Annotated in this window: 50 protein-coding genes and 1 pseudogene (1 of these 51 running past the window's edge); 22 read left to right on the top strand and 29 right to left on the bottom strand. The window is 62.1% G+C overall.

All coding sequences use genetic code 11. The annotated features are described in order from the left end of the window. Positions 1 to 279 precede the first annotated feature (279 nt). Entirely contained in the window at positions 280 to 501 is a 222-nt protein-coding gene (locus AF337_RS18895; protein ID WP_049733248.1) for a DUF1674 domain-containing protein, read from the bottom strand. A 109-nt stretch (positions 502 to 610) separates the two neighbouring features. Between AF337_RS18895 and htpX the strand changes: the two genes are divergently transcribed. From htpX to purH, 4 genes are all read left to right on the top strand, one after another. Beyond that, on the top strand, positions 611 to 1,573 hold the full coding sequence (htpX, locus tag AF337_RS18900) for a zinc metalloprotease HtpX (RefSeq protein WP_049733249.1): 963 nt from the start codon (positions 611 to 613) through the stop codon (positions 1,571 to 1,573). Beyond that, complete coding sequence (locus tag AF337_RS18905; protein WP_049733250.1) at positions 1,564 to 2,952, top strand: RsmB/NOP family class I SAM-dependent RNA methyltransferase; 1,389 nt, start codon at positions 1,564 to 1,566, stop codon at positions 2,950 to 2,952. The genes htpX and AF337_RS18905 overlap by 10 nt, the downstream gene beginning before the upstream one ends. Positions 2,953 to 3,135: 183 nt before the next feature. Beyond that, the gene (locus AF337_RS18910) at positions 3,136 to 4,809 is read left to right on the top strand and encodes a heparinase II/III family protein (RefSeq protein WP_049733251.1); all 1,674 of its coding nucleotides are present in this window, start codon (positions 3,136 to 3,138) and stop codon (positions 4,807 to 4,809) included. A gap of 151 nt (positions 4,810 to 4,960) precedes the next feature. Then, positions 4,961 to 6,577, top strand: coding sequence for a bifunctional phosphoribosylaminoimidazolecarboxamide formyltransferase/IMP cyclohydrolase (gene purH / locus AF337_RS18915; protein WP_049733252.1), 1,617 nt, complete (start codon positions 4,961 to 4,963; stop codon positions 6,575 to 6,577). 8 nt (positions 6,578 to 6,585) lie between these two features. On the opposite strand, the gene AF337_RS18920 is transcribed toward purH, so the two are convergent. Continuing rightward, positions 6,586 to 7,974: an MFS transporter gene (locus AF337_RS18920; protein WP_049733253.1), complete on the bottom strand. Its 1,389-nt coding sequence runs from the start codon at positions 7,972 to 7,974 to the stop codon at positions 6,586 to 6,588. Positions 7,975 to 7,997: 23 nt separating this feature from the next. Continuing rightward, positions 7,998 to 12,773 (bottom strand): NAD-glutamate dehydrogenase, encoded by a 4,776-nt coding sequence (locus tag AF337_RS18925; protein WP_049733254.1) that lies wholly within the window; start codon positions 12,771 to 12,773, stop codon positions 7,998 to 8,000. 274 nt (positions 12,774 to 13,047) lie between these two features. On the opposite strand from AF337_RS18925, the gene pdxY reads away from it, so the two are divergent. From pdxY to AF337_RS18940, 3 genes are all read left to right on the top strand, one after another. Next, complete coding sequence (gene pdxY / locus AF337_RS18930; RefSeq protein ID WP_049733255.1) at positions 13,048 to 13,923, top strand: pyridoxal kinase PdxY; 876 nt, start codon at positions 13,048 to 13,050, stop codon at positions 13,921 to 13,923. Between the two features lie 71 nt (positions 13,924 to 13,994). Beyond that, the gene (locus AF337_RS18935) at positions 13,995 to 14,636 is read left to right on the top strand and encodes a carbonic anhydrase (protein WP_049733256.1); all 642 of its coding nucleotides are present in this window, start codon (positions 13,995 to 13,997) and stop codon (positions 14,634 to 14,636) included. 96 nt (positions 14,637 to 14,732) lie between these two features. Continuing rightward, positions 14,733 to 16,346, top strand: coding sequence for a GGDEF domain-containing protein (locus AF337_RS18940; RefSeq protein ID WP_049733257.1), 1,614 nt, complete (start codon positions 14,733 to 14,735; stop codon positions 16,344 to 16,346). 50 nt (positions 16,347 to 16,396) lie between these two features. Here AF337_RS18940 and AF337_RS18945 read toward each other — a convergent pair whose 3' ends face one another. The 3 genes and pseudogenes from AF337_RS18945 to AF337_RS44005 form a co-directional block, all read right to left on the bottom strand. Next, positions 16,397 to 17,218, bottom strand: a complete 822-nt coding sequence (locus AF337_RS18945) for a lytic murein transglycosylase (RefSeq protein ID WP_049733258.1) — start codon at positions 17,216 to 17,218, stop codon at positions 16,397 to 16,399. Between the two features lie 75 nt (positions 17,219 to 17,293). Beyond that, the gene (locus tag AF337_RS18950; RefSeq protein WP_049733259.1) at positions 17,294 to 18,328 is read right to left on the bottom strand and encodes an aspartate-semialdehyde dehydrogenase; all 1,035 of its coding nucleotides are present in this window, start codon (positions 18,326 to 18,328) and stop codon (positions 17,294 to 17,296) included. 111 nt (positions 18,329 to 18,439) lie between these two features. Then, positions 18,440 to 18,669 (bottom strand): annotated as a pseudogene (locus AF337_RS44005) (hypothetical protein). Positions 18,670 to 18,737: 68 nt separating this feature from the next. Here AF337_RS44005 and AF337_RS18960 point away from each other — a divergent pair. From AF337_RS18960 to AF337_RS18980, 5 genes are all read left to right on the top strand, one after another. Then, positions 18,738 to 20,492 (top strand): alkaline phosphatase, encoded by a 1,755-nt coding sequence (locus AF337_RS18960; protein ID WP_049733260.1) that lies wholly within the window; start codon positions 18,738 to 18,740, stop codon positions 20,490 to 20,492. A gap of 213 nt (positions 20,493 to 20,705) precedes the next feature. Further along, a complete protein-coding gene (locus AF337_RS18965; RefSeq protein WP_049733497.1) occupies positions 20,706 to 21,167 on the top strand; it encodes a hypothetical protein in 462 nt (153 codons plus the stop codon). A 6-nt stretch (positions 21,168 to 21,173) separates the two neighbouring features. Next, a complete protein-coding gene (locus AF337_RS18970) occupies positions 21,174 to 21,866 on the top strand; it encodes an ABC transporter ATP-binding protein (RefSeq protein ID WP_049733261.1) in 693 nt (230 codons plus the stop codon). Further along, on the top strand, positions 21,863 to 23,131 hold the full coding sequence (locus AF337_RS18975) for an ABC transporter permease (protein ID WP_049733262.1): 1,269 nt from the start codon (positions 21,863 to 21,865) through the stop codon (positions 23,129 to 23,131). Before AF337_RS18970 ends, AF337_RS18975 begins: the two co-directional genes overlap by 4 nt. A 184-nt stretch (positions 23,132 to 23,315) precedes the next feature. Next, on the top strand, positions 23,316 to 25,202 hold the full coding sequence (locus AF337_RS18980) for an MFS transporter (RefSeq protein WP_049733263.1): 1,887 nt from the start codon (positions 23,316 to 23,318) through the stop codon (positions 25,200 to 25,202). 36 nt (positions 25,203 to 25,238) lie between these two features. On the opposite strand, the gene lpxE is transcribed toward AF337_RS18980, so the two are convergent. Both lpxE and leuB read right to left on the bottom strand, forming a co-directional pair. After that, positions 25,239 to 25,991: a lipid A 1-phosphatase LpxE gene (lpxE, locus tag AF337_RS18985; RefSeq protein WP_190238070.1), complete on the bottom strand. Its 753-nt coding sequence runs from the start codon at positions 25,989 to 25,991 to the stop codon at positions 25,239 to 25,241. A 174-nt stretch (positions 25,992 to 26,165) separates the two neighbouring features. After that, positions 26,166 to 27,278 carry a 3-isopropylmalate dehydrogenase gene (leuB, locus tag AF337_RS18995; protein WP_049733266.1) on the bottom strand — a complete coding sequence of 371 codons (1,113 nt, stop codon included), beginning with the start codon at positions 27,276 to 27,278 and terminating at the stop codon, positions 26,166 to 26,168. 168 nt (positions 27,279 to 27,446) lie between these two features. Here leuB and AF337_RS19000 point away from each other — a divergent pair, with 168 nt between their 5' ends. After that, on the top strand, positions 27,447 to 28,379 hold the full coding sequence (locus tag AF337_RS19000) for a pyridoxal-phosphate dependent enzyme (RefSeq protein WP_049733267.1): 933 nt from the start codon (positions 27,447 to 27,449) through the stop codon (positions 28,377 to 28,379). A gap of 140 nt (positions 28,380 to 28,519) precedes the next feature. Here AF337_RS19000 and AF337_RS19005 read toward each other — a convergent pair whose 3' ends face one another. The 4 genes from AF337_RS19005 to AF337_RS19020 form a co-directional block, all read right to left on the bottom strand. After that, a complete protein-coding gene (locus tag AF337_RS19005; protein ID WP_049733268.1) occupies positions 28,520 to 29,890 on the bottom strand; it encodes an IS1182 family transposase in 1,371 nt (456 codons plus the stop codon). Positions 29,891 to 29,988: 98 nt separating this feature from the next. Further along, a complete protein-coding gene (gene leuD / locus AF337_RS19010) occupies positions 29,989 to 30,597 on the bottom strand; it encodes a 3-isopropylmalate dehydratase small subunit (protein WP_049733269.1) in 609 nt (202 codons plus the stop codon). 135 nt (positions 30,598 to 30,732) lie between these two features. Next, positions 30,733 to 31,152 (bottom strand): VOC family protein, encoded by a 420-nt coding sequence (locus AF337_RS19015; RefSeq protein ID WP_049733270.1) that lies wholly within the window; start codon positions 31,150 to 31,152, stop codon positions 30,733 to 30,735. A gap of 109 nt (positions 31,153 to 31,261) precedes the next feature. Beyond that, positions 31,262 to 31,495, bottom strand: a complete 234-nt coding sequence (locus AF337_RS19020) for a hypothetical protein (RefSeq protein WP_010028885.1) — start codon at positions 31,493 to 31,495, stop codon at positions 31,262 to 31,264. A 113-nt stretch (positions 31,496 to 31,608) separates the two neighbouring features. Between AF337_RS19020 and AF337_RS19025 the strand changes: the two genes are divergently transcribed. Both AF337_RS19025 and AF337_RS19030 read left to right on the top strand, forming a co-directional pair. Further along, positions 31,609 to 32,514 (top strand): HpcH/HpaI aldolase/citrate lyase family protein, encoded by a 906-nt coding sequence (locus AF337_RS19025; protein ID WP_049733271.1) that lies wholly within the window; start codon positions 31,609 to 31,611, stop codon positions 32,512 to 32,514. Further along, complete coding sequence (locus AF337_RS19030; RefSeq protein ID WP_003589581.1) at positions 32,514 to 32,720, top strand: DUF1737 domain-containing protein; 207 nt, start codon at positions 32,514 to 32,516, stop codon at positions 32,718 to 32,720. The genes AF337_RS19025 and AF337_RS19030 overlap by 1 nt, the downstream gene beginning before the upstream one ends. A gap of 25 nt (positions 32,721 to 32,745) precedes the next feature. Here AF337_RS19030 and AF337_RS19035 read toward each other — a convergent pair whose 3' ends face one another. Beyond that, the gene (locus AF337_RS19035) at positions 32,746 to 33,183 is read right to left on the bottom strand and encodes a metallopeptidase family protein (RefSeq protein WP_003589582.1); all 438 of its coding nucleotides are present in this window, start codon (positions 33,181 to 33,183) and stop codon (positions 32,746 to 32,748) included. A 161-nt stretch (positions 33,184 to 33,344) separates the two neighbouring features. Between AF337_RS19035 and AF337_RS45535 the strand changes: the two genes are divergently transcribed. The 5 genes from AF337_RS45535 to bfr all read left to right on the top strand — a co-directional run bounded on the left by AF337_RS45535 (position 33,345) and on the right by bfr (position 40,178). Continuing rightward, positions 33,345 to 34,289, top strand: a complete 945-nt coding sequence (locus AF337_RS45535) for an ImuA family protein (protein ID WP_049733272.1) — start codon at positions 33,345 to 33,347, stop codon at positions 34,287 to 34,289. 10 nt (positions 34,290 to 34,299) lie between these two features. Then, a complete protein-coding gene (locus AF337_RS19045; protein WP_280138861.1) occupies positions 34,300 to 35,745 on the top strand; it encodes a Y-family DNA polymerase in 1,446 nt (481 codons plus the stop codon). Beyond that, positions 35,742 to 39,206, top strand: a complete 3,465-nt coding sequence (locus AF337_RS19050) for an error-prone DNA polymerase (RefSeq protein ID WP_049733274.1) — start codon at positions 35,742 to 35,744, stop codon at positions 39,204 to 39,206. Before AF337_RS19045 ends, AF337_RS19050 begins: the two co-directional genes overlap by 4 nt. Positions 39,207 to 39,295: 89 nt before the next feature. Further along, positions 39,296 to 39,727 (top strand): (2Fe-2S)-binding protein, encoded by a 432-nt coding sequence (locus tag AF337_RS45540; protein WP_082336836.1) that lies wholly within the window; start codon positions 39,296 to 39,298, stop codon positions 39,725 to 39,727. Beyond that, positions 39,693 to 40,178 (top strand): bacterioferritin, encoded by a 486-nt coding sequence (bfr, locus tag AF337_RS19055; protein WP_049733275.1) that lies wholly within the window; start codon positions 39,693 to 39,695, stop codon positions 40,176 to 40,178. Before AF337_RS45540 ends, bfr begins: the two co-directional genes overlap by 35 nt. Positions 40,179 to 40,266: 88 nt before the next feature. Here bfr and AF337_RS19060 read toward each other — a convergent pair whose 3' ends face one another. The 6 genes from AF337_RS19060 to rsfS all read right to left on the bottom strand — a co-directional run bounded on the left by AF337_RS19060 (position 40,267) and on the right by rsfS (position 46,026). Continuing rightward, complete coding sequence (locus tag AF337_RS19060) at positions 40,267 to 40,800, bottom strand: RNA pyrophosphohydrolase (protein ID WP_049733276.1); 534 nt, start codon at positions 40,798 to 40,800, stop codon at positions 40,267 to 40,269. 27 nt (positions 40,801 to 40,827) lie between these two features. Beyond that, the gene (locus AF337_RS19065) at positions 40,828 to 42,021 is read right to left on the bottom strand and encodes a divergent polysaccharide deacetylase family protein (protein ID WP_049733277.1); all 1,194 of its coding nucleotides are present in this window, start codon (positions 42,019 to 42,021) and stop codon (positions 40,828 to 40,830) included. A 77-nt stretch (positions 42,022 to 42,098) separates the two neighbouring features. Continuing rightward, positions 42,099 to 43,421 carry a S41 family peptidase gene (locus AF337_RS19070; protein WP_003543943.1) on the bottom strand — a complete coding sequence of 441 codons (1,323 nt, stop codon included), beginning with the start codon at positions 43,419 to 43,421 and terminating at the stop codon, positions 42,099 to 42,101. Next, entirely contained in the window at positions 43,411 to 44,811 is a 1,401-nt protein-coding gene (locus AF337_RS19075) for a murein hydrolase activator EnvC family protein (RefSeq protein ID WP_049733278.1), read from the bottom strand. Before AF337_RS19075 ends, AF337_RS19070 begins: the two co-directional genes overlap by 11 nt. 172 nt (positions 44,812 to 44,983) lie before the next feature. Next, positions 44,984 to 45,466 (bottom strand): 23S rRNA (pseudouridine(1915)-N(3))-methyltransferase RlmH, encoded by a 483-nt coding sequence (rlmH, locus tag AF337_RS19080; RefSeq protein WP_049733279.1) that lies wholly within the window; start codon positions 45,464 to 45,466, stop codon positions 44,984 to 44,986. Between the two features lie 116 nt (positions 45,467 to 45,582). After that, entirely contained in the window at positions 45,583 to 46,026 is a 444-nt protein-coding gene (gene rsfS, locus AF337_RS19085) for a ribosome silencing factor (RefSeq protein WP_049733280.1), read from the bottom strand. A gap of 209 nt (positions 46,027 to 46,235) precedes the next feature. Here rsfS and AF337_RS19090 point away from each other — a divergent pair, with 209 nt between their 5' ends. Further along, on the top strand, positions 46,236 to 46,595 hold the full coding sequence (locus AF337_RS19090; RefSeq protein WP_049733281.1) for a winged helix-turn-helix domain-containing protein: 360 nt from the start codon (positions 46,236 to 46,238) through the stop codon (positions 46,593 to 46,595). An 8-nt stretch (positions 46,596 to 46,603) separates the two neighbouring features. Here the strand turns inward: AF337_RS19090 and modC are convergent, their stop codons facing one another. The 7 genes from modC to obgE all read right to left on the bottom strand — a co-directional run bounded on the left by modC (position 46,604) and on the right by obgE (position 54,115). Next, on the bottom strand, positions 46,604 to 47,671 hold the full coding sequence (gene modC / locus AF337_RS19095; RefSeq protein ID WP_049733282.1) for a molybdenum ABC transporter ATP-binding protein: 1,068 nt from the start codon (positions 47,669 to 47,671) through the stop codon (positions 46,604 to 46,606). Next, the gene (gene modB, locus AF337_RS19100; protein WP_049733283.1) at positions 47,668 to 48,369 is read right to left on the bottom strand and encodes a molybdate ABC transporter permease subunit; all 702 of its coding nucleotides are present in this window, start codon (positions 48,367 to 48,369) and stop codon (positions 47,668 to 47,670) included. The genes modC and modB overlap by 4 nt, the downstream gene beginning before the upstream one ends. A 312-nt stretch (positions 48,370 to 48,681) precedes the next feature. Further along, entirely contained in the window at positions 48,682 to 49,467 is a 786-nt protein-coding gene (modA, locus tag AF337_RS19105) for a molybdate ABC transporter substrate-binding protein (protein ID WP_049733284.1), read from the bottom strand. Between the two features lie 484 nt (positions 49,468 to 49,951). Then, the gene (locus AF337_RS19110; protein WP_225880994.1) at positions 49,952 to 50,551 is read right to left on the bottom strand and encodes a nicotinate-nucleotide adenylyltransferase; all 600 of its coding nucleotides are present in this window, start codon (positions 50,549 to 50,551) and stop codon (positions 49,952 to 49,954) included. A 37-nt stretch (positions 50,552 to 50,588) separates the two neighbouring features. After that, entirely contained in the window at positions 50,589 to 51,872 is a 1,284-nt protein-coding gene (locus AF337_RS19115; protein ID WP_049733286.1) for a glutamate-5-semialdehyde dehydrogenase, read from the bottom strand. Beyond that, positions 51,865 to 53,034 (bottom strand): glutamate 5-kinase, encoded by a 1,170-nt coding sequence (gene proB, locus AF337_RS19120; protein ID WP_049733498.1) that lies wholly within the window; start codon positions 53,032 to 53,034, stop codon positions 51,865 to 51,867. The genes AF337_RS19115 and proB overlap by 8 nt, the downstream gene beginning before the upstream one ends. Continuing rightward, positions 53,021 to 54,115 (bottom strand): GTPase ObgE, encoded by a 1,095-nt coding sequence (gene obgE, locus AF337_RS19125; RefSeq protein WP_049733287.1) that lies wholly within the window; start codon positions 54,113 to 54,115, stop codon positions 53,021 to 53,023. The genes proB and obgE overlap by 14 nt, the downstream gene beginning before the upstream one ends. Positions 54,116 to 54,199: 84 nt before the next feature. Here obgE and AF337_RS19130 point away from each other — a divergent pair, with 84 nt between their 5' ends. Then, positions 54,200 to 55,066: an endonuclease/exonuclease/phosphatase family protein gene (locus tag AF337_RS19130; RefSeq protein ID WP_049733288.1), complete on the top strand. Its 867-nt coding sequence runs from the start codon at positions 54,200 to 54,202 to the stop codon at positions 55,064 to 55,066. A gap of 41 nt (positions 55,067 to 55,107) precedes the next feature. Here the strand turns inward: AF337_RS19130 and AF337_RS19135 are convergent, their stop codons facing one another. The 3 genes from AF337_RS19135 to rpmA form a co-directional block, all read right to left on the bottom strand. Next, the gene (locus AF337_RS19135) at positions 55,108 to 55,695 is read right to left on the bottom strand and encodes a GNAT family N-acetyltransferase (protein ID WP_049733289.1); all 588 of its coding nucleotides are present in this window, start codon (positions 55,693 to 55,695) and stop codon (positions 55,108 to 55,110) included. Next, entirely contained in the window at positions 55,692 to 56,348 is a 657-nt protein-coding gene (locus tag AF337_RS19140; protein WP_012559345.1) for a GNAT family N-acetyltransferase, read from the bottom strand. The genes AF337_RS19135 and AF337_RS19140 overlap by 4 nt, the downstream gene beginning before the upstream one ends. Positions 56,349 to 56,473: 125 nt before the next feature. Further along, positions 56,474 to 56,711, bottom strand: the 3' portion of a protein-coding gene (gene rpmA / locus AF337_RS19145) for a 50S ribosomal protein L27 (protein WP_003567620.1). Its footprint extends 32 nt past the window's final position; only the last 238 of its 270 coding nucleotides appear in the window; the start codon falls outside the window, past its right edge — the gene reads right to left on this strand; it ends in the stop codon at positions 56,474 to 56,476.

Consider the following 56,711-nt stretch of genomic DNA (forward strand, 5'->3'; position numbering starts at 1 on the left):
ATCCCGGCCAGATGAGCCTCCAATGGTGACAAAATTTAAACCGGACACTCGTGGCCTTGTGCCGAGCATCTGACCACTGCAATTGTTTGACAGGAAAGCATTTATTTTCAGATACTTAATTGGACGTGGGTAGATGCTCGGCACAAGGCCGAGGATGACGTCGCCGGTTTTGCAGGGGTTTGTCAGTAGCCTGAAGCCGCTCCTTTGTTGGAGCGGTCTTATTTTTCCGCGCGGGAAATGCCGTTGCTTTTGAGCGGCGCTCTGGCTCCCGGCGCCGAATCAGAAATCGATCGCCCGGCCATTGATCTCGTAATCGCCGAAGCGGGCCGGCTCGGCGCCGCCGCGGCCGCCGGTTTCCGGCGGCAGCTCCAGCGGCTTCTGGTTTTTTCGCCGCTCCTCGGCTTCGGCAAGCGCGCGTTTGGCAGCCGGGGACAGCATCTTTCGCGGCGGCGATGCCTTGGCCGTCGGCGTTTCACTATTGTCGTTATCGGCGTCCTGCATGGCATCTCCTGCCGGAAAATATTGAAAATGGCTGGTGAATAACCAAATCATAATGCGCCGGTGCCGGGATTGAAAGCTTGTCACGGCGAATCGGAGATGGAGATCCGCAATGAACCTCGTCCGCACTGCCATGTTGCTCGCCTTCATGACGGCGCTTTTCATGGTTGTCGGCTTTCTGATCGGCGGTCGCGCCGGCATGATGATTGCCTTCGTCATCGCCGCCGGCATGAATTTCTTCTCCTATTGGAATTCCGACCGCATGGTGCTTTCGGCCTATCGCGCCCAGCAGGTCGATGAGCGCAACGCGCCGGAATTCTTTGCGATCGTGCGTGATCTCGCCCGTAATGCCGGCCTGCCGATGCCGAGGGTCTATCTCTACGACAGCCCGCAGCCGAATGCCTTCGCCACCGGCCGCAATCCCGACAACGCAGCCGTCGCCGCCTCGACCGGCCTGCTCCAGGCATTGTCTCCCGAGGAAGTCGCCGGCGTGATGGCGCATGAGCTCGCCCATATCCAGAACCGCGACACGCTGACGATGACGATCACGGCAACGCTTGCCGGGGCGATCTCGATGCTCGGCAACTTCGCCTTCTTCTTCGGCGGCAACCGTGAAAACAACAACAATCCCCTCGGTTTCGTCGGCGTCCTCGTCGCGATGATCGTGGCGCCGCTTGCCGCCATGCTGGTGCAGATGGCGATCAGCCGGACGCGCGAATATTCTGCCGACCGCCGCGGCGCCGAAATCTGCGGCAATCCGCTCTGGCTCGCTTCCGCGCTCGGCAAGATCGCGCGGGGTGCTGCCCATGTGCCGAACGAGGATGCCGAGCGCAACCCGGCAACCGCGCATATGTTCATCATCAATCCGCTCTCCGGCGAACGCATGGACAATCTGTTTTCCACGCATCCGAACACCGAAAACCGCATCGCTGCGCTGCAGGACATGGCGCAGGGCGGCATGAACGTCTCGACGCCGCCGGTTCGGGCTGCTAATCCGTCGCGCAAATCGCGCTCTGTTCCGGATACGGGTCTTGGTCGCGGTGGTTCGCAACCGCCAAAAGGTCCATGGTCTTGAATTCAGACGGCACGAAGAAACCATTCCGCAAGCATAAGCCCGCCACCGAGCGATCCGCGCCTGTAAAGCCGGGCATGCAGGCTCGGGCTGCAGCGGCAAAAATTCTCGCCGCCGTCGTCGATCGCAAACTGCCGCTCGACGGCGCTCTCGATCATGAACACGGCAATCCGGCCTACCGGGCACTTGGCGAGAGCGACCGGGCGCTGGTCCGCGCCATCCTGAACACGACGCTGCGCCATCTGCCGCGCATCGATGCCGCCATTGCAGCGCTGCTGGAATCGCCGCTGCCGGAAGGGGCACGGGCGCTGCACCACGTGCTGGCAATCGGGGCGGCGCAGATCCTCTATCTCGACGTGCCGGATCATTCGGCCGTCGATCTTGCCGTCGAGCAGGCCAATCAGGATCCGCGCAACCGGCGTTTCGCCAAACTGGTCAACGCCGTTCTTCGCCGGCTCGGCCGCGAGAAGAATGAGCTGCTCGCCGAGATCGGCAAGGTCGCGCCGATGCCGGCCTGGTTCATTGCCAGGCTGGAAAAAGCCTATGGCCGGGAGGCGGCGCTGGCCATTTCGGAATCCCAGCTCCAACCGGCCGCAATCGATCTGACCGTCAAGTCGGACGTGGAGGGCTGGGCAAAGCGGCTGAACGGCATTGTCCTTCCCACCGGCGGCGTGCGGCTTGCCGCCTTCGATGGCGGCATCCCGTCGCTCGAAGGCTTCGACGAGGGCGCGTGGTGGGTGCAGGATGCGGCTGCGAGTATCCCGGCCAGGCTTTTCGGCGATCTCTCGGGCAAACGCGCCGCCGATCTCTGCGCCGCGCCCGGCGGCAAGACGGCGCAGCTCATTCTTGCCGGCGGCGCGGTCACGGCACTCGACCAATCGGAAAACCGGCTGAGACGGCTGCGGTCGAATCTCGACCGGCTCGACCTGAAAGCGGAGACAATTGCGGCGGATCTGACGACATTCGAGCCGGCCGAGCGTTTCGATGCGATCCTGCTCGATGCCCCCTGCTCTTCCACCGGCACGACACGCCGGCACCCCGACGTGTTGTGGACCAAGGGGCCGGAGGATATCGCCAGGCTGGCGGCGCTGCAGGAGCGGCTGCTGCGTCATGCGCTGACATTGCTGAAGCCTGATGGAACGCTGGTTTTTTCGAATTGTTCGCTGGATCCTGCCGAAGGCGAGGAGGTCGTCGCCCGCGTTCTGGCCGATACGGATGGGATCGAGCGCGTTCAGATCGATGCCGGCGACTGGTCCGGCCTGGAAGCGGCGATCACGCCGCTCGGCGAATTCCGCACGCTTCCCACCATGCTGAAAATGCCCGATGGCATCGCCTCAGGCCTCGACGGCTTTTATGCCGCCGTGCTGCGGCGCGTGGCCTGATTGCGGGCCCACGCACGTCGCGACAGATCCGCCCACGCAAGACGCTTCACATCCCCGCGTGACTCGGATGAAACACGGTAATTTGCGTATATTCGAACATTGTTACGAATTAATTCATTGCGGGCGATGAAATCGGCCGCTTTTCACCTATTCTTAACCACGAGGGTCAATAGACAATAGAATATGCAGTCCGGTCGGCGTTTTGCGAGCATGTATGTTCGGGAGGCTTGGCGGCGCGCCTTGCGCCGCGTCGCGTTGCTGCGCCTAAAACTCTTCCGCCATTCGATCAACGTGCCCGAACGTCTAATCGTCGCGCCGACCGATCTCCGCAGCATCGATTCGCATGTGGCCGACGAGATCCTCAACGGACGGTTTCTCCTGGCCGGGCGCATGCTGGAAACGGGTGGAAAGTCACCCTTCACCTTTACCCTGCCGTCGCGCCCCTTCGCGATCCGCCTTCACAGCTTCGGCTGGCTGCGGCATATGCGGGCGAACAAGACGGAGCGCGGTTCGGCCGCCGCCCGCGCGATCGTCGACAGCTGGCTTTCCGTCCATGCCGGCCGCATGGAGGGCATTGCATGGGAGGTCGACGTCACCGCCCAGCGCGTCATTGCCTGGCTTTCGCATTCGCCGGTGGTGCTGCAGAATGCCGATCGCGGCTTCTATCGCCGCTTCATGAAGTCGCTGGCGTTTCAGGTGCGATTCCTAAACCGCATGGCGCCCTATACGCTTGGCGGCCTGGAGCTGTTTCGGCTGCGTATCGCGCTCGCCATGGCCTCCGTCGCCATGCCTGTCCGTGCATCGACGCTCAGAAGGGCGGCGCAAGCGCTCGACCGCGAATTCGATAGCCAGATTCTGCCGGATGGCGGCCATATCTCGCGCAATCCGCGCGTCGGCCTGGAATTGCTGCTCGATCTGCTGCCGCTGAGACAAACCTATGTCAATCTCGGCCATGACCTGCCGCAGAAGCTGATCTCCGGTATCGACCGCATATATCCGGCATTGCGGTTCTTTCGCCATCAGGATGGAGATCTGGCGCTGTTCAACGGGGCGACCTCGACGCTGGCAAACGAGCTGATCTCCGTGCTCAGATATGACGAGACCGCCGGCCAGCCGTTCAAGGCCTTGCCGCAGTCACGTTATCAGCGGCTTTCCGGGGGAAAGACAGTCATCATTGCCGATGCCGGCACGCCGCCTTCTGGAGGCGGGCTGCGGACCGTGCATGCCGGCAGCCTCTCCTTCGAAATGTCGTCCGGCCGCCACCGCTTCATCGTCAATTCCGGCTCGCCGAAATTCGCCGGGCACCGCTATGTCCAGATGGCGCGCACGACGGCGGCGCATTCGACCGTCATCCTCAACGACACCTCGTCCAGCCGCTTTTCGCCTTCGCCCTTCCTCAATCACGCGATCACCGAACCGGTCAGGATCGTCGCCGTCGAGCGTGCCGAAACGGAAGACGGACGCGACGGCATCAAGCTCAGCCATGACGGCTATCTCAAGGCCTTCGGCGTGGTGCACGAACGTGAGCTGACACTCAATGCCGCAGGCTCGATCGTGACCGGCCACGACAGGCTTGTCGTCCGGGAAGGATATCAGCATGACGAGCCCCTGAAGGCCGTCGCCCGTTTTCATATCCATCCCTCCATCGTCCTGCATCAAAGCGACGGGGAGTCCGTGCTGCTGACGGCGCCGGACGGCGAAAGCTGGCTGTTTTCCGCGCCCGGCAATGAAGTGCTGATCACCGAGGACATCTTCTTTGCCGACAGCTCCGGCATTTGCGGTTCGGACCAGATCGAAATCGACTTCGATCTTGCCGAGAAGACGGAAATCCGCTGGTTTTTGTCCCGCAAGGGATAGCACCTGTTTGCGCGGCGGCGAAGCTGTGCTAACGCGGCCTCACAATGCGAGCGTCCTGGAGCAGGATGGTCTTAGGCCCAGCTCGGCCTGAAATCCGAATCCTGCTCTAAACCAAGCGGATGTCTCCCGAAGCCCGAACGGAGAAGGTTTCATGGCCGTCACTTCCAAGAAGATCCCCGCCCCCGACAAGGTCGAAATCAAGACCGCCCTCCTCTCCGTCTTCGACAAGACCGGGATCGTCGAACTCGCCCAGGCACTGTCTGCCAGAGGCGTGCGGCTGCTGTCGACCGGTGGCACCTACAAGGCGATCGCCGCCGCCGGCCTTGCAGTCACCGATGTCTCCGAGATCACCGGCTTTCCCGAGATCATGGACGGACGGGTCAAGACGCTGCATCCGACGGTGCATGGCGGCTTGCTGGCGATCCGTGACGATGGGGAACACCAGGAGGCGATGAAACAGCACGGTATCGAGGCCATCGACCTCGCCGTCATCAACCTCTATCCTTTCGAAGAAGTGCGCGCGGTCGGCGGCGATTATCCGACAACCGTCGAAAATATCGATATCGGCGGCCCGGCGATGATCCGCGCATCAGCCAAGAACCATGCCTATGTGACGATCCTGACCGATCCCAGTGATTATGCCGAGTTCACGGAGCAGCTTTCCGCAGATGGCGGCAAGACGGCCTATGCCTTCCGCCAGCGCATGGCCGCGAAGGCCTATGCCCGCACCGCGGCCTATGACGCTGTGATTTCCAACTGGTTCGCGGAAGCGCTGTCGATCGACACGCCGCGTCACCGCGTTATCGGCGGTGCTTTGAAGGAAGAGATGCGCTACGGTGAAAACCCGCACCAGAAGGCCGCCTTCTACGTGACCGGCGAGAAGCGCCCGGGTGTTTCGACGGCTGCCCTGCTTCAGGGCAAGCAGCTCTCCTACAACAACATCAACGATACCGATGCCGCCTACGAGCTGGTCGCCGAATTCCTGCCCGAGAAGGCACCGGCTTGCGCCATCATCAAGCATGCCAATCCCTGTGGCGTCGCCACCGGATCGAGCCTGGTCGAGGCCTATCAGCGGGCGCTAGCCTGCGATAGCGTTTCCGCCTTCGGCGGCATCATCGCACTCAACCGGACGCTGGATGCCGAAACGGCCGAGGAGATTGTCAAGCTCTTCACCGAAGTGATCATCGCCCCCGATGTGACCGAGGAAGCGAAGGCGATCGTCGCCCGCAAGCCGAACCTGCGGCTGCTCTCCGCCGGCGGTCTGCCCGATCCGCGCGCCGCGGGCCTGACGGCGAAGACCGTTTCCGGCGGCCTGCTGGTCCAGAGCCGCGACAATGGCATGGTCGAGGATCTGGAGCTCAAGGTCGTCACAAAGCGTGCGCCGACGGCGCAGGAGCTTGAGGACATGAAGTTCGCCTTCAAGATCGGCAAACACGTGAAATCGAACGCCGTGGTCTATGCCAAGGACGGCCAGACGGCCGGCATCGGCGCCGGACAGATGAGCCGCGTCGATTCCGCCCGCATCGCGGCGCTGAAAGCCGAAGAGGCCGCCAAGGCGCTTGGCCTTGCGACCCCGATGACGCATGGTTCGGCAGTGGCTTCAGAAGCCTTCCTGCCGTTTGCCGACGGTCTTCTGTCGATGATCGCCGCAGGCGCGACGGCGGTGATCCAGCCGGGCGGCTCGATGCGCGACCAGGAGGTCATCGATGCCGCCGACGAACATGGCATCGCCATGGTCTTTACCGGCATGCGCCATTTCCGGCACTAACTGGGCGTCTATGCCCGATCCGCCGGATAGGGCGTGCGGACGAGCAGCACCAGGCCACTGGCGAGAAACAGGATCAGCGTTGCCATTCCGAGCCGCGGTGATCCGCTCAGATAGGTCATCAGCGAGAAGAGCAGCGTCGCCATGAAACTCGTGGCGCGCCCCGAAAGCGCGTAGATGCCGAAGTAGCGGCCGGCTTCTTCAGGGCTGACGCTGCGGGCGAGATAGGAGCGCGACGAAGCCTGAACCGGCCCGAAGGCGAACCCGATCAACAGGCCGTAAAGGATATAGGCTTTTTCCGCGGCGGTGCCGAAGAGGCCGCCGGAATCCGCCGTCGGCAGCGGCAGAAGGCCGAACAGCGTGTAGCCCGGCCCTGTCGAAATGATGCCGATGGTGGCGAGAAGCAGCATGGTGAGGCTGATGACGACGGTCACCTTCGAACCGACACCCTTGTCGATGCGGCCGGCGATCAGGCAGCCAAAGATTGCGACGACGTTCAGGATGATGCCGTAAATGCCGATCTCGATCGTCGCCCAACCGAACATGCCGGCGGCGAAAATGCCGCCGAGGATCAGTAGGCCGTTGACGCCGTCCTGGTAGATCATGCGGGCGATAAGAAACCTCAGGATGCCGCGGCGCTCCTTGAGTTCGGCAAGCGTGTTTTTCACTTCCCGCAGGCCGGCGCGGACGGCGGTGCCGAAGGGAAGGCCCCTGCCGACATCCGGCGTGAAGAAAAACATCGGCAGGATGAAGATCAGATACCAGACGGCCGAGATCGGCCCGGTGATGCGTGCATCCTCTCCGGTCCGAGGATCGAGGCCGAACAGCGGATCGAGGCCAAGGATGGTCTTGCCGCTCTCCGGGCTCGCCGCCAAAAGCGTGACGACGGCGATGAGCACGATGATGCCGCCGAGATAACCGAGCCCCCAAGCGGTGTTGGAGAGCTTGCCGACCTCGTGCTTGGCCACGAGTCGCGGCATCATCGAATCGTTGAAGACGATCGAAAACTCGGCCGAGATCGAGGCAAGGATCATGAAAATGACGGGATAAACAACGGGCGAGCCGGGGGCTGCGAACCACAGGCAGAAAAGGCTGACGATCTTGATGATCGCGAAAAAGCCGATCCAGGGTTTGCGCGCGCCCGACTGGTCGGCGATCGAGCCGAGGATGGGCGAGAGCAGGGCGATGATCACCGAGGAGATCGTCGCCATGTTGCTCCACGTCGTCTGCGCGGAAACCGGGTCGTCGGTCAGGCGGGATACGAAATAGGGTCCGAAGATGAAGGTAGTGACCACGGTAAAGAAGGGCTGGGCTGCCCAATCGAAGAACATCCACCCCCAGATGCCCTTCTCCGTGGCCTTCGGCGGCCGCGTTCCTGTCCAATCGATGCGATTCAACATCCGCTCCTTTTTCGCGGACTGTCTCACCTCACCCGGTCGCGCGCAAGATCGGTCAGGATACCTGCGGCAACGGTAATGCGCGCAAGGTTGGGATCGCCGCCGTCGCTGAGGCTCGAAAGCTCTTCGACGATCCGGTTGATGCGGATGCGATCCTGGGCATGCCAGGCCTGAACGGGGAGCTTTTCCTTGCCGTGATCGGACAGCGCCGAGATGACGATATCGCGTCTTGCGCTGGCGATCTGGTCGATGCTGCGGGCAAGCGCCAGGTTCTCGTAATGGTCGGAGGTGAGGATCCGCCCGCCCGCCGCCAGCAGCCTGGCAATCCGGAAAGTCTGCGACACCGCGAAGTAGTTTTCGGCGGCACGCACCAGCGGCTCTCCGGTGCGTTCTGCAATCTGCATGATTTCAGGCACCAGCGCGAAGCTCTGGAGGTTGGCGATCTCGGCCGCGAGCTTTTCCGGCACGCCCGCTTGGGCGTATTCGGCCTGGCGCGCCGCTGCATCGCCGGCCGATTGTTCGGCGAAGGCGGGCCGCAGTTTTTTCAGCGCGGCCTGCAGCCGGCTAATCACCTCGGCCATATCGGCCTTGGTCATGCCGGTCTTCAGGAGCAGGCGCGTCAATACGGTAAAGCTATGGCTGATTTCCTCGTAGATACGGTTCTGCATCTCGCCCGATATTTTGCCGTCGAGCGCATCCGTCTCGGCCCAGAGCCGGGTCAGGTCGAAACCGTCGCGGGCGACGATTGCGGCGCGCACCACTTCCGATGCCGAAGCCGCCGTCGCGTCCATCATCGCAACGGTGAAGCTCGGCCCGCCGCGGTTGATCGCTTCGTTGGCAAGCACCGTCGCGACAATTTCGCGCTTCAGCCGGTGACCGGCGATATCGCCGGCGTTCGACTTCTGCATTTTGATGGGGAAATAATTCAAAAGCGTCGCGGTAAAATAGGGATCGTCCGGCAGATCGCTGGCGGCCAGCGCATCGAAGAGCACGATCTTGGCATAGGATACCAGCACACCGATTTCCGGCCGCGTCAGCGGCTTGCCGGCGGCATAGCGTTCGGCCAGCGTCTGCTCGTCCGGCAAAGTCTCGACCTTGCGGTTCAACTGACCGGCGCCCTCGAGCACGCTCATGAAACGGCCAAGCTCCAGACCATTGGCGGTGCCCTTGCGTTCGGTCAGCGAGATCGCCAGCGACTGCAGATAGTTGTTGCGCAGCACCAGGCTCGCCACTTCGCCGGTCATCGAAGACAGAAGCTGGTCGCGTTTTGCCCGCGTCAGACGGCCGTCATGCATGGCGGCGGCCAGTGCGATCTTGATGTTGACTTCGACGTCCGAGGTGTTGACGCCAGCCGAGTTGTCGATGGCGTCGGAGTTGCAGCGCCCGCCGTTGAGACCATAGGCGATGCGGCCTTTCTGGGTGACGCCGAGGTTTGCGCCCTCACCGATCACCTTGGCGCGCACCTCCGCAGCCGTCACGCGGATCGGGTCGTTGGCGCGGTCGCCGACTTCGGCGTCGGTTTCGGACGGCGCTTTCACATAGGTGCCGATGCCGCCGAACCAGAGCAGGTCGACCGGGCTTTTCAGGATCGCCGTGATGATCTCAAAAGGCGTGGCGACTGATTTGTCGATGCCGATCGCGGCCACCGCTTCCGGTGTCAGCGTGACCGATTTCATCGCACGGGAAATGATCATCGCCCCCTTGGAGAGCACGCTTTTGTCGAAATCCTGCCAGCTCGAGCGCGGCAGGTCGAAGAGCCGCTGGCGCTCGGCAAGCGTCTTTTCCATATCGGGATCGGGATCGATAACGATATCGCGGTGATCGAAGGCGGCTATCAGCCGGATCTTCGGAGAGAGCAGCATGCCGTTGCCGAAAACGTCGCCCGACATGTCGCCGACGCCGGCAACGGTGAAGGGCGTCGTCTGGATGTCGATGTCCATTTCACGGAAATGGCGTTTGACGGTTTCCCAGGCGCCGCGGGCAGTGATGCCCATCTTCTTATGGTCGTAACCGGCCGAGCCGCCGGAGGCGAAGGCATCGTCCAGCCAGAAACCGGCTTCCTGCGCAAGCGCATTGGCGGTGTCGGAGAAGGTCGCGGTGCCCTTGTCGGCGGCGACCACGAAATAGGGATCGTCACCATCGAGCCTGACCGTATCCTTCGGCGGTACGATCTCGGCGCCCGATATATTGTCGGTGATCGACAGCAGCGTGCGGATATAGGTCTTGTAAGCCTCGCGGCCGGCATTGAAGATCTCGTCGCGGCTGCCGCCGACGGGGAGCTTTTTCGGATAAAAGCCGCCCTTGGCACCGACCGGCACGATGACCGCGTTCTTCACCTGCTGGGCCTTGACGAGGCCGAGCACCTCGGTGCGGTAATCCTCGGCGCGATCCGACCAGCGCAGACCCCCGCGCGCCACCTTGCCGAAGCGCAGGTGCACGCCTTCGACCTCGACGCCATAGACGAACATTTCGCGGAAGGGTTTCGGCTGCGGCAGCCCGTCGACCAGGTGCGGATCGAGCTTGAAGGCCAGCATCGGCTTCGGCGAGCCATCCGGGTTCCTCTGGAAATAGTTGGTGCGCAGCGTCGCATCGACGATATTGACGTAGCGGCGCAGGATGCGGTCGTCGTCGAGGCTCGGCACCTCGGCAAGCTCGGTTTCGATCGCCTGGTGCAGGTCGGCCAGCTTCTTGATGCGGACCTTTTCGGAAAGCTTGGTATCGAGGGTGTCGTGGAACAGCCGGAAGATGGCGGCCGCGACACCGGGATATTTGTCGAGCGTGGTTGCGATATAATCCTGCGAATAGGCGATGCCGGCCTGGCGGAGATAACGGGCATAGGCGCGCAGTACGTTCGTCTCGCGCGCCGAGAGCCCGGCCGAGAGGATCAGCCGGTTGAAGCTGTCATTGTCGATCGTGCCGGCGAAGGCGGCGACGAAGGCTTCCTCGAGAGGGGCGCCGTAACGCTGCAGATCGATGTCGCCGCCGTTGCGGGCCTCGAGCTCCATATCGTGCAGCACGACGAGTTTCGTTTCTCCGTCCGCGGCCGGTACGTCGATGTCGAAGGTGCGTTCGCTGACGACATTGAAGCCGAGATTCTCAAGAAGCGGCACGCGGCGCGACAGCGCCAGCTGGCCGCCGGCGTGGAAGATCTTCAGCGAGAGGGTCCGGCCCTCATCTTCCTGGCGATGGTAGAACTGAATGCGAAGCGGCTCGCCTGCGGCGCAGGCGCCGATATCGGCGAGGTCGGCCACGGTTTCTTCAGGCGTGAAGGAATCCTGGAAGGCCTGGTCGACGGAGATTTTCGGCGCCTTGGGTCCGGCCAGCGCCTCGAAACGATCGTCCCAACGGGCGGTGATCTCGCGGATCACCTGCTCGAGCTTTGCCTGGGGAATGCGCGGCGTCTTGCCGCCGGAGCGGCCGATGATGAAATGCACGCGCGCCACGCCGCCTTCCGGGAAAGCCGGGTAATAGGCGGAGACACGACCGTCATAGACCGTCTTCAGATAGGTGCCGATCCGCTCGCGGACGATCGAGTCGTATTCCTCGCGCGGCACATACACGATCACCGAGACGAAGCGGTCGAAATGGTCGATGCGCGGCAGAACACGCACGCGCGGACGGTCGGCGAGGTCATTGATCTGCTCGGCAAAACTGGCAAGCAGCGTGGTGTCGATCTGGAAAAGGTCGTCGCGCGGATAGGATTCCAGCGTGTTGTCGAGCATGCGACCGGAATGGCTCATCGGGTCGAAGCCGAAATGCTCCTTCACCTTCTCGATCTTGGAACGCAGCAGCGGGATTTCAGAGGCGAGCGACGTATAGGCCGTCGAGGTGAAAAGCCCGACGATGCGCAGCTCGCCGGTGACGTTGCCGTTTGCGTCGAAGCGTTTGACGCCGACATAATCCATATAGGCCCGGCGATGGACGATGGATTTCACATTCGCCTTGGTGACGATCAGGAAGTCGGGGCCGTCGAGGAAGGCAAGAATTTCAGGCGTCGTCGTCACGGCATCCTTGCCGGTGCGCAGCACCAGAACATCAGGGTTGGAGAGCATGCCGAGGCCCGCACCCTTGTCTCGCTCGACCTTGGCGTCGGCACCCTTGCCGGAATAGACATATTCACGCATCCCGAGGAACGTGAAATTCTCGTCGCGCAGCCATGTCAGGAAGGCGACGGCTTCATCGCGATCGGCCTTCTTCCGGCTGGCGCCATTGGCTGAAAGCTCGGCGATCACGCCGTCGATCTTGGAAAGCATCGGCTTCCAGTCGGAGACCGACAGACGGACCTGTTCGAGCACGGTTTCGACGCGTTTGACGAGATCTGCGGCCTGGGCGGAATTGAGCGGTGCGATATGGAGCTGGATATGGCTGACGCGGCTGGCCGGGTCGCTCGGGTGATCGGCGGAATAGAGCGCAGGCGCCTTGCCCTTCTCCATGACCAGGATGGGATGCACGGCCATGAACAGGTCGCGATAGGTGCTCGTCACCTCACCCATGACCGACTCAAACAGGAAAGGCATGTTCCGGTCGGTGACCGAAAGCACCGACACGGCAGTGCCGTCAGGGGTCACATCGGCAATGGTGTCGATGCCGACGCGCGGCGCCTTGCCGTTCCAGGCGGCAAGTTCCTTTGCCGAATGCACGGCGGAGAGCGCCAGCATCTCCGGCGTATAGAGTTCGAGATCGTCATTGCTGGCCCGTCCGAAGAGAATTTCCGGATCGAGATGCGCCTCGCCCGTCGCCTTGGCGATCTTGCGCGCGCTTTCGATCTGCTTTTCCCGTTTCGGATTGTTTCTGGCAGCCATGAATCGCCTCCCGCAATGGACTGGTTTTCTGCAAGCTAGCAGAAGATTCCTCGAAAAAATCTCTAAAATGGGGGCCTGAAAGATTGTTTTGACGCTTTTTTGACCCAGAAAATGGGAAATTGTCAGAGATTTTTCGCTTTCGTGGCCAAAATGAACGGAAGGGCCTCTTTTTAGGTTTTTCGTTTCACACACATTTCCATGCTCACATGAAGAATGGTTGACAGCGTGGCGTCAAAAAGATCATCAAACGCATCGTCATTCGGATCTTGATATCATGTCGGAAAATGCAGCGGGCGCAGTCATCGTCATCTCCAGTCATGTGGTGCGCGGCTCGGTCGGCAACCGGGCGGCCGTGTTTGCGCTGGAGACGCTCGGTCATCCGGTCTGGGCGCTGCCAACCATCGTGCTGCCCTGGCATCCCGGCCACGGCCGCTCGACGCGGCTGACATTTGCGGAAGCGGATTTCGACGCGGCGATCGACGATCTGATCCGGGCGCCCTGGATCGGCGAAGTCAAGGCAGTGCTTTCGGGCTATTTCGGCAATGCCGCACAGGCGCGCTCCGTCGCCCGGCTGATCGCCGCGCTCAGGCAGGATAATCCCGAGCTGCTCTACGTCTGCGATCCCGTCATGGGCGATCTCGGCGGGCTCTACGTGCCGGAAGCGACCGCCGAGGCCATTCGCGACCATCTCATCCCGCTCGCCTCGCTCGCGACGCCGAACCGCTACGAGCTTGCATGGCTTTCCGGGGCGGCGCTCGAAGACAACAGCGCGATCATGGAGGCGGCGCTGGCGCTCGGGCCGTCGCGCATGCTCGTCACCTCGGCCGTGCCGATGATGGCGGGCGGTACCGGCAATCTCTATCTTTCCGGCCGCCACGCGCTTCTTGCCGAACACCGCGTCGTCGAAAACCCGCCGAACGGTCTTGGCGACTTGCTGGCCGCCGTCTTCCTGTCGCGTCTGCTTTCCGGTCTCGAGGACGAAAAAGCGCTGCAGCTTGCCACGGCCAGCGTCTTCGAAGTGCTGGCGCGTGCCGTCAGGCGCGGCAGCAACGAGCTAATGCTGGCGAGCGATGCTTCCAGCCTTTCGACGCCGATGGCGATGGTGCAGATGCGCCGGCTCGTGCACCCGGCGCAGCGGCGGAAAAAATGACGCATATGCCGACGCGTTCATTTTGCATTGCAGCAGTTGAAATTGTCTGCCGCGCGCGCTAATCCAGAAGCATGCAGCGTTTTCCAAATTCCCTTCTGGACGGTTACCGCAACTTTATGAACGGGCGTTATGCCGACGCCCGCGACAGGTATCGGCTGCTTGCCGAAAACGGTCAAAGCCCCAGCACGCTGGTCATTGCCTGTTCGGATTCACGTGCGGCGCCGGAGCTGATCTTCGATGCCGGCCCGGGTGAGCTCTTCGTCATCCGCAACGTCGCCAACATGGTGCCGCCCTACGAGCCGGACGGTCATTTCCATTCAACATCGGCCGCGCTCGAATTTGCGGTGCAGGCGCTGAAGGTCTCGGATATCGTCGTGATGGGCCATGGCCGCTGCGGCGGCATCCGCGCCGCGCTCGATCCGAATGCCGAGCCGCTGTCGCCGGGCGATTTCATCGGCCGCTGGATGTCGCTGGTCAAGCCCGCCGCCGAGCAGATCCAGAGCAATGACGTGATGACGGCCGCCGAGCGGCAGACGGCGCTGGAGCGTGTGTCGATCCGCAATTCGATCGATAATCTCAGAAGCTTTCCCGACATCAAGGCGCTCGAGGAAGCGGGAAAAATGCATCTTCATGGCGCCTGGTTCGATATTTCCACAGGCGAACTCTGGGTGATGGATGCCGAGACACGTGACTTCATTCGTCCCGAAATCTAGGGATCTGCCGCTTTATCAGTTTATTAAGAATTGCTGCTAAGATTGCCGTCAATTGGTCGCGCACGACCGACGTTTTGATCACCGTGGCGATTGGCGATGAAGTTCGAGACCATCAAAAGGGTTATCCTGGCCGCCATCATGCTGCCCTTCGTCTTCATGCTCATTGAAGGCGTCGTCGTCATACGGGCTTCGGTCAAGCAGTATAGGGATCTGGAGAAAGACCGGCAGTTCGCCGACGTGCTCGCCCGCGGCGGCTCCATCGCCGCCACGGAGATCCTGAGTGAAATCGGCGCCACTCGCCTTTATCTCGCGCGTCCCAGCAGCAAGAGCGCCGCCGATATGCAGCGAAGCCGGGCAACGCTCGATGACGAGCGCCTTGCCTTCTATGCCAGCCTGCCTTCCCGCGATACGCTCGACGAAGGGCTTGTGGAAGAATTGTCGATGCTCAGCCTTGCCTACAGCCGCATCGTCGCCGCGCGCAGTGCCGTCGACCAGGGCCGCTATGTCGGCAGTGATCCCGGGTCGATCTACTGGTATGCAGCCCTCAAGCAGCTTGCCGTCGTCGATGCGCTGTCACCTCTGATCAGCGATCCGGTGCTGCTCGAGAAATCCAACCAGCTGATGGGCATCATGCTGGCCTATTACGGCGAAAGGCTGATTACCGGTGTTGGCACCCGATATCTCGATCATGGTGTTTCCGCCAGATTTCCGGTGGAGCTGTTCATCCAGGGCAAGGTCATGCTCGGCGAGGGCATGGACCACATGGTCTTTCATTCGGCGGCGCCGATCGTGCGGGATATCGTCGCCTATCTCGGTCGCCGCGACCAGGTGAAGGCGAATGCGATCACGGATGCCATCCTCGCCGGATCGCGGCCGAAGGGCGCGGTGCGCGAGGCCTGGGCGGCTGCGCAGAGCGAACGCATGGCTTTCCTGCAGCAGAAGATGATCGAGGCGGCGAGCGATATTCACGAGACCGGCGAAAATTTTTCGACGCGCTCGCATTTGCATCTGACGCGGATCCTGGCGCTGTGCGCCGGCCTGCTCATTCTCGCGACGTTGGTGATGCTGCTGGCGGCAAGGGGCCTGCGCCTGATCGACCGGCTGGCAAGGGACCGGGAGACGCTGGTCGGCGAGTTGCGCAACGCGGCCCAGACCGATCTCCTGACCGGTCTTTACAACAGGCGCGGCTTCGAGTTCGCCGCCTCGGCCCTTCTCACGCAGGCCGAGCACGGATCACGCTGGATTTCTGTCGTGCTCTTCGACCTCGATCATTTCAAGAAGATCAACGATGTCAACGGCCATGATGCCGGCGATGCCGTGCTCCGGCATGTCGCGGGCGTCGCGCGCGAGAATTTCCGCTCCTTCGATCTGCTGGTGCGCCATGGCGGCGAGGAGTTCCTGGCGCTCCTGCCGGATTCGACCCCCGACGACGCAGCAATCGTTGCCGAGCGCGTGCGGCTGGCGATCGAGGCGGCGGAAATCCCATTGGAGAGCGGCGATATCCTCAAGGTGACGGCGAGTTTCGGATGCGCCGGCCGGGCAAATGACGCCGCCAACCGGAATTTCGAGGATCTGGTCAAACGCGCCGATCTCTCGCTTTACGCTGCCAAGGCCTCCGGCCGCAACTGCGTCGTTTCGGGGCCGATCGTGCCGGCGCACGAGGAGCGCCGCAAGACGGCGTCCGGCGGCGGTTTTGATTCCCGCCTATGAAAAAAACGCCGCATCTCGCGGCGTTTCCTGTCATTCCTGTCGATAGAGGCTTACCGGCCGTCGATCTGCTGACCGATATAGGCGATAGCCTGCTGGTAGACGCTGGCGGCGTTCCAGCCCTGGATGGCAACGAAGTTCGGCTCTCCCGGCTGATAGCCGGCGCCGGCGCGCCAGCCATGGCCCTTGAGGAAATTCGCGGTCGAGGCCAACGCATCGGCGCGGGAACCGACCATGTCGACGCGGCCGTCGCCATCGCCGTCGGCACCGAAGCGCACGACATTGCGCGGCAGAAACTGCGTCTGGCCGATTTCACCATGGGCGGCACCCTTGGCCTGCGGGCTCAGATAACCCTCGGAGACGAGCTGGAGCGCGGCATAGAGCTGGTCGGTGAAATAATCCGAACGGCGGCAGTCATAGGCGAGCGTCGAAACGGCCGACAGCGTATGCTGGTTGCCCATATAGCTGCCAAAACCGGTCTCCATGCCCCAGATTGCGATCAGCGGGCCGGCCGGAACGCCGAAACGGCGCTCGATCGAGGCAAAAAGCGCCTGGTTGGCGGCCTTCATACTGCGGCCGCGGGAGATGACGGCGGCGCCGCCGCGCTTCTGCATGAACGCGTCGAAGGAGAGTTTGAAGCTTTTCTGGCCGCGGTCGGCGGCGATCGTCGGTTTGTTGTAATTGACGTTGGCGAAGGCGCGGCTGAGCACCGACTGGCTGACGCCGTTGGCCGCTGCCGTCTGTTTGAAATCGGCGACCCAGGCGTCGAAGCCGGCGCTGGTATTGCCACATTGCGGTCCTTGCGCGAACGCCGGTACCACATGGAGAATCCCCATTGCCGCAGCGGCCGCCAGAAATAACTTTGTCATGCGCATTGAGAAACCCCACTTTGCCCGGAAAAGCCCCGCTCACCGAGCAGGGCTTTAGCATCTTATGGTTTACAAATGGTATCAGGCAGCCTGCTTGCGCGGCTTGACAAGGCCGCGATTGACGAGCAGCTCGGCGATCTGGATGGCGTTCAATGCCGCGCCCTTGCGCAGATTGTCGGAGACCACCCAGATGTTGAGGCCGTTTTCGACCGTCGCATCTTCCCGGATGCGCGAGATGTAGGTTGCGTCCTCGCCGGCGGACTCATACGGCGTGATGTAGCCGCCGTTCTCACGCTTGTCGATGACGAGGCAGCCCGGTGCGTCGCGCAGGATGTCGCGGGCCTGGTCGGCGGTGATCTCGTTTTCGAACTCGATGTTGACCGATTCCGAATGACCGATGAAAACCGGCACGCGCACCGCGGTGCAGGTCACCTTGATCTTCGGGTCGAGCATCTTCTTCGTCTCGGCCAGCACCTTCCACTCTTCCTTGGTGTAACCGTCTTCCATGAAGACGTCGATGTGCGGGATGACGTTGAATGCGATACGCTTAGTGAACTTCTTGTTCTCGATCGGATCGGCGACGAAGACGGCGCGCGTCTGATTGAAGAGCTCGTCCATGCCGTCCTTGCCGGCGCCGGAGACCGACTGGTAGGTCGAGATGACGACACGCTTGATCTTGGCGAAGTCGTGCAGCGGCTTCAGCGCCACCACCAGCTGGGCGGTCGAGCAATTCGGATTGGCGATGATGTTGCGCTTGGTGAACAGGCTGATGGCATCCGGGTTCACTTCCGGCACGATCAGCGGCACGTCGGCGTCGTAACGCCAAGCCGAGGAATTGTCGATGACGACGCAGCCCTGCTGGCCGATCTTCGGCGAGAACTTCTTGGAGACCTCACCGCCGGCCGACATCAGGCAGATATCGGTATCGGAGAAATCGTAATTCTCCATATTGGAAACCTTCAGCGTCCGGTCACCATAGGAAACCTCGGTGCCTTGCGAACGCGCGGAGGCAAGCGCCACGACCTCATCGGCGGGGAAGCCCCGCTCGGAAAGGATGTTGAGAATCTCCCGGCCGACATTTCCGGTCGCTCCTGCAACTGCTACTTTGAAACCCATTTCTCAAGCTCTCTTTCTCTTCTCTCCTCTGGTCTGGTGAGGGGAAAGGCGCGACGGGTCGCGTCTTCCTGTCCCCAGCCAAGCCGGGGAGAGAGCGGCAGGCCAGAGACGTCAGACGGTTTTCGTCGTCGTTTTGGCCTTGGTTTTGGCAGAAACCGGAACGGCAATGTCCACCCCGGCAACCTGTGCCCGGTCATTGCGGTCAGCAATGGCGTGTTCGTCGCGAACCATGGAGATTCCTTTTCCGCTGTTGCTCTTAGAAGGTTTTCCACAGGAGTCAAGGTTTTTGCGCTCGAAGCAGGACGCGAAAGCGGCGGCCCACCGCTGCGACGTTTTGTCATGCCGCTGTCATCCTCGGGAGGTATCCCGGCCGGGTTAGCAATGTCTGCAACGAAAACGGGGGTTTTCCATGCGTACGCTTCTTGCCGCCTTTGCGGCCACCACCATCCTTGCGGGCGCCGCTCAGGCGACGACGGTCTATCCGTTCGATCGCGCGACGATTCTTGCCGGCTCACCGTTCGATTTCAAGGTCGAACTCAACAAGCAGGTCAAGCCCGAAGACGTGAAGATCACCGTCAACGGCCAGGATTACAAGACTGTTCTCGGCGGTGAAGCGCAGTTCGTCGAACTGGAAAAGGGCAAGGAAGACAAGGCTCTCGGCTCCGCTCTCCTGTTGCGCGGCCTTAAGATTTCCGCTCCGGGCGACTACAAGATCGAAGTCGCTGCCGGCGATGAAACGAAGTCCGTTACCTGGAACGTTTATGAGACCGCGGCTCAGCCGAAGGCCAAGAACATCATCTTCCTGCTCGGCGACGGCCTTTCCGTGGCGCACCGCACCGCCGCCCGCATCATGTCCAAGGGAATGGCCGAAGGCAAGGCAAACGGCCGTCTCAACATGGACGATCTCGATCATATGGCGTTTATCGGCACATCGGCGACGAATGCCGTCGCCACGGATTCGGCCAATACCATGTCGGCCTTGATGACGGGTCACAAGACGGCCGTCAACGCGCTCGGCGTCTATGCCGACCGTACGCCGGCCACGCTCGATGACCCGCGTGTGGAAACCTTTGGCGAAGCCGTCCGCCGCACGACCAAGAAGTCGATCGGCATCGTCGCGACGGCTGAGGTGGAGGACGCGACGCCAGCTGCCGTCGTTTCCCATACCCGCAGCCGCAACGATAAGGCTGACATTGTCGGCATGCTGCTCGACGTCAAGCCGGAAGTCCTGCTCGGCGGTGGTTCGGCCTATTTCCTCGGCAAGGAGGTCGCCGGTTCCAAGCGCAAGGACAACCAGGACTATATTAAGCTGTTCCAGGATGCCGGCTACAAGCTCGCGACCGATAAGAACGAGCTCGCCGCCAATGCATCGGCCGCCGGCAATCTCCTCGGCCTGTTCCACACCGGCAATATGGACGTGACGCTCGACCGCGAATTCCTGAAGAAAGGCACAGTCGACAAGTTCCCGAACCAGCCGGGTCTCGTCGCCATGACCAAGGTCGCGCTCGACCGCCTCTCCAAGAATCCGAACGGCTTCTTCCTGATGGTCGAAGGTTCTTCGATCGACAAGATGTCGCATCCGCTCGATTGGGATCGCGCCGTCGTCGAAACCATCGAATTCGACCAGGCGATCGGCGTCGCGCGCGAATTCCAGAAGGCGCATCCGGATACGCTGATCGTCGTCACCGGCGACCACACGCACGGCGTTTCGATCATTGGCACCGTCGATGACGAGAAGCCCGGCACAGAAATGCGCGAAAAGGTCGGCACCTATGCCGAAGCCGGCTTCCCGAACTACAAGGACGAAAACGGCGACGGCTACCCCGACAAGATCGACGTCAGCCGCCGCCTGTTCCTCAGCGCCAATAACGGCCCTGACCATTACGAGACCTTCCGTCCCAAGCTCGACGGCCCTTTCGTTCCGGCTGTCCAGAACGAAAAGAAGGAATATGTCGCCAACGAACAGTACAAGGATGTTCCCGGCGCCGTCTTCGTTCAGGGCAATCTTCCGAAGAGCAGCGAGAGCGGCGTCCATGCGGTCGACGACGTCGTCCTGCAGTCGGCCGGTCCAGGCTCCGAGGAGTTCCATGGCTACATGGAACAGAGCGATGTTTATCGCGTGCTCGCCGACACTTTCGCGCTCGGCGCCAAGCAGACGAACTGATCTCTCGACGCGGATGATTTTAGGCCGGATCGGCCTAAAATCTGAATCCGCATCGCGATCAAGGAAATAGAGCATGATGTCGTCCGAAAACCGCTCACACTTTTCGGCATCATGCTCTGGCCGATCCCCGCGAGGCTGCTTGCCGGCCTTGCCTCTTTCGTCGATCATGGTCCCGGCCGTTCAGCGGCCGGGATTTGTTTCCTGGAGGTCGCCATGGACATATTCTCTTCGCTGCATCTCAGCCGCCGCCGGCTGATCGGCGCCGCCGTTGCGCTTCCCTTTGCCGCTTCCACCGTTCGCGCCGGCGATGCTTCACTCTCCTTTGACGGGCTCTATGGCACGTTCGGCGTGCTCGGCCTCGAATTCTCCGAGAAGGTGAAGCAGCTCGCGGGCCAGGAAATCAGCATGAAGGGCTTCATGGCGCCGCCGCTGAAGGCCGAGGCGCAGTTCTTCGTGCTCACCGAGGTGCCGATGTCGCTCTGCCCCTTCTGCTCCTCGGATGCGGACTGGCCTGACAATATCGTCGTCGTCTATCTCTCGGAGAAACAGACCTTCGTGCAGCCGCGCCAGACGATCGAAGTGCGCGGCATGCTGGAATATGGTTCCTGGACGGACCCGGATACCGGCTTCGTCAGCCTGCTGCGTATCCGCCAGGCCGAATATTCCGCCGTCTGAACCGATATGCTCGCTCTTCATATCGAAAACCTTGACGTCACCTTCCCCGGCCTGTCCTCGCCCGCGCTGGCAATCTCTAGCCTGTCGATCGATGCCGGCAGCAGGGTCGCCATTACAGGCGCGTCCGGATCCGGCAAGAGCACCTTCGTCAATATCGTCGCCGGGCTGGATCGGACGCGGCAGGGCCGCATCCGTTGGAATGGCGAGGATATTGCGGATTTTTCGGAAAGCCGCCGCGACCGGTTCCGTGCCGCCAATATCGGCCTGGTCATGCAGGAATTTCATCTCTTTCCCGGCCTGTCGGCGCTGGAGAACGTGCTTCTGCCGGCGCGGCTTGCGGGTGCGGCCACGGCTGATGTCATCGAGCGGGCGCATGCGCTTTTGAGCACGGTCGGTCTTTCCCGACCCGGCCAGAAGATCGAAACCATGTCGCGCGGCGAGATGCAGCGCGTGGCGATCGGCCGGGCGCTGCTGCGCAAGCCCGGCGTCATCATCGCCGACGAGCCGACGGCGAGCCTCGATGCCGAAAGCGGTGAGGCTGTCGGAAACCTTATCCTCGATCTCGCCATTGCCGAAGGCAGCACGCTGATCGTCGTTTCACACGACCAGCGGCTGGCGAGCCGCCTCGATCGGCGTATTACCTTCGGCTCCGGCCGGATCAGCGACGATTCCGCGGCAACGGCGGGAGAGGCCGCATGATCCGCTTCATCCTTGCCGATCTTCGCCGCCTCTGGGCGGGCTCGCTGGTGGTCGTGCTGCTGGTGGCGCTGGCGACCGCGCTCGGCGTTTGCGTCGTGCTGCAGGAGCGGGCGCTTCGTCTCGGCAGTGCCCGCGCCGCCGACAAGTTCGATCTCCTCATCGGCGCCGGCGGCAGCGAGACGCAGCTCGTGCTGTCCTCCGTCTTCCTGCAGCCTTCACCTTTGCCGCTGATGCCGGGTGAGGTCTTGGCCAGGCTTGCCGCCGATCGACGTGTCGACTGGGCAGCCCCGATCGGCTTCGGTGATTCCTTCTCCGGCTATCCGATCGTCGGGACGACGGTGCCGCTGGTGGAGAAGCTGTCCGGCGGTTTTGCCGAGGGCAAGGTTTTCGCCCGCGAGGGAGAGGCGGTGATCGGCTCCGCGGTCAAGCTGCCGCTCGGGGCAGAGATCAAGCCGATGCATGGCCTGGCTGAGGAAGGAGGCGAGACTCATACCGAACTCGTCTACCACGTCGCCGGCCGCCTGCGGCCGACGGGGACTGCCTGGGACCGGGCCATTCTCGTTCCGATCCAGGCTGTCTGGCATATCCATGGCCTGGGGGCAGACGCGCATGAAAGCGCCGAGGAGGCAGGACACGATCACGAGCATGAAGGCGCCGATCATGATGCGCACGAGCATCATGGAGAAATCGACCCGGATGCCGCACTCGACGAAAACTGGGCTGCGGATGCGCCCGGGCTTCCCGCCATCCTCGTCAAGCCGAAGACGATCGCCGACGCCTACAAGCTGCGGCAGGATTATCGCAGCGGCAATACCGTTGCCGTCTTTCCCGGCGAGGTGCTGACCAATCTCTACGGCACGCTCGGCGACGCCAAGCAGATCCTCGTTGCGGTCGCCGCCGGCGCGCAAGCGCTCGTTGCCGCCTCGCTGGTGCTGGTCACGGTCATCCATATCGGCCAACGACGCCGCCAGATCGGTGCGCTCCGGGCTTTCGGCGCCCCGCGCGGCGCGATTTTCGGCATCGTCTGGCTGGAATTCTTCTTCCTGGTGGCAGCCGGCATCGGGCTCGGATTCACCTTCGGCTATGCTGCGGCGCTAACCCTGTCCGGCATGTTCTCTCAGACGAGCGGGATCGCCATGCCGGTCGGCTTCGCCCGTGAAGACACCGGGCTTGCGGCGGTGCTGTTCGCCTTTGCCGCCATCCTGGCCGCATTGCCGGCGGTGCTCGCCTACCGGCAATCGCCGGCGCAGGCGCTGAGAGCATAACTGTGGCCGGCCGACTCCGCTGCCTGCAAAGCGCGTTGCCATTAGACTAAAGTCATAATCCCAAAGCATCTCTCTTTTTGATCGGTCGTTTCTGGCACACTCTCGTCAGGCGTGTCGCGGCCAGGGGTCTGCTTTGAGGAGAGTAGGTCGCGCGCGTTGCTCATCACTCTGTGGAGGACAGACAATGGCAAATGTCGCAAGCATCGACGGCGCGAAGGCCGGCCCGATGACCGGCGAAGAGAAGAAGGTGATCTTCGCCTCTTCGCTCGGCACCGTTTTCGAATGGTATGATTTCTATCTCTACGGTTCGCTCGCCACCTATATCGGCGCGACCTATTTCACCCAATATCCCGAGGCGACGCGCAACATCTTCACGCTGCTCGCCTTTGCCGCCGGCTTCCTGGTGCGCCCGTTCGGCGCGCTGGTGTTCGGCCGTCTCGGCGATCTGGTCGGCCGCAAGTACACCTTCCTGGTGACGATCATGATCATGGGTCTGTCGACCTTCCTCGTCGGCATCCTGCCGGGTGCCGCCACCATCGGCATCGCCGCCCCGATCATCCTAATCGCGCTGCGCCTGCTACAAGGTCTGGCGCTGGGCGGTGAATATGGCGGTGCGGCAACCTATGTCGCCGAACATGCGCCGAACGGGCGCCGCGGCTACTTCACCTCATGGATCCAGACGACGGCAACGCTCGGCCTGTTCCTGTCGCTGATTGTCATCGTTCTGGTTCAATATCTGATGGGTGCGGCTCAGTTTGCCGCCTGGGGCTGGCGCATTCCGTTCCTGGTCTCCGTCGTCCTGCTCGGCATTTCCGTCTGGATCCGCCTGAAGATGAACGAATCGCCGGCGTTCCAGCGCATGAAGGCGGAGGGCAAGGGCTCCAAGGCGCCGCTGACCGAAGCCTTCGGCACATGGAGAAATGCCAAGATTGCGATCATCGCGCTTCTCGGCGCCACCATGGGCCAGGCGGTCGTCTGGTACGGCGGTCAGTTCTATGCACTGTTCTTCCTGCAGAACGTACTGAAGGTGGACCTGCAGTCGGCCAATATCATGGTCGCCATCGCGCTCTTCCTCGCCACGCCGTTCTTCGTCATCTTCGGCGGCCTCTCCGACAAGATCGGCCGCAAGCCGATCATCATGGCAGGCCTTCTCATCGCGGCGGTGACGTATAATCCGCTGTTCAAGGCGATGACCTGGACGGCGAACCCGGCACTTGCCGAAGCCCAGGCCTCGATCCGGGCAACGGTCACGGCCGATCCGGCGGATTGCAAATTCCAGTTCAATCCGACCGGCACGTCGAAGTTCACCAGCTCCTGCGACGTGGCGACAGCGTTCCTGACGAAGAACTCGGTGCCCTATGACGTCGTTCCCGGTCCGGCCGGTCAGCCGGCAACGGTGAAGGTCGGCAATGGGACGATTGCGAGCTTCGACGTCGTCGCTGCCGGCGACAAGGCCAAGGGCATGACCGCCGCCTTCGAAAAGGGCGTCAACATCGCGCTCCACGATGCCGGCTATCCGCTGAAGCGCGGCGCCGCCAAGGTGCCGGATTCCAAGCTCGATGCTTTCATCGCAGCCAATCCGGAACTGTCGCTGAATGCCGATGCTGTGCGTGCCGGCGAGAAGGAAACCGTGCCAGCGGCCAAGCTGGTCGAGACCAAGCTGCTGACGGCCGATGAGGCCAACGGCGTCACCGACATGGCGGTCTACACCGTCGCCAATGGCGGCGCCTTCGCCATGGCCGCCGATCCTGCCCGCGTCAACTGGATCGGCACGATCGCCATCCTGTTCGTCCTCGTCATCTATGTGACGATGGTCTACGGCCCGATCGCCGCCCTGCTGGTCGAGCTCTTCCCGACCCGCATCCGCTATACCGGTATGTCGCTGCCCTATCACATCGGCAACGGCTGGTTCGGCGGCCTGCTGCCGGCTACGGCCTTCGCGATGAGCGCTGCCGCGGGCGATATCTATTACGGTCTCTGGTACCCGATCGTCTTCGCGACGATCACGCTGGTGATCGGCCTGATCTTCCTGCCGGAAACGAAGAACAGGGATATCCACGCGCTGGATTGAGCGGCGCGTCAGCGCTTGAGAAAAACGGCCCGGCGCTTACAAGGCGCCGGGCTTTTTGATGTCAGGAAAAAGGTGTTTGGCGATCGGCCAGCCATCCGGCGCCAATTTGAAGAGCAGGCCGCAGCGGGCAAAGACGATCGCCGTCAGCAGCGAGAACCAGCCGCCGAACGCAAGGCCGGCGATGACGTCGCTCGGATAGTGGGCGCCGACCATGACACGCGTCATGCCGAGCCAGATGGCGCCGGCGATGAAGAGAACGCGGTAGCGCGGAAACAGCAGGGCAAAGGCGGCGAAGAAGGCGCCGACCGTGGTGGAATGCCCAGACGGGAAACTTTCCAAAGCGGCATGGCCTGAAAAGGGCGTGAAGGAAAACATGCCCAAATCGTGAAAATGATCGGGACGCGCCCTGCCGATCGCCCGTTTCAGCAGATTGGCGAGAAGCCCGGAGAAGACGACCGTGGCGAAGAGATAGGCGCCGATCCAGCTGACATAGAGGGCCTGCGCCTTCGAGCGCGCCGTCTTCACGAGCTTGTAGCCCGCCCTGCCCTGAAAGAACAGCAGGATGCTGGTAAAGATCAGCCAGGCGGAATCGCCGAAACCGGTCATCATCTCGCCGAGGTGTTTCACCAGTGCAGGAGGTTCGCTGGCGCCGATCGGCGCATCGAACAGCAGCATGGAAAGGATGACGGCATTGAGCGTGATGAAAAGACAGGCCTGCCAACGCAAAGGCGGCATGATAGCGCCGTTCCGGCGCCAACGCTTGTCCAGGGAAGCCCAAAATGCCCGCATTCCGTCGTCCGTTCGAATTTGCCGGGTTGAAATTCGGCGCAAAAATACACGAGATTGTGGCCGAGAATAGTCTGTTTCGGATAATTCGACCGACCCCGTTCAGGCTTCTCGGTTTCACGAAAAAGCCCTCCGCATGGGTGATGCGAAGGGCTGAACTGTTTCACGTGAAATATATCAGGCGGAAAGCGCCTTGAACTCGGCGAGGATCGCATCGCCCATCTCGACGGTGCCGACCTGCCTTGCGCCATCGGCCATGATGTCGCCGGTGCGGATGCCCTTGTCGAGCACGTTGGCGATCGCTTTTTCCAGGTCGTCGGCTTCCTTCACCAGGTTGAAGGAGTAACGCAGGCACATGGCGAAGGAGGCGATCATGGCGATCGGATTGGCAATGCCCTTGCCGGCGATGTCGGGAGCCGAGCCGTGCACCGGCTCGTAGAGCGCCTTGCGCTTGCCTGTTTTGCCGTCGGGCGCACCGAGCGAGGCCGACGGCAGCATTCCGAGCGAACCGGTCAACATGGCGGCGACGTCGGAGAGCATATCGCCGAAGAGATTGTCGGTGACGATGACATCGAACTGCTTGGGCTGGCGCACCAGCTGCATGCCGCCGGCGTCAGCCAGCATATGCTCGAGCTGGACGTCGGAATATTTGGCCTTGTGCGTCTCGGTGACCACCTGGTTCCAAAGCACGCCCGACTTCATGACGTTGCGCTTTTCCATGGAGCAGACGCGGTTCTGTCGGGTGCGGGCCATTTCGAAGGCGACGCCGGCGATACGCTCGATCTCGTAGGTATCGTAGACCTGGGTGTCGATGCCGCGCTTCTGGCCGTTGCCGAGATCGATGATCTCCTTCGGCTCGCCGAAATAGACGCCACCCGTCAACTCGCGGATGATCAGGATATCGAGGCCTTCGACCAGTTCCGGCTTCAGCGACGAGGCCGAGGCAAGGGCCGGATAGCAGATGGCGGGACGCAGGTTGGCGAAGAGCTGCAGATCCTTGCGCAGGCGAAGCAGACCGGCTTCCGGGCGCACGTCATAAGGCACGCTATCCCATTTCGGGCCGCCGACGGCGCCGAAGAGAACGGCATCGGCGGCAAGCGCCTTCTGCATGTCGGCTTCCGAGATCGCCGCGCCATGGGCATCATAGGCGGAGCCGCCGACAAGGCCTTCGTCGGTGACGAAACCGGCATTCATCGCCTCGTTCATATAGGCGATGATCTTGCGGACCTCGCCCATGGCCTCGGGACCGATGCCGTCGCCCGGCAGCAGGAAAAGATTGCGCACAGTCATGAAACCCTCCTGGGAAAAACAAGTTGCGGTTTCTTAGACCCCGGAAATGGGCATTTCAAGCGAGAGAAGCGGTGAATCGGTACGCTTCGCTCTTCGCCGCAATGGTTGCTCCTGCGCCCGCAAACGGATTAGAATAGCAGCCTGGCTTTATGTCCCCGGATGTTTCCCATGCCTTCAGCACCGCTCCATCTCGATACGCCCTTGGTTCAGACAGCAGCTGGCTACAGCGCCAGTGGCAAACCGCTCCGGCTGAAGCTCGATGCGCTGCAGCCTTCCGGCAGCTTCAAGCTGCGCGGCGTCGGCCGGCTTTGCCAGCACGCGGTGGACAATGGCGCGCGCGAGATCTTCTGCGCATCCGGCGGCAATGCCGGCATTGCCGCGGCCTATGCCGGCCGGGCGCTCGGTGTGCCGGTCACCATCGTCGTGCCGGAGACGACGGCGGCCGATGTCCGCCAGACGATTGCCGCAACGGGCGCGAAAGTCCTCGTTCATGGTTCGGTTTTCGACGAAGCCAATGCCCATGCGGTCGAACTCGCAGAGAGCCGCAAGGCGAGTTATGTGCATCCCTTCGACCATCCGCTGCTGTGGGATGGCCATGCGACGCTGATCGACGAGGTGGTGGCCAAGGGTGTGACATTCGACTGCGTCGTCACCAGCGTCGGCGGCGGCGGCCTGCTTGCCGGTATTGTCGAGGGGCTGAGGCGCAACGGCCTAGCCGATGTGCCTGTAATCGCCGTCGAAACGGAAGGAGCGGCCTCGCTCAACGCCAGCCTCAAGGCGAATGAGCGCATCACCCTGCCCGCCATCACCTCGATTGCCACGTCGCTCGGCGCGCGGCAGGTGGCGGAGCATGTCTTCGACCTGCCGAAACGGCATCCGATCGAAAGCATTGTCGTCAGCGATGCCGATGCCGTTGCCGCCTGCCTGAAATTTGCCGATGCGCAGCGCATTCTGGTCGAGCCTGCCTGCGGTGCGGCCCTTGCCGTTGCCGATGTGCATGCCGGGCTGCTTGCCCGTTTCGACAATCCGCTCATCGAAGTCTGCGGTGGCATCGGCGTGTCGCTCGAAAAGCTGAGGCTCTGGAAAGAAAAGTTTCTCTGAGCTGAGATCAAAGAAAAAGCCGGGCAAAGCCCGGCTTCAGACCGCTGACAAACCCGTCGATTTTTCGGCGGGTTTTGTTTTTTGCGGATTGCGGTTTTTGGGCGGGGTTATATTTGCGGGTCGAAGAAGGGCTTGTGCGCTCACGCCAGGCTCGGTTTGGGAGCCTTTGTGAGCGCCATTGCGATCTTCTTGATGTTTTGGGCGGCGGCGGCCAGCAGGCACTGGCATGCGACGCGGGTGAGACTTCGGAAGCGGGCATAGCGATGCCCGTGAAGCTGCTTGGCATCGGCAAATGATCGCTCGACCGTCTCCTTTCGCCGCTTGTAGATGGCCTTGCCCCAAGGCGTGAGGCGGTGGGCGTCGGTGCGCTGACGGGCCTCGGCCCAGACATGGCGGGTGATGGTGCGTTCCGCCTTGGCGTTATTGGTGCAGGAGGCCAGCAACGGGCAGGTGCGGCAGATGGCCGGATCCGAGCGGTAGTGGCGATAACCGTTGCGGTCAGTGGTGGCATAGGCGAGCAGTTGGCCTTCGGGGCAGCGGTAGCCGTCTGTCTCGGGCTCATAGTCGAACTTCGACTTGCGCATCATGCCGTCCTTGGGCGGTGTCGGATTGCGGTAGCCGGTGACACCGAGAATCGTGCGATCTTCAAGACCCTTGGCGATGCCGGATGTGGCATAGCCGGCATCCAGCCCGACAGCACCGACCTCGAAGCTGAAGCGCTGACGCTGGCGGTCCAGCCGGTCGAGATAGACGATGCTGTCATGCACATTGGCGGGCGTCACATGGGTGTCGGTGATGATCGCAAGCTTGCCATCCACCGTGCGGTGATCGAGGTAGAAGAAGCCCTTCGGCTTGCCGTCACGCACCATGTAGCCGCTGTCGGGATCGGTGCGCGACACCTTGGTTTCCTTCACCTCCGGCTCGCGCTCCTTTTGCTTCAAGGGCTTTTGGCCATGCAGTGTTCGCTCGGCCTCAATCGCCCGGTCGAGATCGGCCCAGTAGTCGGAGCGTGACTTGGCAATCATCGCCAGGTCGTATTTGCCCTTGTTGGCATTGGCCTTCAGGTGGGTCGAGTCCGTATAGAGCACCGTACCGTCGACCAGCCCATGGCCGATGGCCTGCTCGACGATATGGTCAAAAATGTCCTGGGCGACCGAGGTGTCGTTGAAACGCCGGCGGCGGTTTTGGGACAGCGTCGAGGCGTCAAACACACCATCCGTCAGCTTCATCTGCAAGAACCAGCGATAGGCGACGTTCACCTCGATCTCGCGCACCAACTGTCGCTCTGAGCGCACCCCGAACAGGTAGCCGATGAACAGAGCCTTGAACATCAAGGTCGGATCGAGCGGCGGCCGGCCGTTGTCGGCGCAATAAAGGCCGGCAACGCGGTCATGGATGAAGGACAAGTCGATCGCCGCGTCGATCTTGCGCAGCAGGTGATCCTTCGGAACCAGGCTGTCGAGCGTCACCATCTCAAGAGCCGTCTGGGAAGGGGAAGGTTTCTTCAACATGTCCCACAGAATCACAAAACCCCCAGCTATGCCAGGGGTTTGTCAGCAGTCTGAAGCCGGGCAAAGCCCGGCTTGATCGACAATTTATTGGAGAGCGCTTAAGCCGCCCAAGGGTGCGAAGCGGCGTTCTTCTTCTCGAAGCTGTCGATCGCCTTGCCCTTCTCCAGCGTCAGGCCGATGTCGTCGAGACCGTTCAGCAGGCAGTGGCGCTTGAATTCGTCGAGATCGAACTTGATCGAGCCGCCATCGGGGCCGGTGATTTCGAGGTTCTCAAGGTCGACGGTGAGGATGGCGTTGGAGCCGCGCGAGGCGTCGTCCATCAGCTTGTCGAGATTTTCCTGGCTGACCTTGATCGGCAGGATGCCGTTCTTGAAACAGTTATTGTAGAAAATATCGGCGAAGCTGGTGGAGATCACGCAGCGGATGCCGAAATCGAGCAATGCCCATGGCGCGTGCTCGCGCGAGGAACCGCAGCCGAAATTGTCGCCGGCAACCAGGATCTTGGCATCGCGGTAGGCCGGCTTGTTCAGCACGAAATCCGGATTTTCGGAGCCGTCTTCGTGATAACGGGCTTCGGCGAAAAGGCCGGTGCCGAGGCCGGTGCGCTTGATGGTCTTCAGATAATCCTTCGGAATGATCATGTCGGTGTCGATATTGACGACCGGCAGGGGCGCTGCAACGCCCGTGAGCTTCACGAATTTATCCATGACCCATGCTCCATTTCAGCAAATCTACTTTCCTGAATGTGCATCTAGTCCAGTTTTTCGCCGAAATGAAGGAGAATCTTTGAAAAATGACGGCCACGCGACGTTTCGCGCGGCCTGACCTCTGCCTATGTGTCGCTACTTCGTCGGCGCGTTCAGGCCCCAGAGGACACCGAACGGGTCGCGAAGCTGGCCGTAACGGTCGCCCCAGAACATCAGTTCGACCGGCATGACGACTTCGGCGCCGGCAGCGACGGCGCGATCCCACCAGAAATCGATATCGTCGATAACCAGCTGGATGGCGAAGCCTTCATGGCCTTTGAAGGGGTGGCCGTATTCGGGATAGGCATCCGACAGCATGAGGGAGCTGCCGTTGATATAGAGATGCACATGCATCGTCCGGCCGCTCTCGTCGACCGGCACGATATAGGCTTCTTCGGCGCCGAAAGCTTTCTTGTAGAATTCCGCGGCTTTGACCGCGCCGCCGACTGTCAGATAGGGCAGCAGGCCGTTCTTGACCGGCGGCATCTTGACCGGATTGTTTTCCGTCGCATTCATGCTCATCCTCCATCGTTTTCAAGCGCCGGCTGGATGCCTGGCTGCTTCAAGGACGTAGCATGGAAGCATGATCCGACAATGTCGGTCAGTTTTTTGAGCGTAAGGCGGCTTAGAGATCGATGATCGTACCGCGGCCGTCGTTCCAGATGCGCATTTCGCGTTGGCCGTTGTTTGCCTTGGCGCGCACCGGAGCGGGCTTCATCTTCATCGACAGTGCGCGGCCGACCATCAGCACGGTCAGGATGCCGCCGACGGCGAGCGTCACCGAGAAGGTGAGCAGCAGCATGGCCACGAAAACGGTGGCGCCGGCAAGCATGAAGAAGATGGAGCGAATGTTCTGCATGGGTTTGGTACCTTTCTACAGAAAGGAATGTGGTCCTTCTTTTTCTTCTCTGCAAGGCAAGCATGGCTTTTTGTTGTCTTGCCGGGCTTTGCGAAGCTTGGCACTAATGATCGATGAGCCAAATAACCCCTCGCCGTTCCTTAAATTTGCGCCGCTCGGTGCTGAGCGTGCCCGCCATCAATCTCCGGGCGCTCGAAAAAAGCCATTCGCTTGATTGCGATGCGGTTATTTTCGATCTGGAGGATTCCGTCTCGCCCGAGAAGAAGGGGCAAGCGCGGGAAAATCTGCGCGCCTTTTTTGCGGGGCCGCCGCTTGAAGGCAAGGAAAGGATCGTCCGCATCAATTCTTTGTCATCCGAATTCGGGCCGGCGGACCTGGATCTGGTCAAGGCGCTTTTGCCCGACGCCGTTCTCCTTCCCAAGGTGGACGGACCTCGAGATATCACCGATATAGGCGATCTGCTCGCCGATGCGGATGCGCCGGAGGAGCTGCGCATCTGGGCGATGATCGAGACGCCGCGCGGCGTGCTGAATGCCGGAGCGATTGCAGAAGCCGGCCGCACGCCTGGCTCGCGGCTCGATTGCCTCGTCGTCGGCCTCAACGATCTGCGCAAGGAAACGGGCGTCTTGCCGCAGCCGGGACGAACCTATCTCGTGCCGTGGCTGATGCAGGTCGTCCTGGCGGTCAGCGCTTACGGGCTCGATGCGATCGACAGCGTCTTCAACGATTTCAGGGACGAGCAGGGTTTCGATGCCGAATGCCTGCAGGGCCGGGCCATGGGCTTTGCCGGCAAGATGCTGATCCATCCCACGCAGATCGAACCCGCCAACCGGCATTTCGGCCCGGACCCGGCAGCGATTGCGGAAGCGGAGGCGATCATATCAGCCTTTGCCGATCCCGCTTCCGATGGCTTGAACGTCATCAATTCAGGCGGGCGGATGATCGAGCGGCTGCATCTTGTCCAAGCCGAAAGCCTGGTTCATAAAGCTCGCCTGATTTCTGCAAGAAAGCCCGCCTGATGAAACTCTACCGCTTCCTGACCGGTCCCGACGACGCTTCCTTCTGCCACAAGGTCACCGCGGCCCTCAACAAGGGCTGGTCGCTGGAGGGATCGCCGACCTATGCCTTCAATGCCGCAACCGGCGCGATGCAGTGCGGCCAGGCGGTCGTCAAGACCGTCGAAGGCAAGGATTACCATCCCGAGATCAAGCTCTCCGAGCAATAGAACGTCCTGCCGGAGGCGTGATGTTTCAGCGCTCGGCGGCTTCCTCGGCGCTTGCCTCGATCCGCTCCATATCATCGTCGCTCAGCCCGAAATGGTGGCCGATCTCGTGGATCAGGACGTGGGTGATGATATCGCCGAGCGTCTCGTCATTCTCAGCCCAGTAATCGAGAATGGGGCGCCGGTAGAGGCGGATGCGGTTCGGCATCTCGCCGGTTTCCAGCGTGAAACGTTCGGAAATGCCCCTGCCCTCGAAAAGACCGAGCAGATCGAAAGGGGTTTCCAGCGCCATGTCCTCGAAAACATCGTCATCGGGGAAATCTTCGATCTCGATCGTGAGATTGGTCGTCAGCTGGCGAAATTCATCCGGCAGATGGCTATAGGCCTCCATGGCCAGCGACTCGAAGGTGCTGATCGTCGGCGCATGGCGGTCCCGCCAATCATCGCTCTGGTCTATGCGGGCCATGAATATTCCTTCCTTTGCGGGCCCATATAGAACCTTTATCGCCGGTTTTCGAGTGCGGAATCAAAGGCAGGAATAAATTCATAGAAAATGGCCGTTGACTCTTCATTAGCTCTCTGGAATCTATAAGAACATAACAGGAACAAGACGGATTGGAGAACGCCATGGCGCAGCACGCCCTGGCGCGCGAGCGGCTTTTTGCGCTCCGCGAAACCATCGCCAGATTGGAAGGGAAGCCTGCGCCGGCGCTTGCGGCAGCGGAGCGGGAAGCCCTGGCGGACGGAGGCAAGACACAGCGGAGACGCAGTCTGCCGCCCCTGGCGTTCGGGGTGGAATGTCTTGATGAGGCGCTGGAAGGCGGTCTGCCGCTCGATGCGATCACCGAATTCCGCTCCGCTCTGTCGCGAGATGCCGGTGCGGCAAGCGGGCTGGCGCTGGCTGTCGCCGCCCGGCTGCAGAGCCAGGAGGCGGCTGCCGGAAGGCTTTCCCCGCTGCTCTGGATCGGCGATGCTGTCGGCACGCTGGAGGCCGGCCGCCCCTATGTTCCCGGGCTGCGGGATTTCGGGCTGAGCCCGGAGCGGTTTTTCCATGCGGCGCCGCGCAAACTGGACGAGGCGCTCTGGCTGGTGGAGACCGCGGTGGAAAGCGCGGCCTTCTCGGCCGTCATTTTCGAAGTGCGAGGCAATCCCGCCCATTTCGGCCTGACCGAAAGCCGCAGGCTCAGTCTCAGGGCGCGTGCCGCCCGCCGTCCGCTCTTTCTTGTCCGCCAGGCCGGGGAAGAAGAGGCAAGCAGTGCGGCCTTCCGCCTGCATGTCGAACCCGCTCCATCCGGTCTGCAGCCGTTGCCGGATGGATCGAAGCTTTCCGGCAGCATCGGCAATCCGATTTTCCGTCTCACGCTGGAGAAGGGCCGCAATCCGGCTCCGCTCTGCTTTTTTCTGGAGTGGAACCCCCATGAACGCGAATTTCTCCCTGTCGCCGAGCCAAACCTCGTTCGTCCTCCAGGCGAGCAGTCAGCGCATTCTGGCGCTCAGCTTTCCGCATCTGCCAACGGACCGCATCGCCCGCAGGCGATGGGGGCTCTCCTGGCGTTCGACAGGGCGTCCTGAGGCACCGCCTATCGTCTGTTCCGGCAAACTCAACAATGCCATGCGGCTGACGGCGCTGGACGAATTGGCCGAGAGGCTGGGGCTGAAAAAGGAGCAGGGCGTTGCCGAAGCGCGTGCCATGTACCCAACGCTCGAAGTCGCGGAAGAGGATCCGGCGGCCGACCGCCGGTTGCTGGAGGCCATTGCCGACTGGTGCGACCGTTATACGCCTTTGGTGGCGTTCGACGGCAAGGACGGGCTGTTTCTCGACATCAGCGGCTGCGCCCATCTGTTCGGTGGGGAAAAGGCGCTTCTCAAGGATGTGCTGTCGCGGCTTTTTCATATGGGGATCGATGCGCGCGGGGCGATCTCATCCTCACCGGGCCTTTCCTGGGCCGCGTCGCGCTTCGGGCAAGGCGGGGTGATCGAGGACGAGGAGACGGAGCATGTGCTGATGTCCTTGCCGGTGGCAGCCTTACGGCTGGAAGGACAAACCGTCGATGCGTTGAAGAAGCTCGGTCTGAAATATGTCGGCGACGTCATCGATGCACCGCGCGCGCCGCTGACCCGCCGGTTCGGCCCGGGACTGCTCCTGCGTCTCGACCAGGCGCTGGGACGTGAGGAGGAGCCGGTCTCGCCGCGGCGTCCGGTCGCCAGTCTCTCGGCCGAAAGCCGCCTGATCGAGCCGATCGGGACGGAAGAACAGATCCTTGCCGTCACCCGGCAGGTCGCCGTGTCGCTGCAGCCGTCGCTGGAGACGCGGGGGATCGGCGGACGGGTGTTCGAACTGGTGCTGTTCCGCGTCGACGGTAGGGTCTTTCGTATCTCCGTCGGCGCTTCGCAGCCGCTTCGCGAACCGAAATTCATTGCCGGGCTTTTTTCCGAGCGATTGCAGGCAGTCTATGACGATCTCGATGCCGGCTATGGTTTTGAAATCCTGCGGTTGAATGTGTTGCGGCATGATCCCTTCAATGAGGCACAGGCTGATTTCGAGGGCGACCGTCAGGGCGAGATATCGCTTTCGGCCTTCGTCGACCGGGTCTCGGCCCGGCTGGGTGCGGATTGCCTGCACAGCTTCCAGCTCCGCGAGAGCCATGTGCCGGAACGCGCCGTCATCAGTGTTCCTGTGATGGATGGTCTTCCCCGGCGGAAGACGGCGCAGGACATTCAGCTCCCTTTCCGCCAAGAGCGCCCGTTACGGCTCTTCGCCACGCCGGAGCCGGTCGAGATCATGCTCGCCGAAGTGCCCGATGGTCCGCCGCAGATTTTCCGCTGGCGGCGCATGCAGCATCAGGTGGCAAGAAGCGAAGGACCGGAACGGATCGCCATGGAGTGGTGGATCGACGGGGATGACGCCGAGGCGCGCGACTATTTCCGCATCGAGGACGAGACCGGACATCGCTTCTGGATCTATCGTCGCGGTTTTTATGGAAGGGAACTCGATCCTCGCTGGTTCATGCACGGTGTGTTTGCATGACGAGCGGGTCCGCATTTTTCGAGATCGGCGCGAGGACGAATTTTTCGTTTCTCGAAGGCGCCTCCAGTCCTGAGGAAATGGTCGTGCAGGCCGCTCATCTCCGGCTCGGCGGTCTCGGCATTGCGGACCGGAATTCGGTTGCCGGCGTGGTCAGGGCGCATGCGCAGGCGTTGCAGCTCGAGGAGAGATACAGGAACAGAGATGCGATCATCGCCCAGGCGGAGAAAGAAGGGAAAAAGGAAAGGATTTTCGATCCCATCCGGATTCAGCCGGGCGCCCGTCTGGTCTTTTCAGATGACACGCCGGATATCCTCGCCTACCCCCGCAATCGACGGGGCTGGGCAAATCTCTGCCGCCTTCTCAGCGCCGGCAATCTGAAGGAAGAAGCGGTCAAGGGAAGCTGCCTCCTGACGGAAGCGGAGCTGATGGAATGGGGAGACGAGATGATGCTCGCGCTCGTTCCCGATCGCACCCTTGTCGATCGTCAGGGGGGCCAGTCGGTGCTGGAAGATTATCTGGAACGGTTTCGCAGACGGTTTCGCAAGGGTTTTTTTATGGCGCTGGCGCCAGCCTATGACGGTCGCGACCGGCAGGTCTTTGCGGTGCTTGCCATGCTTGCGGCGCGAAACCGCGTGCCGCTGATTGCGACCAACCAGCCGCTTTATCATCATCCCGAACGACGGCCGCTTTCGGATGTGGTGATCGCGATCCGGGAGCATGTCGAGATAGCGCAGGCCGGATTCCTGCTGGCGCCGAATGCCGAGCGCTACCTTAAGGATTCACGTGAAATGGTCCGGATCTTCCGGGACTATCCCGGCGCGATCGAAAATAGCCAGGCCTTCTTCGATAAGCTGACCTTTTCGCTGAAGGAATTGGAGCATAATTATCCGCCTGAAAACGATCCCGGCGAAACGCCGCAGCAGACGCTCGAGAGGCTGACGAGGGCGGGAGCGGCAAGGCGCTATCCCGCGGGTGTGCCGCTCAAGGTGGCGCAGCAGATCGATTATGAACTGAAACTCATCGGCGACAAGAACTACGCCTCCTACTTCCTGACGGTTTACAGGATCATCCAGCACGCCCGTTATGACCTCAAGGTCTTGTGCCAGGGGCGCGGCTCGGCGGCAAATTCGGTCATCTGCTATTGCCTCGAAATTACGGAAGTCGATCCTCAAAAAAGCACGCTGCTGTTCGACCGTTTCATTTCGATGGACCGCGACGAACCGCCGGATATCGATGTCGATTTCGAACATGATCGGCGCGAAGAGGTCATTCAGTTCATCTACAGAACCTACAAAAGAGAACATGCCGGGCTGACGGCAGGGGTGACCACCTACCGGACCCGTTCGGCCGGCCGCGAGGTCGCCAAGGCCTTCGGACTGTCGGAGGATGTCCAGTCGGCGATCAGCAGCCTCGTCTGGGGCTGGTCGGAGGACAATCTCTCCGAGCGGGATGCCAAGGCGGCCGGCCTCGACATCAAGGATCCGGTCACCAGGAACGTGCTGAAATATGCCTCCGAGCTTCTCGGCTTCCCGCGCCACCTCACCCAGCATGTCGGCGGCTTCGTCATCACACGGGACCGGCTCGACGAGGTGGTGCCGATCATGAAGACGGCGATGCCGGATCGCTACATGATCGAATGGGACAAGGACGATCTCGACAACGTCAAGATCCTCAAGGTGGATGTGCTAGCGCTCGGCATGCTGACCTGCCTGCGGAAGGGTTTTTCGCTGCTTGAACTGCATTACGGCGTGAAGAAGACGCTCGCCGATCTCGGCAACAGGGAACATGGGGACGAAGGCAGACCCGTTTACGAGATGATGGGCCGGGCCGATACGCTTGGCGTTTTCCAGATCGAGAGCCGGGCGCAGATGAGCATGCTGCCGCGTCTTAAACCGAAGCTATTCTACGACCTCGTCATCGAGGTGGCGATCGTCCGGCCGGGACCGATCCAGGGCGATATGGTGCATCCCTATCTGAAGCGCCGGGAGCAGCGGACCAGGAATATCCCGATCGAATATCCGAGCGAGGAGCTGAAAACGGTTCTGGAAAGAACCCTCGGCGTGCCGCTGTTTCAGGAACAGGCGATGCAGATCGCCATCACCGCCGCAGGCTTTGCGCCTGCGGAAGCCGACAAGCTTCGCAGAGCGATGGCGACATTCAAGCGAACCGGCACGATCGGCAATTTCGCGACGCGGTTTATCGAGGGAATGACCTCGAAGGGTTATACCCGGGAATTCGCGCAGCAGTGTTTCAACCAGATTAAAGGCTTCGGTGAATATGGCTTCCCTGAAAGCCATGCCGCCTCCTTTGCGCTGCTTGTCTATGCCTCCTCATGGCTCAAGGCCTATTATCCCGACGTCTTCTGCGCGGCGATGCTGAATTCCCAGCCGATGGGGTTTTATGCGCCGGCGCAGTTGGTCCGGGATGCACGCGAACACGGGGTCAAGATCCTGCCGGTCGACATCAACGAATCCGACTGGGATTGCGGTCTGGAGGCGGCCGGTTTCGATCCGAATGCCGTCGATTTCCGTCACCGTGAGATGCGCGGGATCATCAAGGCGCGGCATGCGGTACGGCTCGGCTTTCGGCAGATCAAGGGCGTCTCGGATAAGGAGATGGAGCTGCTCGTCAAACATCGAGGTAGAGGCTACGGTTCCGTTCGGGATCTCTGGCTGCGGTCCGGCCTGCAGAAATCCGTCATCGAGCGGCTGGCGGATGCCGATGCCTTCCAATCCCTCAAACTATCGCGACGCGACGCGCTCTGGGCGGTGCGGGCGTTGGATGTGAAGAGCGCGGCCGAGGAGCTGCCGCTTTTCGAGCCGGTCCGTCATGTCGATCTCCAGGCTGAGCCGGCAACGAAGCTGCCGGACATGCTGCCCGGAGAACAGGTCATCGAGGACTATCGTTATCTCTCGCTGTCGCTGAAGGCGCATCCGGTCTCCTTCCTGCGCGAGGAATTGCGGCATGCCGATGTGACGCGCAATGTCGATCTGTTGACGGTTCCCAACGGCAGAAGGGTGACGATCGCGGGCCTGGTGCTGGTGCGCCAACGGCCGGGATCGGCCAAAGGCGTGATCTTCATGACGCTCGAGGATGAGACCGGCGTCGCCAATGCGATCGTCTGGCCGAAGATCTTCGACACATACCGCTCGGTTGTGATGGGCGCCCGGCTGGTGAAAATCCGCGGCAGGCTGCAAAGCCAGAGCGGCGTGATCCATACCGTCGTCGAGCATATCGAGGACATGACACCGGCGCTCGGCATCCTACAGCGCGAGGCCCGGCGTTTCGGCGTCTGCGAGCGGGCAGACGAAGTGCTGAGTCCAGGTGTCGATCAGCGGCAGAAAAAGCGTGCGCATGCACAGGAGAGAGCGGATCTGGAAAAACGGATGGTGGCCACAGGCCGCAATTCCGGCATAGCGGAAACTGCCGAGGTGATGCCGCGCGGACGCAACTTCCATTAAAATGCGCCACACCGATCGGGATCTCGCTGCCCGCCTTCAGTTGCCTTATGGCGTCATCATCCTGGAAGCACTGGATAATCCCGGACGAAATGCATCGGCTTCTCATTTCGACGCCGCGTCCGGTGAAGCGGGGCTCGAATTTTTTCTTGACAGCCACCATCTTCTTTAGCAGAAAACACGATAGTCAGTGTCATGTTTGGAATGAAGACGTGCTTGTCTGCAGCTGCAATTATATAACCGACAAGGAAATCCGGGAGGTTATCACCAACCTTCTCGATGAAGATTGTTGGCAGCTTATCGTGCCGGCGAAGGTCTATCACGCCATGGAAAAACGTGGCCGTTGCTGCGGCTGTTTCCCCAATGTCGTCGATATCATTATCCAGACGACCGAGGAATATCACGCCCGTCGCCACTCGACGGAGACCGAAATATTTGATTTCATGTCCCGCTTGAAACAATTCCATGAGGAAAACAGGAGAGCGGACATTGAAAGGCGACAAAAAGGTCATCGAGCGGCTTAACGAGGCGTTGTTCCTCGAGCTCGGGGCGGTCAATCAATATTGGGTTCATTATCGTCTTCTTGAGGACTGGGGCTACACCAAGCTCGCCAAGAAGGAACGCGCCGAATCTATCGAAGAGATGCACCATGCCGACCGGCTTGTTGCACGCATCATTTTCCTCGAAGGCCATCCCAATCTGCAGGTCCTTGCGCCTCTGCGCATCGGCCAGAACGTCAAGGAAGTGCTGGAGGCCGATCTTGCCGGCGAATACGACGCCCGCGCGGCCTACAAGAAATCGCGCGATATCTGTTATGAGGCCGGTGATTACGTTTCCATGAAGCTCTTCGAAGAGCTGCTGATGGATGAGGAGGGCCATATCGACTTCCTCGAAACGCAGCTCGAGCTGCTCGGGAAAATCGGCGAAAGCAAATACGGCCAGCTCAACGCCGACTCCGCCGACGAAGCCGAATAGGATTCAAACGAAGATCGGCCGCTTGGGTGGCCGGTCTTCCGCACCTGCCTTATCGCAGCTGCAAACCAGTCCGATTATCCCGTATCGCTCAGTCTTCCGATTGCAGTCCTGCCAGATGCTGGAATTCGGCCACCACCCGGTCGTAGACGCTGCGCTTGAAGGAAACGATCAGCCCCGGCAGTTCCTGCATCGGCTTCCATTCCCAGGAATCGAATTCCGGCTCGTGGCCGCCGGGCGGCGGGTTGATGGCGATCTCGCTGTCGTCGCCATCGAAACGGAAAGCGAACCAGCGCTGCGTCTGGCCGCGGAATTTTCCCTTCAATCCGATGCCGATCAGTGCCGGCGGCAGATCATAGTTGATCCAGTCTGCCGCTTCGGCAAGCAGGGTCACCGTCTTGATGCCGGTCTCCTCGTAGAGCTCGCGATAGGCGGCGTCCAACGGATCCTCGCCCTTGTCGATGCCGCCCTGCGGCATCTGCCAGAGCTGCGGCGAGCCGTCATATTCCGAATTGCCGTCGGGAATGCGCCGCCCGGCCCAGACGAGGCCATCGCGGTTCAGGATCATCACGCCGACGCAGGGGCGGTAGGGCAGATCCTCGGCTTTCACGGTCGCCTGGCTCATCTTCTTCTCCATTCAGGGAAACTTGTGTCAGGGATTTTTGGGGTCGTTGGAAAGGGCGGCGACGCCGACGATCTCGATGCCGCGCATCGCAGCCTCCTCGCTCCATTTGGCGATGGCGTCGACACTTTCGTCGAAAGCCGAGGCGACGCCGATCGCCTGACCGTTCTTGCGAGCGATGCGCTCGAGCTCGTCGAGCTTCTTCAGGACGGCGTTGATATCGAGCTGGCCGTCGAGCTGCAGGTCGGCGAAGGCATAGGGCAGTTCGGTTCCCTTGGCGACATCAGCCGTCTTCGACTGCGCCGAGGTGCCGTCGTCGAGGAACAGCAGGCCGCGTTTGCCGATATCGCGCATGACAGGCTCCATGGCGGTGGAATCGGAGAGGAAACGGCCGCCGAGATAATTCATGACGCCGGTATAATTGGTGATCTCGCCCATCGCCTTGTGCAGGTTTTCGATGTTGCGGGCGACAGGCTTCGACGTCAGCAGCGTCTCGGGACCCGGATCGTTCGCCGGATAATCAAATGGCTCGAGCGGCACTTGCAGGAGGATCTCATGGCCGCCGCGGCGGGCTTCCTGCATCCAGCGCTGCAGGCTGTTGCCACTTGCGGCAAAGGCGAAGGTGATTTCTTCAGGCAATTCGGCGATGGCGCGCTGCGTCCCAGTCTGGCTGAGTCCGAGGCCGCTGACGACGATGGCGATGCGGACGCCGCGCGCACCGGATGAAGGGCGGGCATACTGATCCATCGGGCGCCGGCCATCAGGGCCGACGATCGGAAGCCTGCCGAACGGGGTGTCTTCGAGCAGCGCCTCATTCGGCTGGGCCGCCATGCGCGGATCCTGGCCGATCTGCATGGCATCGACCAGCACCGGCCCGCTGCCGTCGCGCGGGCGGGGGCTATATTTGGTGACCACGGAGCCATCGCCGGTGACCATCTGTTCGACATTGGCGCCCGAGCGCGGTTCGGCGCGCGGCATGCCGTCCGCCGTCTGGTTGGCGGTTGTCGCCGGTGGCTGGGGGCTATTGGCGGGCGCTGCGGCCTGTTCGGCCGCTGGGGGCTTGGCGCGTTCGAGACCATCGCCACGAAACGCCGTATAGAGGGAAAAGCCGCCTATCGCGAAAAGGCAAAGACTGGCGGCGATACGGCCGAGGCGCAGAACACCCGGGCGCCGGCTGCCGGTTTTGCGGTTGCGGCCTAAAGGCGCATGCAGGTCCGTTCCCAATTTTTTTACCCGCTCCAAAACCGGGAAACAGCAGAAAGGCTCAAGGCCGGGCGAGCTGCCCGGCCTTGAACTGATCATTACTTGGCGACGACGGCCTTGTCAGGGTTCGGCGGGAAGGCCGGATCGGTCTTCTTGCCGCGCAGCAGATCGAGCGCGTAGTTCAACTGAACGTCATCCTTCGGATCCGGGGGCACATAGGCAACGGAGCCCGAACCTTCGTCGGTCTCGCTCTGGCCCTTGATATGGCCGCGCAGGCTGGATTCGCCTTCGGTCACCATCTTGCCCTGCAGTTCCTCCGGCAGCGGCTCCTCGACCTTAATGTCGGGGGTGATGCCGGTGCCCTGGATCGAGCGGCCCGACGGCGTGTAGTAGAGCGCCGTGGTCAGGCGCAGCGCGCCGTTTTCGCCGAGCGGGATGATCGTCTGGACGGAGCCCTTGCCGAAGGAGCGCGTGCCGAGAACGGTGGCGCGGCGCAGATCCTGAAGCGCGCCGGCGACGATTTCCGATGCGGAAGCCGAACCGCCATTGATCAGCACGATCACCGGCTTGCCATCCGTCAGGTCGCCCGGGCCTGCATTGAAGCGGCGGGTTTCATCGGGATTGCGGCCGCGGGTCGACACGACCTCGCCGCGCTGCAGTAGCGCATCGGAGACGTTGATCGCCTGGTCGAGCAGACCGCCCGGATTGAGGCGCAGGTCGAGGACATAACCCTTCAGCTTGTCGGCCGGAACGGTGTCCTTGATCTTCTTGATCGCCTTTTCCATGTCGGGATAGGTCTTCTCGGTGAAGGAGATGATGCGGAGATAACCGACATCGTCCTCGACACGCGATTTGACGGCCTGGACGGCGACGACGTCACGGACGATCGTCAGCTCGATCGGCTTGTCGGCGCCCTTGCGGATCAGCGTCAGCTTGATCGGCGTGTTGACGGCGCCACGCATCTTCTCCACGGCGTCCTCAAGCTTCAGGCCACGCACGGACTGGCCGTCGATCTCGGAGATATAATCGCCGGCGAGAACACCGGCCTTGGCGGCGGGCGTATCGTCGATCGGGGTGATGACCTTGACGAGCTCGTCTTCCATGGTGACTTCGATGCCGAGGCCGCCGAACTCACCCTTGGTCTGGGTGCGCATGTCCTCGGCGTCCTTCGCATTCATGTAGCTCGAATGCGGATCCAGCGAGGAGAGCATGCCGTTGATGGCGTTTTCGATCAGCTTGTCTTCGGCCGGCGGCGTCACGTATTGGGCGCGCACACGCTCGAAGACGTCACCGAACACCGAGAGTTCCTTGTAGGTGGATGATCCGGCCGCTTCTGCCGGCACACCCGCCGAGTAAATGACGCTCATGGCAGTCGCACCCATCAATGCGCCGACCAGAACAAGAGAAGCCCTACGAATCATTGCGTGCCTTTCCAGTGTCTTTGGCGGTCCACCACGGTCGGGAATCGACCGGTTTACCGTCCTTTCGAAATTCAATGTAAAGCGTTGGCCGGTCCGTTTCCAGCGCCAATGCAGTTGCGCTTGCCACTCTTTTCGCCCCCATCACGGCGAGCGGCTCGCCGGAGAAAACGAATTTTCCCTGACGGGTATTGATCGTATCCATTCCCGAGAGAACCAAGTGGTAGCCATCGCCGGTGTCGAGGATGATCATCTGGCCGTAACTGCGGAAAGCGCCGGCGAAAACCACCAGGCCATCGGCAGGCGCGGTCACCACAGTCTCCGGATTGGTGGCGACCGTCATTCCCATCGCCTCGTGCCCGGTGCCGTCGGCATCGCCGAACTGGCGCAGGATATCGCCCGCAACGGGCACCTCCAATTTCGCCTTCAATTCTCCGAAGGGATATGCGGGCGCAATGCGGTTTTTATCGGGCACACCGCTGTCGGCCAGGGCCTTGGCCTGGGCGCGCTGCTCGTCGGTCATCAGCCTGCGGTTCTCCTCCGCCTGGCGGGCGGCGGCGGCCGCGTCGCGCACCGAAGCGATCTCGGATTCCATCGAGGCAACGAGGCCTTCCAGGCTGGTCGCCTTGCCCGCCAGTTCCTCGGAGCGTTTTCTCTCGGCCTGGAGTTCGGCGGCGTTGCTGCGGCTGAGCTTGTCGTTTTCGGCAAGCAGCAGGTCCATGCGCCGCTCTTCCTCGATGCCGTTGGTCATCGTCGCAGTCAGGCCGGCCTTCTCGGCGGCGCTTGCGGCCTGCAAGGCGGCGAGGCTTGCAAGGTCTCCGGCCAGTTTGTCGGTCTCCTTGCGGATGCCTGGAACAACGGCGCCGAGCAGGATGGCGCTGCGCACCGAGGCGAGTGCGTCATCAGGGGTGACGAGCAAAGCGGGCGGCGGGTTGCGGCCCATGCGCTGGAGCGCTGCCAGCACCTCGGCCAGAAGGCCGCGGCGCTCGTGCAGGGAACGGCGGATGTCATCCTCCTTGACGCCGAGATCGGCAAGCTTCTTCTCGCTTTCGAGGATCTGCTTGTCGAGCCCCTTGCGGCGGGCGGCAGACTCGATCAACGCCTGGCGGATGCTTTGCGTGCTCTTTTCCAGATCGGCGATGCTCTGTTGAAGCGCACTCACCTTGTCGCTGGAAAGACTGATGGTTTTCGACAGGGTTTCGAGTTCGGCGCGGGTCTTATCCCGTTTGACGGCCAGTTCGGCGGCCGGATCGGGCGGCGGCGGCTCGGCTGCCGGCTGCTGGCCAGATGGTGCCGCTTCAGATGGGGCATCCTGCGCCCGGACGATGAAGGGATCTGCCGACACGGCAATCGCCGCCACACCGATACCGGCAGCGATAGCCGGCAGGATCATGCGGTGTCGCCTGGTGGATGCTCTCGTCATGCGTGTTGGGGCACTTTCTCAAATCGCGCGGAGACTAAGCTGATTTGGCGTGCTTTGCCAGAAAGTTTGAAGCCCAACGGGTGACCAAGCAAACACGGCTGCGTGACCATGCGAATTGCCGAGGCATGAGGCCGGTGAGGCATCAGACGCGGTGATAGGGGTGGCCGGAGAGGATGGTGACGGCGCGATAGAGCTGTTCGGCAATCAGCGTGCGCACGAGCTGATGCGGCCAGGTCATCTTGCCCAAGCAAAGCGTGGCGTCGGCACGGTCGTAGAGGGAAGGATCGAGGCCGTCGGCGCCGCCGATGGCGATCAACAGCTCGCGTTTGCCCTGGTCGCGATAGGAGCCGAGCAGGCCTGCGAAGGCTTCGCTGTCGAGCGCTTTGCCGCGTTCGTCGAGAAGAATGAGGACGCTGCCGTCGGCAAGCGATTTCACGAGCTGCGCCGCTTCCTCGCGCTTGCGGGTTTCCGCGTTGGAGGCGCGGCTTTCGGCCACTTCGGCTACACGGGTAAGTTCCAGGCCGACGGCAGGGCCGGCCTTGGCGAAACGGTCGAAATAACGGGCCGCAAGATCCTTTTCGGGGCCGGATTTCAGCCGTCCCACCGCAAAAAGACCAATTCGCATTCATCCGCTCCCGCTGATGCGGCACATCGGGCGCATAAGGCGCCACCGGCCGGTTTTCATATTGTCCGGCCAGCCAATGCCACATTCAGGCGCCGGACAGAATGCCGGCCTGCCTGTCAGTGCCGTGTTTCTTCATCCATATCCGGAGCCGCCCACATCTTTTCGATGTTGTAGAACTCGCGGATTTCGGGACGGAACACATGCACGATAATGTCACCCGTGTCGATCAGCACCCAATCGCCGCCTTCCTGACCTTCGACGCGGGCCGTGCCGAGGCCGTCGTCCTTCAGGTCGGTGAGCAGGTGATCGGAGATCGCCATGACATGCCTGTTCGAGCGGCCGGAGACGACGATCATGTAGTCTCCCAGCGCCGATTTTCCGGCAATGTCGATGGTGACGATATCTTCAGCTTTGGAGTCCTCGAGGCTGGCGAGGACGGTTTCTAGGGCGCGGGCGGCGGCATCGGCGCCACGTTCCGCACTCTTCGGGATAACGGCGAGCGTTCTTCCCTTGGCGTGTACTGTTGTCAGTGCTTTCCCTTTCCTGGAATGACAAACCATGCACAACACGAGATCCGATCGAGACCGGATCATGGTTAAGATAGGCATCAAACCATTAATGTTTCAAGACGTGCTAAGATACAGAACGGTCGAAAATCCGATCTGGCGTCCGAATTGAAGAATATTGCCGCGCGGGCTGCTGGTGCGGGCGGTGTACAGTTTCCGTACCGCCGCGTAAAGTGCGGCAAATTCCACGATTTCACGATTCGATGACCGATCCAGCCGCAAAAACACTCGTGCCCGTCCTGCGAATCAGCTTCCCGGACGAGGATCGTCTCGGTCACGGCAAGATGGAGCTCTTGGAACATATCCGCGCCACCGGATCGATCTCGGCAGCGGGACGGGCGATGGACATGTCCTATCGCCGCGCATGGCTGCTGGTCAGCGAGATGAACCGGATGTTCCGCGAACAGGTGGTGGAGCCGCAGCGCGGCGGCCAGAAGGGCGGCGGCGCGGCGCTGACGCCGTTCGGCGAGGAATTGCTCGAGCGTTTCCGGCGGATGGAAAAGACGATGCGCGAAAGCCTCGCCGAGGATCTCGCCTGGCTCGAAGGCAAACGCAGTCTATAGGAAACGGATCAGGCCTCCAGAGCCACCGTCTTGATGACGGCAAAGACTGTTTTGCCGGGCTGAAGATCGAGGCGCTCGCAGGAGAGCGTCGTGATGCGCGCGAGAATGACGTCGCCGCCGCAATCGATCCGGATTTCCACCGTTCCGTCCTCGTCCGACGAGATCGCCGCGATCCTGCCTTCGAGAATGTTCAGCGCGCTGAGGCCCTCGGGCCTGGCGGTCGCCAGCATGACGTCGCGGGACGGGATGCGGATGCGCACCGGTCTGCCTGAAGCAAGCGCTGCACTCGGAATATGCAGTCGAGAGGATTTCAGGGCGACGGTTGACAGGCGGTGACGCGGATCGAAGCTTTCGACGGTGCCTTCGAGCAGCGCGCCTGCCTCTTTCCGATCGGCCGCCGCAGAGGGACGGCTCAATATGTCGACGGCCGGGCCGGTCGCTTCGACCTTGCCGTCGCTGAGGACGACGACCTGATTCGCCAGCCGCGCCACCTCGGCGATCGAATGGCTTACATAGACGATCGGGATTATCGTCTCGTCGCGCAGCCGCTCCAGATAAGGCAGGATCTCGGCCTTGCGCGCCTCGTCGAGGGCGGCGAGCGGCTCGTCCATGAGAAGCAGGCGGGGCGCGGAGAGAAGGGCGCGACCGATGGCGACACGCTGCTTCTCGCCGCCGGAAAGTTTTGCGGGGCTGCGTTCCAGCAGCGGCTCGATGCCGAGCAGGTCGACGATGCGATCGAAGCTCTCGCCGCCTGCGGTTTTCGCCGCAAACCAGCGGCCGTAGGAGAGATTGGCGCGGACGCTGAGATGCGGGAAGAGCCGCGCCTCCTGGAAGACATAGCCGAAGCGGCGGCGGTGTTTCGGGACGAATAGGCCGGTTGCGGTTTCGGTCAGGGCCTCGCCGTCGAGGACGACGCGGCCTTCGTCCGGGCGGGCGAGGCCGGCGATGATGCGGATCAGCGAGGTCTTGCCGGAGCCGGAGCGGCCGAACAGCGCAGTGACGCCACGCTCGGAGGTGAAGGCGGCGTCGAGCGAAAAGCCGCCGAGCTTCTGTTTTGCCGCGACGATCAGCGTCATTCCGGATCGATCCTTTGGCCGGCGAGGCGGGCGAGGAATTCGGAGGCGAGCAGCGCGGCCATGGAAATGACGATGGCGACGAGCGTCAGGCGCAGCGCGCCGGCATCGCCCCCCGGCACCTGGGTGAAGGTGTAGATCGCTGATGACAGCGTCTGGGTTTCGCCGGGAATGTTGGAGACGAAGGTGATCGTCGCGCCGAATTCGCCCATGGCCTTGGCGAAGGACAGGATCATGCCGGTGATGATGCCGGGCAGGGTCAGCGGCAGGGTGATCGTCAAAAAGACCCAGGCGGGACCGGCGCCGAGCGTTCCGGCCGCCTCCTCCAGCTTGCGGTCGACCGCCTCGATCGACAGGCGGATGCTGCGTACCATCAGCGGAAAGGCCATGACGGCGCAGGCGAGTGCTGCGCCCGTCCAGCGGAAGGAAAAGACGATGCCGAAATACTGGTCGAGCAGGCTGCCAACCGGACCGCGGCGGCCGAACAGGATCAGGAGAAGGAAACCGGTGACGACTGGGGGCAGGATCAGCGGCAGGTGCACGATGCCGTTCAGCACCGACTTGCCCCAGAAGCGGCCGCGGGCAAGCAGCAGGGCGACGAGGATGCCGAAAGGCAGGCTCGCCAGCATGGCGACAAAAGAGACGCGCAGGCTGAGCAGGATCGCCGTCCATTCCTCATTGCTCAGGCCGAACATATCCAAACGAAATTGTCTCCATGAAATTTGAAGGCTGCCGAGGCGATTGCCTGTTTGATGACAAACCTCGTTCTTTACCGGCGTCACCCGATGCCGGCCCCTCATCCGCCTGCCGGCACCGACCGGGGTCGAGCCACGCGTCTCGACCCGTCCTTCGGACCCCCGTAAAACGGGGCGAAGGGGATATGCCGCGCCCTCTCCGTCCCCACCAACCTTTCGCAGGGCACGTCCCCTCGCCCCGTTTACGGGGAGAGGGTTAGGGTGAGGGGCCGCTTCACGCTAAGCCGTCACCATCGATTCCGCAATCAATTCAACCCATCATTTCAGGACAGTAAAACCCTGCGCCGTGAAAAAGGCGGCTGCCTTATCGGATTTCAGGAAGTCGAGATAGGCTGCGGCGTCCGGGTTCTTGCTCTCGGCAAGAATGGCGGCCGGATAGATGATCGGTGGATGCGAATCGGCCGGGAAGGTGCCGACGATGGCGACACCCTGATCGGCGGCGGCATCCGTCTGGTAGACGATGCCATAGGGCGCCTCGCCGCGGGAGACGAGGGCAAGGGCGGCGCGGACGCTTTCGGCGCCGGCGACCTTGCTTTCCACGAATTTCCAGACGCCGAGCTTTTCCAGCGCGGCCATGGCGTATTTGCCGGCCGGAACCGATTTCGGCTCACCCATGGCCAGCTTGCCGTCACCCAAAAGCGCTGCGAGATCGAAGCCCGGCTTGATCTCGACCGGCTTTGCCTTGGCCTTTTCAGCAACGAGCACGATCCGGTTGCCGAGCAGGTTAGAACGGCTGTCGGCCTTGATGAGGCTCTTCCCGGCGAGGTAATCCATCCAGGCAAGGTCGGCCGAGATGAAGATATCGGCGGGTGCTGCGTTCTCGATCTGCTTGGCGAGCGCCCCGCTTGCCGCATAGGAGGCGACGGCTTGCCTGCCGCTTTCCTTGGCCCAGGCGGCATTGGCGGCATCGAGCGCCTCCTTGAGGCTTGCCGCGGCAAAGACCGTGAGCTTTTCGGCTGCGGTGGCAGGCGTCGGCAGCGCTGCTGCGCCAAGCCACAGGGCCGTGATTGCGGCGGTTGCCATCCATTGGCGGCGGTTCTGCATAATTTACTCCCAAGAGTTCGAAATATTTCGACGAATATAACGGTGCTCCCGCTTTGGCTAGTGGATGTATTCAGGAAAATATAACGGCATTGGTTGACCGTTCGGGCATTCACCTATTCGGGAAGCGCATGGCTTTGTGAGAAACGGAAATCGGCGGACGCGCAGCCTTCCCAATGAGCGCCAATCCGCAAACCGACAGGGCCTGCCTTTGCGGCTACCTCGCTGGGTTGCACCTAAAAACGGCAGTATTTCGCGGGCCGTCCTCGGAAGGATTGCAGCACTCGCATTGCTGCATTGCACAAATTGATATTCACCTTCCCGCGGAATATGGTAGAACAGACTCATCGAAACGGCTTCTCCTCCTCCCATAGCCGTTCGATAGGGTCGACAACACTCCTCCTCCCAGTTGTCGATCGAGTTTATAAGCCCGACGGATCCTCCCCCGTCGGGCTTTCTCGTTTCCGGGATTTCCTTGAAAATCAGCCTATTCGGCACTGCCCGGCAGCGCGCCGTTGCGGATTGCCGTCGAGCTCAGGCCGGAGCGCGGCCCGTGGATGAAGGTCCAGGCCGGCGCGGGTTTCTTCCAGAGAATGCGCGCGTCGTCCTCGTCGACACGGGCGAAATCGAAGGTCCTGGTCATCTTCGAGGAGAGGTAGGAGAGCGTGGCACCCGGCCGGTCGATCACGGCGATCGGGAAGGTGCGGACGATTTCCTGCCATTTCTGCCATTTGTGGAAGGTCTGCAGCCCGTCGGCGCCCATGATCCAGATGAAATGCACATGCGGATTGCGGGCCTTGACGCGGGCGAGCGTATTGGCGGTGTAGCTGACGCCAAGCGACTGTTCGAAAGCGGTGACCTTGACGCGCGGATCGGCGGCGACACGCTCGCTTTCGGCAATGCGCTCGGCAAGTGGCGCCAGCTGGTTGCGGCTCTTCAGCGGATTGCCGGGGGTGACCATCCACCAGAGCTGGTCGAGGCCTAGCCGCTTGATGGCGATCTCGGCGACCAGCGCGTGGCCCTGGTGCGGCGGATTGAACGAACCGCCGAACAGACCGACGACCATGCCGCGCTCGCTGTGCGGCATGCGGAGATAATGCCGGTCCAAACTCTCCGCCGTCACGTCAGGGCCGCGTCTGTCCGGTGCCGTGCACCCGATATTTGAACGAGGTCAGCTGCTCGACGCCGACCGGGCCGCGGGCATGCATCTTGCCGGTGGCGATGCCGATTTCCGCGCCCATGCCGAACTCGCCGCCATCGGCAAACTGCGTCGAGGCATTGTGCAGCAGGATCGCCGAATCGACTTCGGTGAAGAAACGCGCGACGACATCGGGGTCCTCGGCGATCACGGCCTCGGTGTGGTTCGAGGAATATTTCTGAATATGGGCGATCGCGCCGGATATGCCGTCGACGACGGCGACCGAAATGATCGCGTCGAGATATTCGGTCGACCAGTCCTCCTCGGTCGCGGGCTTCAGGCCGGGGGCGACCTTCAGCACTGTCGGCGAAGCGCGGACCTCGCAGCCGGCATTCGTGAGAACCTCGAGCAGCGGCGTCAGATGCGTGCCGATTGCAGCGCCATCGACAAGCAGGGTTTCGGCGGCGCCGCAGATGCCGGTGCGGCGCATTTTGGCATTGACGACGATCTGCTTGGCCATCTCGATATCGGCCGAGCCATCGACATAGATATGGCAGAGGCCTTCGAGATGGGCAAAGACCGGCACGCGGGCCTCGCTCTGCACGCGGGCGACCAGGCTCTTGCCGCCGCGCGGCACGATGACGTCGATCGTCCCGTCCAAGCCGCGCAGCATGGCGCCGACGGCGGCCCGGTCGGTGACGGGAACGAGTTGGATAGCATGCTCTGGAAGGCCGGCCGCCTTCAGGCCCTCGACGAGGCAGGCATGGATCGCCTGCGATGAACGGCGCGAATCCGAACCGCAGCGCAGGATGACGGCATTGCCCGCCTTGAGGCAGAGGGCGCCGGCATCGGCGGTGACGTTCGGCCGGCTTTCGAAAATGACGCCGATGACGCCGAGCGGCGTGCGGACGCGCTCGATCTTCAACCCGTTCGGCCGGTCCCAGGCGGCGATGACTTCGCCGACGGGATCGGCAAGGGCGGCAATGGCGTGGATTCCCTCGGCCATTTCGGCGACGCGCTTGTCGTTCAGCGTCAGCCGGTCGACGAAGGAGGCGAGCATGTCGCTGCCTTCGGTGTCTTTCAGGTCCTTGGCATTCTCGGCAAGGATCTCGGCCTTGTTGGCCAGGAGCGCATCGGCCATAGCGTTCAGCGCCCTGTTCTTGACCTCGGTGGATGCAAAGCTCAGCGGTCGCGCGGCAGCCTTTGCCTTGCGGCCGATGTCATTCATCAGCGCGTCAATGTCGGGGCTTGCCGCAACGGTCTCAAGCATGGGCCGCGTCCTTCTTCTGCCTTTCCGATTTCTGTCTGATCTGCGCGGTCATCACCATATCGTCGCGATGGACCATGGCGGCGCGGCCGGGATAACCGAGAATGGCCTCGATCTCGGCCGACTTGCGGCCGGCAATCCGGCGGGCGTCCTCGGCATCGTAGCTCACAAGTCCGCGGGCGATCTCGCGACCCTCAGGGCCGACGATCGCCACCGTATCGCCGCGGCTGAACAGGCCGGAAACGCCGCGCACGCCGGCGGGAAGCAGGCTCTTGCCGGCCCCGAGGGCGGTGACGGCGCCGTCATCGACACGCAGTTCGCCGGCTGGCTGCAACTGCCCGGCGATCCAGGTCTTGCGGGCCGTGACCGGTGTGCCCGACGGCGCGAACCAGGAGGAACGCGCGCCGTTTTCGATTGCCGACAGCGGGCTGTCGGTCTTGCCCGAGGCGATGATCATGGCGCAGCCCGATGTCGTGGCGATCTTGCCGGCATCGATCTTGGTGCGCATGCCGCCGCGTGAGAGCTCGGAAGCGGCGCCGCCGGCCATCGCCTCGATCTCGGGGGTGATTTCGGAAATCGTCTCCAGGAAGGTCGCCTTCGGGTCGAGATGCGGCGGTGCGGTGTAGAGGCCGTCGATATCGGAGAGAAGGACGAGCAGGTCGGCGCCGGTCATCGTCGCGACGCGGGCGGCCAGGCGGTCGTTGTCGCCATAGCGGATTTCGCTGGTGGCGACCGTGTCGTTCTCGTTGATGATCGGCACGGCGCCGATCTTCAAAAGCTGATTGATGGTGGCGCGCGCATTGAGATAACGGCGGCGCTCCTCGGTGTCGCCGAGCGTCAGCAGGATCTGGCCGGCGACAATGTCGCCGTGCGACAGGCTTTCCGACCAGGCGCGGGCCAGCGCGATCTGGCCGACGGCGGCCGCTGCCTGGCTTTCCTCCAGTTTCAGCGCGCCCGACGGCAGGTCGAGTACCGAGCGGCCGAGCGCGATGGCGCCGGAGGATACGACGAGCACGTCGATGCCCTTGGCCTTCAAGCTGGAAATGTCAGTGCACATGGCGTCGAGCCAGGCCTTCTTCAGCCCGGCCTTGCGGTCGACCAGCAGGGCCGAGCCGATCTTGATGACGATGCGGCGGTAGCGGCCGAGCGGCTTACGGCTGGTCATCGGCCCCATCCTCGCCAATGTCCTCAGCCTCATCGGCGACAACAATGTCGCGATGGCGTTGCTTCGGCACCTTGGCCGGCTTTTCCTCGGCATTTTCCTCGACGATGATGTCGCGCAGCGCGCGCAGCACCTCGGTCATGCCCTTGCCGGTGACGGCCGAAATTTGGAACGGCGTTTTGCCGCAGGCCTTGGCCAATTCCTTCGTCTTCTTCTTCAGTTCGGCCTCGTCGAGCACGTCGATCTGCGACAGCGCCACGATTTCCGGCTTATCAGTCAGCTCGTTGCCATAGGCTTCGAGCTCGTGTTTCACCGTCTTATAGGCTTTGCCGACCTTTTCCTCCTGGGCGGAGACGAGGTGGAGCAGCACGCGGGTGCGCTCGACATGGCCGAGGAACCGGTCGCCGATGCCGACACCCTCGTGGGCGCCTTCGATCAGGCCCGGAATGTCGGCCAGGATGAATTCCCGCTCGTCGATGGTGGCGACGCCGAGATTGGGGTGCAGCGTGGTGAAGGGATAATTGGCGATCTTCGGCCGGGCACGGGTGACAGATGCGAGGAAGGTCGACTTGCCGGCATTGGGCATGCCGACGAGGCCGGCATCGGCAATCAGCTTCAGCCGCAGCCAGAGGGTCTTTTCCTCGCCGGGCAGGCCGGGATTGGCCCAATCCGGCGCCTGGTTGGTCGAGGTCTTGAAATGAGCGTTGCCGAAGCCGCCATTGCCGCCATGGGCGAGGCAATAACGTTGGCCTTCGACGGTGAGATCGCAGATCAGCGTTTCCCGGTCTTCCTCGAAGATCTGGGTTCCGACGGGAACCTTCAGCGTCACGTCGCTGCCGTTGGCGCCGGTGCGGTTTCTGCCCATGCCGTGGGTGCCGATCGTCGCCTTGAAATGCTGCTGAAAACGGAAATCGATCAGCGTGTTGAGGCCGTTGACGGTCTCGACCCAGACATCGCCGCCGCGTCCGCCATCACCGCCGTCGGGCCCGCCGAACTCGATGAATTTCTCACGCCGGAAGGAAACGCTGCCCCCGCCGCCGTCTCCGGATCGGATATAGACCTTTGCTTCGTCGAGAAATTTCATTTTACTTCCAGTATCCGGTGGCAGTTGGACGGCCCGTCTTGGCCCATTCGATATAGGCGGTTCCGACGGAGGTCAAAGATTATCGTGAATTTTGCGAGCTATAACATACAGTACGGCTTCGGTCTCGACGGCAGATACGATCTCGCGCGCATTGCCCGGAGCCTTGAGGGCGCCGATATCATCGCGCTGCAGGAGGTGACCCGGGGCTTCGCGCGCAACGGTTTTGCCGACATGGCGGCCGACCTTGCCGCCTTCTTTCCCGACCATTTCTGGGTGTATGGGCCGGCCTGCGACCTGCATGTCGAGGCTGCCGGAAGCGAGCGTCAGCCGGTGCGGGGCATGCGTTTCCAGTTCGGCAATATGGTGCTGTCGCGCTGGCCGATCCTTTCGACCCGGACGCTGCTTCTGCCGCGCAGCCGCACGATCGGCAAGATCAATCTTCAGCGCGGTGCCACCGAGGCGGTGATCGCGACGCCCGGAGGCGCGATCCGCGTCTATTCCGTCCATCTCGACCACGTCTCTCCGGACGAGCGCATCCGCCAGCTGCAATGTTTGAACGCGCATATCAACGCTTTCGTCCACGAAGGCGGGTCGCTGACGGGGGGTGGTGAATTCGATCTGCCGGAGCCGCCGCTGCCGGAGGATTACGTCATCATGGGCGATTTCAACATGGAGCCGGAATCGCCGGAATATTGCGCGCTTGCCGGTGCCGGCGGCGGATATTACGGCCGCATCGCCCGGATCGGCACGCCGGTCGACGCCTTTGCGGCGCTCGAAGCTTACCGCCCGGAGAGCTACAGCTGGATGAATCCCGAAGATCACGGCGAACGCATGCATCTCGATTATTGCTTCGTCAGTTGCGGCCTCAAGGGCCGGTTGCAATCCGCCCGGATCGATACGCAATCCGTCGGCTCCGATCATTTCCCGCTATGGGTCGAGATCGGGAATTGACGGAGACGCCGCCACGGGCGGCGGCGGCATCTCCTTTTTGTTTACGCCACCTTGCGTGGCTGCAGCATGCCCGGCTGCAGCACGGTCTCGATGTGCGACACCATGGTGTTGCGGGCGAAACAATAGATTTCGCCGCAGCCCGTCATGCGGAAACCGAGCTTCTCCTGCAATCGCAGCGAAGCCGGGTTGTCGGCGAAGACGCCGGAATGGATCGGCGTTTCCGGCATGCGGCGCGAAAAGCGCTCGACAATTCCAGCCACCGCCTCGCTCATATAGCCGCGCCGCCAGTAGTAGCGGTTCAGCCAATAGCCGAGGTGCCAGCGGCCGTGACGCAGTTCGATCGAGACGTTGCCGATATGGACATCGTCCTTGCCGGTGATCGCCAACGGCCAGTCCGGCAGGGCGCCCGAGGTGACCGGGACCAGCCAGTCCAGCGCATCCTGCCGGTCGAACGGCGAGGCGACGCGGGACAGCATGCGCGTGACGGCGAAATCGGAAAGCGATTCCGCAATGTCAGGCGCATCGCTCAGCCTGTGGGGGCGGAGCGTCAGCCGGGCGGTCGAGATGACAGGCGCGGGGCCCGGCATCATCGGCTTGACCTCCGGCCTTTGCAGCGCGGTCGTGCTCATGCGATGTTCCCCCAGCTTCTGAGCGACATCCAGGTCTTGCGGTCGAGCCTGTACCATTCCACCGGCACGTTGCTGCCGAGCGCCAGCGAGGCGGCAAGCCCCGATCCCTGGAACTGGAAGCCGCACTTCTGGATGACGCGGCGCGAGGCGACGTTCATCACCCGGCAGCGGGCGTCGATCTGATCGACGTCCTGGCGGGTTCTGAACACCATATCGACCAGGGCATGGCAGGCCTCGGTCGTATAGCCCTTGTTCCAATAGGGCTCGCCCAGCCAGTAACCGATCTCGACAGTCCTGCCGTCGGCATGCGGCTCGACACCGCAGCAACCGATAAAGGCGCCGTTTTCGGCTTTGGTGATTGCATAGACGCACTTGCCAATCTCGCCTTTTTTCGTGCGACGCACGAAGTCGGCAGCATCATCGGCGGTATAAGGGTGCGGCATACGCGATACCATGGTGGCGACTTTGGCGTTATTGGCGAGATGGGCAAGGGCGTCGATGTCTTCTTCGTGGGGCGCGCGCATGACGAGCCTTTCCGATAACAAGACAGGGCAATCGGTCCTTAACCGCTCCGGCCTCAGCCGTTCTTCGGAAGACACCTGGCCTTCCCGGGGCGACCGTGATTGGTCTACCCTTAACAATTCGCCTTGCATGTTCAGTCCTCCTGTTTGGACAAAGAAAAAGGGGAGATGGCGCCCCATCTCCCCTGTTTTCTGGACTGAACCTGGTACGGCCAGCCGGGTCGATGAGACGCCGGCTGTTTTAGAGCGCTACCGGCTTATTCCGCTGCTTCCGCTTTCGGCATGACAGACACGTAGACGCGACCGTTGGCCTTCGTTCGGTAGTTCACATTGCCGGCGGTAAGCGCAAAAATCGTGTGATCCTTGCCGAGGCCGACGTTGGAACCCGGATGCCACTGCGTCCCGCGCTGACGCACGAGGATGTTACCTGCGATGACGGCTTCGCCGCCGAACTTCTTCACGCCAAGGCGCTTGGATTCGGAATCGCGACCGTTG

Source organism: Rhizobium ecuadorense, from assembly GCF_001187535.1.
Classification (GTDB): domain Bacteria; phylum Pseudomonadota; class Alphaproteobacteria; order Rhizobiales; family Rhizobiaceae; genus Rhizobium; species Rhizobium ecuadorense.

What these genes read in the sequence shown, in the direction of transcription:
- AF337_RS19090 (WP_049733281.1), top strand. Translation starts at nt 46,236, where the DNA reads ATGACCGATCCAGCCGCAAAAACACTCGTGCCCGTCCTGCGAATCAGC.
- leuD (WP_049733269.1), bottom strand. Translation starts at nt 30,597, where the DNA reads ATGGATAAATTCGTGAAGCTCACGGGCGTTGCAGCGCCCCTGCCGGTC.
- AF337_RS19000 (WP_049733267.1), top strand. Translation starts at nt 27,447, where the DNA reads ATGCCTTCAGCACCGCTCCATCTCGATACGCCCTTGGTTCAGACAGCA.
- purH (WP_049733252.1), top strand. Translation starts at nt 4,961, where the DNA reads ATGGCCGTCACTTCCAAGAAGATCCCCGCCCCCGACAAGGTCGAAATC.
- AF337_RS18965 (WP_049733497.1), top strand. Translation starts at nt 20,706, where the DNA reads ATGGACATATTCTCTTCGCTGCATCTCAGCCGCCGCCGGCTGATCGGC.
- AF337_RS18920 (WP_049733253.1), bottom strand. Translation starts at nt 7,974, where the DNA reads ATGTTGAATCGCATCGATTGGACAGGAACGCGGCCGCCGAAGGCCACG.
- AF337_RS18960 (WP_049733260.1), top strand. Translation starts at nt 18,738, where the DNA reads ATGCGTACGCTTCTTGCCGCCTTTGCGGCCACCACCATCCTTGCGGGC.
- AF337_RS18925 (WP_049733254.1), bottom strand. Translation starts at nt 12,773, where the DNA reads ATGGCTGCCAGAAACAATCCGAAACGGGAAAAGCAGATCGAAAGCGCG.
- AF337_RS19020 (WP_010028885.1), bottom strand. Translation starts at nt 31,495, where the DNA reads ATGCAGAACATTCGCTCCATCTTCTTCATGCTTGCCGGCGCCACCGTT.
- modA (WP_049733284.1), bottom strand. Translation starts at nt 49,467, where the DNA reads ATGCAGAACCGCCGCCAATGGATGGCAACCGCCGCAATCACGGCCCTG.
- proB (WP_049733498.1), bottom strand. Translation starts at nt 53,034, where the DNA reads ATGACCAGCCGTAAGCCGCTCGGCCGCTACCGCCGCATCGTCATCAAG.
- AF337_RS19135 (WP_049733289.1), bottom strand. Translation starts at nt 55,695, where the DNA reads ATGAGCACGACCGCGCTGCAAAGGCCGGAGGTCAAGCCGATGATGCCG.
- AF337_RS19005 (WP_049733268.1), bottom strand. Translation starts at nt 29,890, where the DNA reads ATGTTGAAGAAACCTTCCCCTTCCCAGACGGCTCTTGAGATGGTGACG.
- AF337_RS19030 (WP_003589581.1), top strand. Translation starts at nt 32,514, where the DNA reads ATGAAACTCTACCGCTTCCTGACCGGTCCCGACGACGCTTCCTTCTGC.
- AF337_RS18980 (WP_049733263.1), top strand. Translation starts at nt 23,316, where the DNA reads ATGGCAAATGTCGCAAGCATCGACGGCGCGAAGGCCGGCCCGATGACC.
- AF337_RS18905 (WP_049733250.1), top strand. Translation starts at nt 1,564, where the DNA reads ATGGTCTTGAATTCAGACGGCACGAAGAAACCATTCCGCAAGCATAAG.
- AF337_RS18945 (WP_049733258.1), bottom strand. Translation starts at nt 17,218, where the DNA reads ATGCGCATGACAAAGTTATTTCTGGCGGCCGCTGCGGCAATGGGGATT.
- AF337_RS18970 (WP_049733261.1), top strand. Translation starts at nt 21,174, where the DNA reads ATGCTCGCTCTTCATATCGAAAACCTTGACGTCACCTTCCCCGGCCTG.
- rlmH (WP_049733279.1), bottom strand. Translation starts at nt 45,466, where the DNA reads ATGCGAATTGGTCTTTTTGCGGTGGGACGGCTGAAATCCGGCCCCGAA.
- AF337_RS19025 (WP_049733271.1), top strand. Translation starts at nt 31,609, where the DNA reads ATGAGCCAAATAACCCCTCGCCGTTCCTTAAATTTGCGCCGCTCGGTG.
- AF337_RS19035 (WP_003589582.1), bottom strand. Translation starts at nt 33,183, where the DNA reads ATGGCCCGCATAGACCAGAGCGATGATTGGCGGGACCGCCATGCGCCG.
- leuB (WP_049733266.1), bottom strand. Translation starts at nt 27,278, where the DNA reads ATGACTGTGCGCAATCTTTTCCTGCTGCCGGGCGACGGCATCGGTCCC.
- AF337_RS18935 (WP_049733256.1), top strand. Translation starts at nt 13,995, where the DNA reads ATGCAGCGTTTTCCAAATTCCCTTCTGGACGGTTACCGCAACTTTATG.
- AF337_RS18910 (WP_049733251.1), top strand. Translation starts at nt 3,136, where the DNA reads ATGCAGTCCGGTCGGCGTTTTGCGAGCATGTATGTTCGGGAGGCTTGG.
- AF337_RS19070 (WP_003543943.1), bottom strand. Translation starts at nt 43,421, where the DNA reads ATGATTCGTAGGGCTTCTCTTGTTCTGGTCGGCGCATTGATGGGTGCG.
- AF337_RS19060 (WP_049733276.1), bottom strand. Translation starts at nt 40,800, where the DNA reads ATGAGCCAGGCGACCGTGAAAGCCGAGGATCTGCCCTACCGCCCCTGC.
- rsfS (WP_049733280.1), bottom strand. Translation starts at nt 46,026, where the DNA reads ATGGTTTGTCATTCCAGGAAAGGGAAAGCACTGACAACAGTACACGCC.
- AF337_RS19115 (WP_049733286.1), bottom strand. Translation starts at nt 51,872, where the DNA reads ATGCTTGAGACCGTTGCGGCAAGCCCCGACATTGACGCGCTGATGAAT.
- AF337_RS19140 (WP_012559345.1), bottom strand. Translation starts at nt 56,348, where the DNA reads ATGCAAGGCGAATTGTTAAGGGTAGACCAATCACGGTCGCCCCGGGAA.
- lpxE (WP_190238070.1), bottom strand. Translation starts at nt 25,991, where the DNA reads ATGCGGGCATTTTGGGCTTCCCTGGACAAGCGTTGGCGCCGGAACGGC.
- pdxY (WP_049733255.1), top strand. Translation starts at nt 13,048, where the DNA reads ATGTCGGAAAATGCAGCGGGCGCAGTCATCGTCATCTCCAGTCATGTG.
- obgE (WP_049733287.1), bottom strand. Translation starts at nt 54,115, where the DNA reads ATGAAATTTCTCGACGAAGCAAAGGTCTATATCCGATCCGGAGACGGC.
- AF337_RS19075 (WP_049733278.1), bottom strand. Translation starts at nt 44,811, where the DNA reads ATGATCCTGCCGGCTATCGCTGCCGGTATCGGTGTGGCGGCGATTGCC.
- AF337_RS19015 (WP_049733270.1), bottom strand. Translation starts at nt 31,152, where the DNA reads ATGAATGCGACGGAAAACAATCCGGTCAAGATGCCGCCGGTCAAGAAC.
- AF337_RS19050 (WP_049733274.1), top strand. Translation starts at nt 35,742, where the DNA reads ATGACGAGCGGGTCCGCATTTTTCGAGATCGGCGCGAGGACGAATTTT.
- AF337_RS18940 (WP_049733257.1), top strand. Translation starts at nt 14,733, where the DNA reads ATGAAGTTCGAGACCATCAAAAGGGTTATCCTGGCCGCCATCATGCTG.
- AF337_RS18950 (WP_049733259.1), bottom strand. Translation starts at nt 18,328, where the DNA reads ATGGGTTTCAAAGTAGCAGTTGCAGGAGCGACCGGAAATGTCGGCCGG.
- AF337_RS19110 (WP_225880994.1), bottom strand. Translation starts at nt 50,551, where the DNA reads ATGCCGCACAGCGAGCGCGGCATGGTCGTCGGTCTGTTCGGCGGTTCG.
- htpX (WP_049733249.1), top strand. Translation starts at nt 611, where the DNA reads ATGAACCTCGTCCGCACTGCCATGTTGCTCGCCTTCATGACGGCGCTT.
- modC (WP_049733282.1), bottom strand. Translation starts at nt 47,671, where the DNA reads ATGACGCTGATCGTCGCGGCAAAACAGAAGCTCGGCGGCTTTTCGCTC.
- AF337_RS45535 (WP_049733272.1), top strand. Translation starts at nt 33,345, where the DNA reads ATGGCGCAGCACGCCCTGGCGCGCGAGCGGCTTTTTGCGCTCCGCGAA.
- AF337_RS45540 (WP_082336836.1), top strand. Translation starts at nt 39,296, where the DNA reads ATGCATCGGCTTCTCATTTCGACGCCGCGTCCGGTGAAGCGGGGCTCG.
- AF337_RS18975 (WP_049733262.1), top strand. Translation starts at nt 21,863, where the DNA reads ATGATCCGCTTCATCCTTGCCGATCTTCGCCGCCTCTGGGCGGGCTCG.
- AF337_RS18895 (WP_049733248.1), bottom strand. Translation starts at nt 501, where the DNA reads ATGCAGGACGCCGATAACGACAATAGTGAAACGCCGACGGCCAAGGCA.